The organism is Shewanella algidipiscicola (assembly GCF_003605125.1).
GTDB classification, from domain to species: Bacteria; Pseudomonadota; Gammaproteobacteria; order Enterobacterales; family Shewanellaceae; genus Shewanella; species Shewanella algidipiscicola.
The window spans coordinates 57,672-115,342 of the sequence record NZ_QPQT01000012.1; the positions used below are offsets into that span (position 1 = coordinate 57,672).

Here is a 57,671-nt window from a genome sequence, read left to right on the forward strand (position 1 = left end):
CATTAAGGAAGAATTGATAATATTGCTCATCATCGAGCAAATCGTAACTGCGAACGTTTATTTTACCGCGCACCGTTGGGTCAACTATGATGGTACGATTCAAGTTTTTACCAACAATATTGATAAACTCTTGAATATCTGTGCCTTTGAAATTAGCCGCATATTGCTCAGACCATGCGAGCGAAGGCGCCAATAACGACGCCCCCATGACAACACCCGCGATGAGATTGCGCCGAATATTCTTATTATTCATTTAATGACTTCCCCTAAACTCTTTTTATTGCGGCAAACTAAACATGATCTCAACCAGCTGACCTTCTCTTTCTATCATCAAAGAGATCTCGGTCAGTTCGGGCAACTGCGCCATCACTTCCAATGCTTGGCTCATGTCCGTCAGATCGTAACCGTTCATTGATTTAACTAAATCGTTAGCCTTCAAACCAGCTTGCTCAAATAGCGCCCTATCCTTACCCGGATTGAGACGATAGCCTTGCAGCTCACCATCGCGATTGACAGGCGAAATAGCTAAGTAATCGGTCAGTTTACTCGGATCGGCTAACAGCTCATCACGTGATTCTTGCAGTTCTTGTGCTACCGCTTGGTTGTCGCGTTGATCTACCTGACGTACACCGCGCTCACGCTTGGCTTGTTGTAGCTGTTGATTGGCTTCACTTTCAGTAGCATATTTGAGCCCATCAAGCATCAAAGTCTCGTAACGCCCACTGTTTGAAATAATAATACGGTCGGCATATACCTCTTTGAGCGAGGCCGAAGTGCCCTTAATCTTGTCACCTAAACTGTAAGTGTTCTGGCTACCCGCCGACTCGATCACCGCCAAGCCTTTTTGCTCAGATGTTGATGCCACGACGCCCGTTAACTGGATAGATAACGAGGTTTTCGGCGCATCGGTGATTTTTTCTTCGACAGGAGCCACCTTAAGCGGATTCCCCTTGGCATCAAACTGGCCAAAAAGAGATAAATTTTCTAAGTTTGATATATTAATCAGACCAGATGATTGGGCGATATTGGTCGGTGTGGGTTGCCACGCTAATGGCGGCTGTGAAACAGGCACTAATTTCCAGGTGATCTGCGCCAATAAATAGATAGCGATGACCAAACCAAGCCAAAATATGGCAGTGCTCAGCGGCCTATGTGGTATACCATTCACCCTAGCAATAACTTTGTCTAATAAATCCATATTATGCGGACCCTCAGCACAGGCCTCTGTTCTGATTATGATAATTTTATGCTCGTGACTCATGCTAACCTACACTGCAATTGGCAACAAGCCCATAACAGTCGCTAAATTAGCCTATAAAGGCTAATTATGCTAACTTTACGCACCGATAAAGGGTGTGAAGTGAGTCGCTATATTAGCTTATCATCCTGCTTAGGATGAGAGTTATTATCCAGCATGTGAACTCGCCCATCTTTTATAATAAGCCACAATCTATTGATATACCCAGATGGAGACACTATAACCATGGCATCTGAACCGCAGATTTCAGTCCGACTCGATAAATGGTTATGGGCGGCGCGATTTTATAAGACTCGAGCCATCGCCAAAGAGATGATCAATGGCGGCAAGGTACACTACAATGGGCAGCGCACCAAATCGAGTAAAATGGCCGATGTCGATGCTGTCGTCAGAATACGACAGGGATATGACGAAAAAGAGGTCGTGATAAAAAAGTTATCTGAACAACGCCAACAGGCGGTGATCGCCCAAACCTTATATGAAGAGACGCCTGAAAGCATTGCCAAGCGCCAGACCTACGCCGAAGCGAGGCGCTTAAATGTGCTTAATAATCCGGCTCCGGATACCAAGCCAGATAAAAAGCAACGTCGTCAATTAATACGCTTTAAAGCAAGCTAACTGTGAGATTGAAATGAGTAAAGATATATTAAACCGCTACCTATTTGACAACGCCGATGTGCGTGGTCAAGTCGTTCAATTAGAGAAGAGTTACCAAGAGGTATTATCTGCTCACGACTACCCAATGGCGATTCAGACGCTGCTGGGCGAGTTGATGGCGGCCACATCACTGCTCACTGCCACACTCAAACTCGATGGTGATATTAGCGTGCAAGTACAAGGTGATGGCCCTGTATCACTGGCCGTTGTTAACGGCAACAACCTTCAGCAGCTACGCGGCGTCGCACGCTGGAACGGTGAATTAGCCGCTGATGCCAATCTCGCCACCTTGATGGGCACTGGCCATATGGTTATCACGCTCACCCCTGCTAATGGCGAACGCTACCAAGGCGTTGTAGCCTTAGAACGTCCGACGCTTGCCGAATGCCTAGAGCTTTATTTTGACCAATCAGAACAGCTACCAACCGCTATCCGCTTATTTGCCAACGGTAAACAAGCGGCGGGCATTTTACTGCAAGTACTGCCGGGTGATAGTGAAAACAATCAAGATTTTGAACATCTTGAGCAACTCACTAACACAGTTAAAGCTGAAGAGTTGTTCGAACTCGAAGCCACCGAGGTATTACATCGCTTGTATCATCAAGAAGAGGTGCGCCTGTTCGATCCTATCGATGTGACTTTCCGCTGTACCTGCTCACGCGAGCGCAGCGGCCAAGCATTACGCACGATTCCTCGTGAAGAGTTAGACACCATCTTAGCTGAGCAAGGTAAAATTGAGATGGGCTGCGAGTTCTGCAACAACAACTACAGCTTCGACTCCATTGATATTGAAGCTTTGTTTAGCAATGCACTGCATTCTGACGTTCAGCAGTAAACCAACCTTACCTAACACGATTTTTAACAGGGTGCCGCAAGGCACCCTTTTTTTTGTCTATTTAGCAATGTTACTCACACATTTATTTACACATAAGCTACAATCGACCGCCTGCAACCTTAAGCAGCAACAGACTAATAACAAGCTGGCACAGATCGGCACACTCAACCTACTTAAGAAAGATGGAGACCTTACAGATGGCGGATGGATTTAAGCAAACTCATAAAAACCCTTCAACGGCGCAACTTGTTGAGTTTGCACTGGCGCGTGGCGAAGGCGTGCTCACAGCCAACGGTGCCTTGGTGGCAAAAACGGGCGAACGTACAGGACGCTCACCTAACGACCGTTTTATTGTTAAAGAAGCCAGCAGTGAACATGAGATCGATTGGGGAGCAGTGAACAAACCATTCCCGATGGATGCGTTTAACGCTCTTTGGGAACGTGTAAGCCACTATTTGTCAGATAAAGAGACCTTTGTATCTGAGCTAGAAGTGGGCGCCGACCCTGAGCATTACCAACCTATCAATGTCACCACCGAAACCGCATGGCATCAACTATTTGCCCGTAACCTATTTATCGTCCCAGAGCAGTTCAATGCCGCGAACAAACCTGTATGGCAGATCATGAATGCGCCAGGATTTGAATGCGACCCCGAACGTGATGGCATCCATTCTGATGCCACTGTCATCATCAACTTTGCCGATCGCAAAGTACTACTAGCCGGACTGAAATATGCCGGTGAAATGAAAAAATCCATGTTCTCGGTACAAAACTTCCTATTACCCGCCAAAGGCGTGCTACCTATGCACTGTTCGGCCAATGTTGGCGCCGATGGCGACACCACGCTGTTTTTTGGTTTATCCGGTACGGGTAAAACCACCTTATCGGCCGATCCCAAGCGTTTTCTCATTGGCGATGATGAACACGGCTGGGCACCTGGCGGCGTCTTTAATATCGAAGGCGGTTGTTACGCCAAATGTATCGATCTTAGTCAGAAAAATGAGCCTGTCATTTGGGATGCTATCCGTTTTGGCACCGTGCTTGAAAACGTCATGTTAGACGAGCAACGCGTTGCCGATTACAGCAATACCGAGCTAACCGAAAACAGCCGCGCCGCCTATCCATTGGAGCATATCGCCCAGCGCAAAGTAGACAACTGTGGTGCCGAGCCAGATGCAGTGGTGTTTCTTACCTGTGACGTCTCTGGGGTATTACCGCCAGTGTCTAAGCTAAGTAAAGAGCAGGCCGCTTATCACTTTTTGTCGGGCTACACCGCGAAAGTCGGTTCTACCGAAATGGGTTCAACGTCGGCGATTCAGTCAACCTTCTCAACCTGTTTTGGCGCGCCGTTCTTTCCTCGTCCTGCGGGCGTGTATGCCGAACTGCTGATGCAGCGTATCGAATCTTTTGGCAGCCAAGTTTATCTGGTCAATACAGGTTGGACTGGCGGCCCACACGGCGTGGGTAAACGTTTCGACATCCCCACCACGCGCGCCATTATTGACGCTATTGTCAGCGGTGAGCTAAAAGAGGTCGACACTCAGCATATCGATAAACTCAACCTCGATGTCCCCGTCGCAGTGTCAGGGGTCGACAGCCAACTGCTCAACCCAGTTAATACCTGGTCAGATCCGGTGGAATATAACCGTTATGCTCAGCAGTTAGCCGAAGAGTTTGCCGCCAATTTCGTTAAATACGATGTATCGGATGCAATAAAACAGGCTGGCCCTAAAGCCTAAATCATTATACTAATTCTAAAATGGCTCCTAATGGAGCCATTTTTATTCCCTTGTTATGACGATAAATGGCGGTGCTTATTCCCCCCATAACCTAAAACCGTAAACACGATAGCGCTCAAATAACTCGCAACATCATGAATTTATTCAATCAAGGGCTTAAAAACTGCCCCGAATTTGAATAATCGCCAATTTAAGCACGCCAAAATTGCACTTTTCTCAATAAACATCTAACTTGAAGTCGAATTTGGCTATTTGCTCGTCAGGCTGAGTAATTTTTCACAGCTCAATGACCACACAAGTGCTAGACTCTGCTCCCGCAGTAAGGCTTAGCCTTACTCGCATCCACTCGATTCATTAATATAACGATTAAAACGAGGCCACTGTGGCAAATAAAACCAATCAATTCATGCGTAACATCGGTGTACAAGTCGTTATCGCCATGTTTGTCGGCGCGATCGTCGGCTTTTTAATGGGCGAAGACGCAAGCATTTTTGCACCGTTAGGTACCATTTTTATTCACCTCATCAAAATGTTAGTGATCCCACTAGTCCTAGTCTCCATCATTTCTGGTGCTGCAAGCCTAGGCGACAGCCCATCGGCGGGGAAAATCGGTATCGGCACATTTGGCTTCTTTATTCTCACCTCCGGTGCAGCGGTTAGCTTAGCCTTAGTGATGGGCAACCTGTTCAAACCAGGCCAAGGCATCGATTTTACCGCTCACAGTAGTGGAAAACTGATGACAGTCACCGAAGAGCATGGCGCACTGCCGGGGGTGATGGACACCTTTATCGGCATGATCCCAACCAATGTATTTGAGTCGCTAACAGGCGGCAACATCTTACAAATATTGGTCTTTAGCATCTTCTTCGGCATTGCACTGACTAAGGTCAAGGGCGATGGCGCCAAACCGATTTTGAACGTGCTTAACACCATAGTCGATGCGTTTGTGTGGATGATTAATTGCGTGATGATCATCGCTCCTATCGGGGTGTTTGGCCTGATGGCAGATTCAGTCGGCACCTTTGGTTTCGATGCCCTAGAAGTGGTGTTTAAGTTATTTGCGGTATTTGTTGTGGCTATCTTATTGTTTGGGTTTGTGTTCTTCCCTCTATTGGTGCAGCTGTTTTCTCGGGTCAGCGCCAAACAATTTATTAGCGCGATGAAAAAACCCCAAGTGATGGCATTATCTACCGCATCATCGATGGCGACTCTGCCAGTTAACATGGAAACCTGTGAGCAAGAGCTGAAGGTCTCTAAGGCGACCGCCTCTTTCGTGTTGCCTTTAGGCGCGACGATTAACATGAGTGGTAATGCCATCTATTACGGTCTAGTGGCGATGTTTTTTGCACAGATGTATGGCATCGACCTGTCGCTGACCGCCTATGCAGCGATTGTCTTCACCTCGACGCTTGGAGCGATCGGTCAAGCCGGTGTGCCGGGGCCTTCGTTCCTAGTGGTTGCAGTATTACTGGCCGCTGGTATTCCCATCGACGGCCTACCGCTACTGTTTGCCTTAGATAGGATATTCGACATGATCAGAACCTCGCTCAACATTACTGGCGATGCCGCTTGTGCATTAATCATGGACAAGTACACTCAAGATAAGACAGCGTAACCGATAAGCTGACCAGACTACACATAAGGGTGCTTGCTGTCGCAGCGCCCTTTTTCAGCGTTACCATATAGCAGCAAACTCAACCTAGCCCCACCGACAAGTGTGCCCCTTACGCCAGCAACTGGCATGACAATTATATCCCAAGCCCCCTATTGACAGCGCAAGCGTTTGAGCCGACACTCGCCGAAATAGACCCTCTGACATAAGTGAACGGTATTTTTCACGCCATGACACTTACCAGTAAGTCTCCCACAACACCTGCTTTGTACACATTTTTAGGAAGTTAAGCATGAACCTCGATGCACTGTTTTCCATTGATCCCTTTAGTTGGCGATCCATGACCTGTGCCATCATCTGCGGCGTGATTATTGGTCTTGAGCGACAGCTACGGGGTAAACCTGTAGGCATAAGAACCTCTGCGCTTATCGTCGTGGGTACCTACATCTTTATCGCGGCGTCGATGGCAATATCGACCAGCATCTCAGATCCCTCGCGTATCATAGGCCAAGTGGTCACCGGCATTGGCTTTCTTGGCGCTGGGGTGATGTTAGCCAAAGAGGGAGTCGTGGTGGGCGTCACCTCGGCAGCGGCCATTTGGGCGCTCGCCGCAATTGGGGTGTGCATCGCGGTGATCGACCCTCTCGTCGCCATCAAGCTGTCGTTAGTGGTTGTAGCCATATTGTATGGCGTCGATGTGTTAGAAGAGTACTCCTCCGCCTTTACCCGTGGGGTACACAGTAAATACCGTAAGTGGCGCCGCAGCGGTTACTAACTCACTCGAGCAGCCCCGGCGCTTCGGCTCTTGCGAGGCACCACACTTGCAGATGAATATAGTGAGCGGCAAACAGCTCGGCTATCGACTGCACCGTGGTGCCAGTGGTGACGACATCATCGATCAGGGCGATACGCTGATAATTAATCGGCTCAGTTAAAATAAAGGCGTCAGCGAGATTGCGGCGCCGCTGTTTACCGGTTAAGCCAGCTTGCGGGCGGGTATCGACCCTACGCACCAACACCTTATCGAGCATGGGGATCCCTAGTTGGCGGCTAAGGGTATCGGCAATTAACCATGCCTGATTAAAGCCACGCTGACGTAAACGATTTGGATGCAGCGGCACCGCAATCATCGCCTGAGGTAAGCGTATTAATCCCAAGCGTTGTAATTGTTTAATACGCTCAACCAAGGCCATCACTAACATATCCAGCGCCGCTAATTCGGCGCGGTATTTAATGCCCGCCACCAGCTCCCCAATCCCCTGATGATAACTGGCCGGTGCAATGACCACTAACGGCTGGCTATGCTGGCATGCACCGCAATAGCAACTTTGTAGCAATAACGCTCGGCCACAACCTAAGCACGTTGGCGTTTGGTACAAGCTTATCTCTAGGCAGCAGGCGCAGATCCCCCGATAAGGGGCAGCCACTGTCTGATGGCACATCAAACAGCGATTGGGTAAACTAGCGGCCAATAATTGCTGGCACGTGGCGATAACGCGGCGCAATAGCAGTGGGCGAAGTAACTTTGGTAATAATGAGGGCATATTGTGAGTCAGCAATCCTTGCATATTCAAACTATAGGTCAAGGTACGCCTATCGTCATGCTACATGGCTGGGGCGTTAACAACGCGGTATTTCAGCCGTTGCATCCCCTTTTTCAGAATTACTGCGTGCATTATGTCGATCTGCCAGGCTTTGGCGATAGCCACCCCTTAGTGGGTGACATCGACACTTGGGTCGATGCGATAGCCGCCCAAGTGCCCACACAAGCCATCTGGGCGGGCTGGTCACTGGGAGGGCTGATTGCCACACGAGCCGCCATACGCTATCCCGCACGGGTCATCGCCTTATTGACCATAGCTTCTTCCCCCTGTTTTATGGCGCGTGACAGTGAAGCTTGGCCGGGCATCGCCCCGCAGGTGCTGGCCCAATTTGCCTCTCAGATCGAGCAAGACTTAGGCAAGATGGTCGACCGATTTTTAGCCATTCAAGCCATGGGCAGCGCCACGGCCAAGCAAGATATCAAGCAACTACGTGACTTAGTCATGGCTAAACCTTTGCCCGATGCACTTGCCCTCAAACAGGGACTCCAGATGTTAAGCAACGTCGACTTACGCCAAGCTGTAACAACATTAGACTTGCCATGGCTAAGAGTGTGGGGGCGCTTAGATGGATTGGTGTCCCGTCGAGTGCCACCCTTAATGCCCAAGGGATCGCCCCGCGTCGAAGATCTGATCTTACCCAAGGCGGCTCATGCACCGTTTTTATCCCATCCTGCGCCTTTTGCTGATGGCGTACTGAGCTGGCTTGACAACATAATTTAACAATTACTTTAACTATTGGTAAAAACTGTTTATTATTTAGGCATTGCAGCCGGAGTCTATCTAATGTTAGTGGTCACCAACTATTCCCAAGTACCTATCGCGACGACCAACGTCGCCACCGATAGCGCGCGGGTAGAAAACCACCAACGCCCCCCCATCATCCCTGCACCTCAGCTAGCACGCAGCAATGAAGAACGCCCGTTTAACCCCCAAAATGAACGTGCTGCCGATCAGACCCATATTCAATCTAAGCTAAATGAAAAAGTGCAGCCCAAACAGCAAGGTGGCGGCGGTCAGCAACAACATGAAGGTAAACAGCAGCAACAACAAGAGCGACCCAACACTGCTACGATATCTCGGCCAGCATTATTTAAACCTGCACTTGCACGCAGCGATATTCGTAATGTGCCACTCTCACATCCTACTGCAGTAACAAAAAGCACTCATCGCCTGACGAACGAGGCGCCGGCATTTTATCAAAGTGTCTCGGCTCACATTGCCAGCTTTTATCAAACTCAAACACTCCCCCAAAGTGAACCCAGCTTGTCGACTTATATCTAGCATTCAAGCTAAATATCACCCATAAAAAACCCGCATCTTTCGGCACGGGTAAAATTTTGTTTGAGTCAAGCGCACCGAGCGATGCCCGCCGTTATTAGGGCGCTTGCACCGTCGCTGCTGGCGCAGGCGAGGTGGGTGTGATGGGTTCGTTCTGGGGCGGAGTTTGATAAAGCTGCTTTTGGTAGGCCAAACTGCCCCATAACGCCCAAGAGAGCGCAGCCTGTTTCATCTCATCACTTTGCTCATGATGGACAAGCTTTTTATTTTCAAAATCATAAATATAACCACTTGGGTCGCGATCGGGTTGCAAGATCACCACATCATCGCCACGCAAATACGCCATATTTTTATCGTATTGCATTAAGGCGCGTCCCGGCCAATTGGGGTCGGCTAAGGTGAGATCTTGGCCCAACATAGGATAACTGGCCGAAACTCCCATAAGTGACAACAAGGTCGGAGCCAGATCAATCTGGCTAACCACTCGATTATCACGCTTAGGCGCAATGCCCTCGCCCACAATCACCGCCGGAATACGAAAATGAGAGATAGGTACTAACCCCCCGCCACCCACGCGGCTTTCATGATCGGCAACCACAACAAACAGGGTGTCTTGCCAGTAACTGGATTGCTTGGCCAACTTAAAGAACTCACCAATGGCAAAGTCGGCATATTTAGCGGTATTGTTGCGCGTCTGCTTGGGTTGCTCGTACAGTTCGATGCGGCCATCGGGAAACTCAAATGGCTCGTGATTGCTCGAGCTAAATACCAAACTAAAGAACGGCTTGCCCTGTTGGTGGAACTGCTCGAACTCTTGATTGGCACTATGCATCAAATCTTCATCTGACACGCCCCATGAACCGACAAACATAGGATCGCTATAGTTTTTCTCCTCGACAATATGGCTAAAACCATTGCCTAAGAAAAAGCTTTTCATATTATCGAAGTGGCTCTCGCCGCCATAAATAAATTGTGTCTCATAGCCATGATATTTCAAGAGATCCGCGATGGTAAAAAAGTCAGTTTGACTCTTACTCAGCTTAACCACTGCACGGGCTGGTGTTGGCGTAAAGCCGGTAGTCACAGCCTCAATACCGCGCACCGAACGCGTTCCGGTGGCATAGAGCCTATCAAAGGCCCAACCCTCTTGAGCTAAGGCATCGATATTGGGAGTTAAGGGTAATCCACCTAAATAGCCCACAAAGCGAGCCCCTAGGCTTTCTTGTAAGATGATCACTAGATTCTTAGGCTTACCTTGGTAACTGGCTTGGTTATACGTCACGCTAGGCAAGGTATCAGAGCTAAAGGCACTGAGGGGCCGGCCACTTTCACGACGAATCGTATCGATAATGGTTTGCTCGTCGAGTTTACCGTAACTTGCTGAGGCCTTGGCCTCATTAGACATTTGATCGATAGCAAATACCAGCGAATAGGCGGAGTTAATCACTAAGGAATTAACTAATGGGTCATCGGTAAAAGCCACCATAGCGGGGTTAAGTGGACGGTGCCCTAAGGTCGAACGCGCACCTAATAGGGTGATTACAATAACCAGTACTGCCAATACCGGACGCCAAAACCAACGTGGATATTGCACATTACGTAATAAGCGACCACTCAGTTTCCAGCCTCCCCACAAACTGACACTGCTCACTAACAGGCCTAAGAAAATTTCGCCTTTGCGGCTCGTCCACAGCATAGACAACACTTCTTTAGGGTAGATAAGGTATTCAACGAAGAGTCGGTTGGGGCGCACGCCATACTCTTCAAGAAAAGAGGGGGTAGAAAGCTCAAGAAAAATCAGCAACCACAACCCTAAGGTCAACCAGACTCGTAACAGGGGTTTCCAGCAACGGCCAACAAAATGATCGCCACTCAACAACGCCGTGCCTAAGGCCGCCACGCCCCACAACCAACACAAGGTGGCAATATCGACTCGCAATCCCTGAATGAGCAGGTGTGACCAACCCTCAACGGCGGCGACCCGTTCGGCCTGCCACAGCCCCAAACCAATGCGGCTTAACGTGGTAATGATTAAGGCGATCAATCCAAAATAGAGGATGGCGCGAAACGGCCCAGCAGTTGTCGATCTGTTACTCATAGCGTTCCCAAACAAAATGTCATTAATATCGATGCCCTTCTAACGGAACACTTATCATCGGCCCAAAGCCGACAAGGCAACTTTTTGACATAAAAGTAACAAATAGGTTCAGCAAATGTTTCGCCAATGTTTTGATGATTAACAAGCATAAAAAAACCGAGGCGTTTAAGCCTCGGTTTTTATGATGAAAGTTTGATGAAAATTACTTTTTCAATTTAGCAAAAGCATCGGCAAACGCATTGCCCATTGCCGCATTCGCTGGAGCTTGGGACGATTTATGCTGGCTTTTTTGCGGCGATTTACCTTGGCCGCCTTTATGGGCTTTGGTATGGCTCGGGCGTGGGCTCGGCGCTTTGTCGGCAGTTTTTTCATCGAGTCGCATGCTCAAGCTGATCCGTTTACGCTCCACATCCACGTCCATCACTTTCACTTTAACCACATCGCCAGCCTTCACCACTGTATGGGGGTCGCTGACAAACTTGTCGGTTAACGATGAAATATGCACTAGGCCATCTTGATGCACACCCACATCAACAAAGGCGCCGAAATTGGTCACATTGGTCACCACACCTTCTAAGATCATATCTGGTTTAAGATCTTTTACCTGCTCAACCCCCTCTTTAAACACCGCAGTTTTAAACTCACCACGGGGGTCGCGGCCCGGTTTTTCCAGTTCGCTCAAGATATCGTTTAACGTGGGTAACCCAAATTCAGGGGTAATAAAACGGCTAGCATCAATCTGTTTAAGCAGCTCGCTGTTACCCACTAAAGCATCAACCGCCTGTTGCTGCGCCTTAGCCATGGTCTCGACAACGCTATAGGCTTCTGGATGCACGGCGCTGGCATCGAGTGGATTATCGCCACCGACAATGCGTAAAAACCCTGCAGCCTGCTCGAAGGCTTTAGGCCCTAGGCGAGCGACTTTTAACAGCTGCTTACGGCTAGTAAATTGACCATGCTGATCGCGATACTCGACAATGTTACGCGCTAAGGTTTTGTTGAGTCCTGCCACCTGCGCCAATAACGGCATGGAGGCCATATTCAAGTCGACGCCGACGCCGTTAACACAGTCTTCAACAACCGCCTCAAGGGATTGTGACAATTGGCTCTGGCTTACATCGTGCTGATATTGACCGACACCAATCGATTTTGGTTCGATTTTAACCAGCTCAGCCAAAGGATCTTGTAGGCGACGGGCGATAGACACCGCACCACGGATCGACACATCCAGCTCTGGAAACTCTTCGGCGGCTAATTCAGAAGCCGAATAAACAGAGGCGCCCGCTTCACTGACCATTACTTTGGTCAAGGTTGGCATATCGGCTTTCACAGTGGCGATCAGCTCGGCGGCCAGTTTGTCGGTTTCCCGCGACGCGGTACCGTTACCGATAGCGATCAGCTCTACCTTGTGCATTTTAACTAGGTTAGACAGGGTACGAATCGACTTTTCCCACTGATTTTGCGGGGCGTGAGGAAAAATGGTCGAGTGAGCGACCAACTTACCTGTATTGTTGACGATAGCAACTTTCACCCCAGTGCGCAGACCAGGGTCTAGCCCTAATGTGCACTTAGCCCCCGCAGGCGCGGCCATCAATAAGTCGCCTAAATTACGGGCAAACACATTAATCGCTTCGGTTTCGGCCTGCTCACGCAGCTTAGCAATAAACTCCGTTTCCATCTGCAGGGCAATTTTAATTCGCCAAGTGGCAGTGACAACCTGTTTGAGCCACTGATCAACGTCGCTGTCGCCGAGTTTAAGGTTAAAGTGGTCGCTAATGATCACTTCACAGTAACTGCCTTGTTTCCCATCTGTATCTGGGTCGGCGTTCATGCTTAGGCTTAATACGCCTTCGTTACGCCCACGTAGCATAGCCAAGGCGCGGTGCGACGGAATATGAGTCAGCTTTTCACTGTGCTCGAAATAATCTCTAAACTTGGCGCCCTCTTTCTCCTTGCCCTTGACCATGCGGCTCTCAAGTTGTGCCTGCTGGGTCAATTGACGGCGCACTTTATGCAGTAATTCGGCATCTTCGGCGAAGCGTTCCATCAAGATAAAACGCGCGCCATCGAGCACGGCTTTGGCATCGCTAAAGCCGGCGTCACTATTAATATATTGGCTTGCAACGGCGTCGATATTGGCCTGACGGTCTTGCAATAGTTGATCAACCAAAGGCTCGATACCCGCTTCGATGGCAATTTGCCCTTTGGTACGACGCTTAGGCTTATATGGCAGATAGAGATCTTCTAGGCGGGTCTTGCTGTCGGCGTTATTAATGGCCGCCTGTAATGCCGGCGTCAGTTTGCCTTGGGCGTCGATGCTCGACAAAATTACCTTACGACGATCATTTAGGTCACGTAAATAGCCTAAACGCGTATATAAGGTACGCAACTGGGTATCATCTAAACCACCAGTGACCTCCTTACGGTAGCGCGCCACAAAAGGAACCGTTGCGCCGTCATCCAATAGGGTGATTGTTGCTGTCACTTGCTGCTCACGGACATTGAGTTCTTGAGCGATGGTTTGTGCAATATTTTGCATAGAATACATCGAGCCTAAATTGGTAGATTTCGTGTCGCCAAAGATACCACAGCCATCGACTAAGTTGTACGGTGTTGCCTCGACAAAAACCACCAAAGCCTGCGAAAACAGGCTTTGGCTTTACCACAAGGGTGAGTACTTAATAGCCAGTAATTTGGGTTATCACAAGTATTCGGGCGCTACTGGGTCTCAAATGGTTGGTATTGAATTTTATTGATATACCAGACTTTATCGCCTTGTGGCGTGCTGACCACCACTTCGTCATCGACCTGCTTACCAATTAGCGCCCGCGCCATTGGCGAGTCGATGGTGATATAACCCAGCTTAGTGTCGAGCTCATCTTTACCGACAATCCGATAGCGCACCACCTCTCCAGCCTCGTTTTCGAGCTCAACCCAGGCACCAAAAAAGACCTTGCCTTCTTGTTGGGGCGAATAGTCGACGATTTTAAGATCCTCCACCCGCTTCACTAGGTAGCGAACTCGACTATCTATCTGTCTTAATAGTCTTTTGTTGTAAGTGTAATCGGCGTTCTCACTACGATCACCTTGTGCGGCCGCCTCCTGCACCTTTTTGGTGATCTCGGGGCGATACTCTTTCCACAGGTATTTAAGCTCTCTATCGAGTGCTTGCCACCCTTCACGGGTGATCAACATAGCTTTCATATCATTACTGGATTTATTCTGCATTTAGCTTAATCACTCAATTTTAGTCGGGATACTACCGTCAATGGCCAGATGATACCTAGCGAGCGACAGAGAACACAAGGGGCTTACGCGGGATGCGCTGCCGCCCCTTCAATTTGGTTACAATTTCATAGCGGCGGGCAAGTTAGCAACAATCTATCTAAATATCAGCTAATTATAAGTAACTCAGTCTTAATATGCTCAAGCAGGTGTCCTGAGCAAACAAAAATCTCACTAGTCATTTAAATGGCAAAACGGCTATATTAAGCAAGCATATAAGATTAATAATTAATATCAGCGAGTTGAGTAACTGAATGAATCACTCATACTACGTCAATAAGGGATAACAGCATGGGACAAGAAACCTCTAAAATTCTCGTCGTCGATGATGATATGAGGCTTAGAGCCTTACTAGAGCGTTACCTGATGGAGCAAGGTTATCAGGTTAGAAGTGCCGCTAATGCCGAGCAGATGGACAGATTACTCGAACGGGAAAACTTCCACCTTTTAGTGCTCGATTTAATGCTACCCGGTGAAGACGGTTTATCTATCTGCCGTCGCTTGCGCCAGCAAGGTAATACCATCCCCATAGTGATGTTGACCGCCAAAGGCGACGAAGTCGACCGTATTATCGGCTTAGAGTTGGGCGCCGACGACTACCTGCCCAAGCCGTTTAACCCGCGTGAACTCTTAGCCCGTATTAAAGCGGTGATGCGCCGTCAGACCCCAGAGGTCCCCGGCGCGCCGACACAACAAGAGGAGGAGATCAACTTTGGTGAATTTACCCTTAATTTAGCCACGCGCGAAATGCATCACGGCGAAGAGGCTATATCGCTCACCAGTGGTGAATTTGCCGTGCTTAAAGTCTTGGTCAGTCACCCCAGAGAGCCTCTGTCGCGAGATAAACTGATGAACCTCGCTCGAGGCCGCGATTACTCGGCGTTAGAGCGCTCTATCGATGTGCAAGTGTCACGCCTGCGCCGCCTGATAGAAAAAGATGCCGCTAACCCACGCTATATCCAAACCGTATGGGGACTGGGCTATGTATTTGTACCCGATGGGGCCGCGCGGCGCTAAGCTATGCTCACACCAGTACAGATACGGCTCATCCAATGATATGGCTAAAACGGCTGCTGCCCCGCAGCGCATTTAGCCAAACGGTACTGCTGATTGGCTCCTTGTTGCTGGTCAATCAGCTGGTTTCTTATCTGTCGGTGGCGGTCTATTTTATTCAGCCAACTTACCAACAGATCAACCAACTCATCGCCCGCCAGGTAAAGCTGCTGTTTGTCGATGATATTGATGTGGGGCGTGAGCACTTAACCATTGTCGATGCCCTCAACGCCAAAGTTCGCGATGATGGCATGCAGATATACAATCCCAAACAAGCACGAGAGGCGGGGATCGACCGCGCCGTCTATTACAGTTTGTTGTCGTCGCAGATGTCGGAGCATTTAGGCGGTAAGGCCGAAGTGCGCATCGCCCAAGGTCAAGAATTTGAGGTGTGGATCCGCCCACCGCAAGCCCCGTCGGTATGGATAAAAGTGCCGCTAACGGGCTTTAACGAATTTGGCTTATCGCCATTAACCCTGTATTTAATTGTGATTGGCGCGCTGAGTGTCGCCGGCGGTTGGTGGTTTGCCCGCAAGCAAAACAAGCCGTTAAAGCGGCTGCAAAAAGCGGCCATTGCGGTGTCTCGTGGCGACTATCCCGGCCCCTTGCCGCCCAGCGGTTCGACCGAAATTATCGAGGTAACCAACGCCTTTAACCAGATGTCGCGCAGCATGCAGCAGCTTGAGCAAGATCGCGCCCTGTTAATGGCGGGGATCTCACACGATCTGCGCACACCACTCACCCGTATCCGTCTCGCCACCGAGATGATGGTCGAGCAAGATGAATACCTCAAAGAGGGCATAGTGCACGACATTGAAGATATGGATGCCATCATCAATCAATTTATCGCCTATATCCGCCAAGATCAGCAAAGCAACCGAGATCCGGGGCAAATTAACGCCCTGCTCGAAGATGTGGCTAATGCCGAGTCGAAACGTGATGCAGAGATAATCCTAGATCTACAGCCCTGCCCCGATGTTCCCATGCAGGCCGTGGCTATCAAGCGGGTGATTGCCAACTTAGTCGAAAACGCCTTTCGTTACGGTAATGGCTGGGTCAAAATCAGCTCCTGCGCCGAGGCTAAACGAGTCGGTTTTTGCGTAGAAGATAACGGGCCAGGAATTCCGCTTGAGCATATCCCCAAGCTATTTCAACCTTTTACCCAAGGAGATAGCGCCAGAGGTAGTGTCGGTTCGGGCTTAGGCTTGGCTATCATTAAGCGCATTATCGACCGTCATCAAGGCCAAATTTTATTAACCAACCGCGCCGAAGGCGGCCTACACGCTCAGGTATGGCTTCCGCTAGAATAAAAGCCTAAAGCTTTCGCCACCTACAGGTGAGATGCCTACAATAAACCATAGCATTCATATAGATAGTCATTGTCATTAATTTGCAACAGTCGCGTAATACTCTTGGCGAAAACCATTACTGGCGCATAATAATGAAAATATCCACTCTGTCACTCTGGGCCTCGGCGATCCTGCTCCTGCTAGCGGCACTGCTGGCAACCGTTGTGGTGTGGAGCGGTCAACAACGAACAAGCATAGAGCAACAGACTAGCCTGCTCACCGAGATGCAACAACGCTTCTTAGTTGACATTCGTCGGCAACTAGAAGGTTACTTAACAACAGGCAATACCCAGCAACTCGATAGTGCTAAACAGCAACTTAAAGCGATCTCAAGCGATATAAGTCAACTGTCGCATCCTGACGCCAATGAACTTAAATTAACCGTTGAGCAATTTATTCATGACTTAGGCAACCAATATCGTGCGGCAGGAAAACTCGCAGGTGACCCGCGTCAATTGCTCGCCTATGCTGAAACTGAGATGCTGTCCAACAATCAACATCTGGCAGAATATGCCGGCTCCGGATTATCTCACCAGCCCACACTCGCCATGCAATACCTCGAATTAACCCGAGAACTCCCAATGATGGTGTATCAATTGTCACAATTAACTGAAGGTTACCTGCTCGGTAAAGATCAGCGCCTTAAAGCGATTTTGACCACCCAGATCCACGCGCTCAGTCGGTGGCACGATAAGTTGGCGCAATTACCACTATTAGGCCTTTATCAGCCCGTCGAAGTCGATGAATTCGCCCTAGGCGATGATGAGGCCGAGCCCGAAGAGCGAGGGGAGATATTTGTTAGCGAGCTCCTATCACTGAGCCAGCGCTACGCTAAGGAGGTCAGTAATACAGATAACTTATTGATCGCCAACAGACAGGCGCAAGCCGCCATGATGGCGGCGATAACCGATATAGAGGAGCAACTGTTTACCCTTGGCGAAGCGCAACAGGTACAAAATGATCGACTCAAGCAGCAGTTGCAATGGCTACTCTATGGGGTTGTCTCAATATTGACGCTATTTGCCTTAGGTTATCTACTCCTGCAGCAGCAACGGGTGGTTAAACCCCTCAAATACTTAAATGTTGCTTTTAGGCGCCTGAGCGAGTCTAACGAACGTCAACGATTAGCAATACATAGGCGCTGCGAAACGGGTCAAATTGCTGGGCATTTTAATCAATTACTCGATCGATTCGAGATCGAAGATAGTGAGCAGCGCGCTAAATTAAGTCAGATATCCCACAGCCTCTCTCACCTAGTAGAACGGATAACGAGTGTGGCGCAAGGTAAAGATGCCACCCTCAATACCGTCCATTGCGCTCAATCGCAAACCGAACAGATGCGAACAATCGCAAGCGATGTGAGCGAGCTATCGACGACCATTGAACATAATGCTCAACAAACACACCAACAGATGCTCTCTAGCCAAGATGAGGTCAAGGCGGTGATGACCGCAGCAGATGAAACCCAGCAAGCCGTAAGTCATTGCCATCGGTCACTCGGTAGCCTAACCACCTCTGTCAATGATGTATCTACCATCATAGATGTCATTGGTAACATTGCCGAGCAAACCAACTTATTAGCCCTCAATGCCGCTATCGAAGCCGCCAGAGCGGGTGAGCAGGGGCGCGGCTTTGCCGTGGTCGCCGATGAAGTGCGCAGCTTGTCGCAGCGTACTCAGCAATCACTTCGCGAGATCTTAAACATACTGAATCAGTTAACTAGCGCCAATGCGCAGCTCGAGCAAAGTGTTCAGGGAATTAATGACGCCAGCCGTAAACAACTGCAGGGCGCACAGACGTTATGGCAGACCACTCAGTCAGTGCAGCAACATGCGCGCGAGATGACGGCAATCGCTAAACAAGGTAGCGACTATAGCAACCACCAACTGCAGCACCTAGATGCGCTATTTCAGGCAATGGATAAACTTAAACAACATGCACTGCACTCGGCAGAACAGAGTGATGTGATTGCCGCAGCGGTCGCTAAAAGTGTCGCCGACATAGAAACCAACCTAGGCATCAATAACTTAGATATATCCGATGCTGCAAGGCCGCAACCGATAGCCGCTTAAAATAGTGAATGGCTCAGAGGCACGAGTGGCGTTTAACCGCGAAAAATTAGCGGTCGAATACCCACATTATGTTGGGGCTCTATAGCAAGGGGCAGCCCTGACCACATCGACCGATGGTTCTTACAAGGCCGCAAGCACAACTTCGGCCTTACTCACCTCAAAGCTTTTAGGGGCTTCAATATTCAACAGTGTCACCACACCATGGTCGATCACCATGGCATAGCGCTGCGAGCGGATACCGCCAAACGCACCAGTATCCATGGTTAATCCCAGCGCCTGAGTAAAGCTGGCGTCACCATCGGCAAGCAACATCAACTCGGAGGCATTTTGCGCATCACCCCAAGCTTTCATCACAAACGCATCGTTCACCGCCACACAGACAATCATATCGACCCCTTTGGCCTTAAACTCATCGGCCAATACCACATAGCCTGGCAGGTGCGCCTCCGAACAGGTGGGAGTGAATGCGCCTGGCACGGCAAATAACACCACCCTTTTATTGGCAAATAACTCATTCACATCATGGGTCACCATGCCATCGCCGGTTAATTGTCCCAAGGTTGCTGCGGGTAGTGCTTGTCCTAATGCGATCATAAATCGCTCCTTAATGAATATACAAAATGACCAAGACAGCCTAAGGTAGAAAGATAATCACCTTAAACTCATGTGATAGTTGTTGAAAATGCGCCATCACTTGTGGCGTTAACCACCGACACTGCGCCTTGGCACCATAATGCGATAAGTGCGCCAGCATCCAGCTACCAACAACCTCAATAGCACTTCACACAATAGCGCAAACAGTAACCCTAAGGATAGGCCAATGGTTATCGCACGGCCATCGAGCATTATCGTATGACTAAACTGCTGCCATACTTGGGAGCGAATATCGGCTAATGGCTCAAGCATCACCTGTTGAAAACCACTGTAAGGCGTCTGATTAAAGCGTTGCAGTGCCCCTTGCAGCAGTTGATATCGCTGGTAAAGAGTCTCAATATTGTCACCACCAGCGTTAATCACAGTATCGGGATTATGTCGATAATGGTTAATTAACTGGTGAATATCGCCATCAAAAAAGCGGTCGGCATCACGCTGAAATACCGACAGACTCAACTTGGCTTCCGTCGTATGCGCCTGCAATTGCTGACCATATTGATCGACAAACGCCGGCACTTGCACACCAAGTAGTACACCGCAAACAAACAGTATTAAGCGCACATAATCCATCAAAGACTTCATCTTAACCCCTCACAATCATAGCGGTGATCGGTTCATCGAGCATTAGAGTCACGCACTAAAAAAGGATAACTTTTAGTAAGGTGGCTCAAACCAAAGCTTGACACAAATAACAAGCTAAGTGAAAGTAAGCCGATGACATATCACATCCACGTCTGCGTAGCGGTTCGCTAAGCTTGTCGGTACGTTTTAGACCAAACACAACCCTGCGACCAATAACAAGAAAAGAGCTATCGAAAACATCAAGGTACGATCCCAAACGTTATACAAGGGATACATAAACTTTAACAGGCTTTTTAGCGCCCTATTATCTAACTTCAGAAATGCACGACATGCTAATCCACAGCCCCCTAGGTGGACTCAATAGCCTTAAGATGGCATAACGTTGACTTATTAGCGCATGATTTTCTGACTTCAGTATCAACCAAGTCACCAAAAATAACGTCCAAAATAACAATGCTGGTATGGTTAACCAAGCCAATACAGCGAGAAAAATTACAACTACAAGATGGTCCACTGAACTTCCTATTTCAATTCGATTTAATGCCCATCACGCAAACATCCTACTGCAACTCGAACACTCAAAAGGCACGTTTGTACTGCCGATGCGATGTACCTTACAACCCCTGCGGCTTAATATGTTCAATAATGCTATGGTGAATACCAGCAAGAATAGCGAGTGTTTCAGCCGAGGTTAAATCGAGTTCGCGCCAACCATCAGTCCCCATAAATTCTGCTTTCTCATAGTTAATATGGGCATGCTCGCCATGCGATTTAATCGCCCCTTGCAACCTAAAAATGCCTTTAGCCGTGTGTATTCGACTGATCGAAAATTGCTTAATTTTATCCATAAAACCTAACCGCCAATGCCCAAAACTGGGGGAAATCTTTATTGGAAATACTTATGCGCCGAGTATTTAGGTTAAATAATTTAAATATGACAATAACTTAGCATCGCTAACCTTTGGGGTTCAACACTTTGCTGCTAATGAAATGCGTGGCGTTATATGGCGTAAAGTAAAGGGAGGAAGCAATCTTCATTTGCTCAATCGCTAATCGCTGGGTAAAGCCGAGCTTCGCTCATTCTACTTAAAAAATTCAGTTTCACCAACATCACAGAACCAAAAATAACCATATATATCAGCAGCATAACTATAGTTAAAGGTTAGCACGTTCAGGTGTTATCAAAAAATGCCGACTCAAGCTTAAAATCACCTTAAAAGTGATTTATTTATTTGTAACAAAATCTGTTTTGCCTGTATCGACCATTGGTTTGCTTGAGCTATCGCCTTATACTTTTGCCTTCAAATATTAAAACAACCATGTTGGAAGCAAGCGCTATGACTACTGGGACCGCTCCGGCAAGTAAAACACATTCGTTCATGACTGTGTCTCTTATCGAATTATGGGAACGCTTTGGTTATTACGGCATGCAGGCGCTGATTGTGTACTTTATGGTGCAGCGACTTGGCTTTGATGACTCTCGCGCGAACTTAGTGTGGAGTGCCTGTGCGGCGCTCATTTATGTATCACCGGCGATTGGTGGCTGGGTTGGGGATAAGATTCTCGGCACTAAACGCACTATGCTGCTGGGCGCAGGGATTCTGTCTCTGGGTTATGCGCTAATGGCAGTACCCACTGAAAATACTTGGTTTATGTTTTCAGCACTCGGCGTGATTGTAGTCGGTAACGGCCTGTTCAAACCAAATGCCGGTAACTTAGTGCGTAAGATTTATGAAGGTGATGATTCTAAAATCGACAGTGCATTTACCATCTATTATATGGCGGTAAACGTCGGTTCGACCTTCTCTATGTTACTGACACCTTGGATTAAAGATTACGTTAACGCCCAATATGGCAATGAATTTGGCTGGCATGCCGCCTTTGCCGTGTGCTGTGTCGGTATATTGGTAGGGGTAGGCAACTATGCATTAATGCGTAAGAGTTTAGTTCAATATGGCTCTGAGCCTGATACTCGCCCAGTAAACAAAAAAAGCCTTGCCATCGTATTGGCGCTAGCCGCATTGTCTGTGGTCGCTTCAGCAATTATTCTTGAATATGAAGCCGTTGCACGTGTCTTTGTGTATGCTGCAGGCATTACAGTATTGGCAATCTTCTTTCACTTGATCCGTACCAGCGAAACCAGTGAACGAGCAGGACTGATTGCAGCGCTGATCCTCACAGTGCAAACCGTGTTCTTCTTTATTTTCTATCAGCAAATGTCGACTTCATTAGCGTTGTTTGCCCTGCGTAATGTGGACTGGGATTTCCAATTCTTTGGTACCCATTTATGGACTTGGTCGCCAGCCCAGTTCCAAGCATTGAACCCATTATGGATCATGGTCTTAAGCCCTGTACTTGCGTGGAGTTATTCGTGGGCGGGTCGCAATAATAAAGACTTCTCTATCGCGGCGAAATTTGCCCTCGGGTTTGCGGTTGTGGCTATCGGCTTCTTTATTTATGGCTTTGCTGATAAATTTGCCGTTAATGGCAAAACCTCTTCATGGATCATGATTTGGGGCTATGCCTCATACTCTTTAGGTGAGCTGTTAGTCAGTGGCCTGGGCCTTGCAATGATTGCCCGCTACGTGCCAGCACGCATGGGTGGCTTTATGATGGGCGCCTATTTCGTCGCATCCGGTATTTCCCAGTACCTAGGCGGTGTGGTAGCCAACTTCGCCAGCGTACCTAAAGATTTAGTCGATCCACTGCAAACCTTACCCGTCTATACCAGTCTATTCAATAAATTAGGTATAGCAGCTGTGGGTTGTACCTTTACAGCCCTTGCGGTACTCCCCCTGATGCGCCGACTGACAGAAACGCATCATTCTCATAACGGTTCCGTAGGTAATGGTGATGACAGTGCTGCAACATCGCTGCGTGATATAAAAGCCGAACAATAAATCTTAATGACTCAACTGCTAGCCATCTAAACTAAACGGCCGATGAGTCATACTCAGCGGCCGTTTTTGTGACGCTTTTACCAATAACGACTAAGCCAAATGATAATGGCAGGTACAGGTATCCGAAATAACTATCGTTAATAGCAGACGATTAAGTATAAATTGCCCTAAATTAATCCGTGCCTGTCACTTTAAAATTCTGCCTATAAGGTGTTTTTGTAAACTATGCCGTCTTTCATGATGATTTTAATATTATCTTTTGATTCTAATAACTTAATATTATCGATAGGATCGCCATCAACCAGCAAGAGATCGGCCAATGCCTGCTCTCCAACCACGCCAAGTTTACCTTTATAGGGAGAGCGTTCACCAGACATCATCAGCAATTGCGCATTATCATGAGTGGCCATTTTGAGGATCTCAAATGGTGTATACCATTCGGTTAAACGGGTTAATTGAGCCGTCTGGGTTTGTAGGCGTTCAGCATTAAAAAAGAATGTCTGTACCCCACGCCACTTTGGCCTTATATTTTTTAGCCAGTTTAAACGCCGTTAGGGTGCCCTCTTCGACTTTAAGCTGCTTCTTACGTTGCTCTGATCCCTCGGAAAATGTTGATTTACGATCTGAGGTAAACGGTTGTAAACTCCACCAAATCCCCTCTTTAGCAATACGTTTAGCCGTCACTTCGTCTATGAGTTGTCCATGCTCAATACATCTTACGCCAGCATCGATAGCACGATTTATCGCTTTTGGCGTATAGGCATGTACCGTTACATAGGTATTCCAATTTGCGGCGGCCTCTGTGGCTGCACGAATTTCTTCTGCTGAATATTGTGTCACATCGATAGGATCATATAGCGACGACACCCCGCCCCCAGCCATCACTTTTATTTGCGAAGCCCCCAATGCCAGCTGTTCTCGAGCGTGTTTACGCACATCGGCTGGGCTATCGGCAATGGTGGTTGTACCCGTTTTAACCGCTTGAGTATGTTCTACATCGGTCGCAATGAGCTCATTGGGTAAGCGAAAATCACCATGACCACCGGTTTGAGAAATAAATGCGCCAGACGGCCAAATACGTGGGCCAGTGGTAATGTGTTTATCGATGGCAAGCTTTAGGCCAAATACAGGCCCCCCCAGATCCCGCACGCTGGTGTAACCCCGTTGTAGCATCTCTGAGGCAGTTTTTGCGGCAGCAATATTAATAAAACCTTGATCGGCCAAGAGTAAAGTTTGCTGTGGTAATCCAGCAAGCATTAAATGAGTATGTGCATCGATTAAACCGGGCATTAATGTTTTACCTTGCCCATCGATAACGACTCCCTCTACCGATGCGTTTAGCGTTTCACTGGTGTAATTTTCGATTTTCTTTATGTGTTGATTTTCGATATAGACATTTTTTGCTGAAGACAGGTTGGCACTGCTGCCATCAAAAATATGTACGTTCTTAAAAAGATACGTTTGCGCTAAACACGCTGGCGACAACGCTAAGCTACACATTAATGTGATGAGTTTTATATCCATTTTTAAACTCCAAAGTAGCGGACTATTGGTCGCGCGCGCGTAATAACTCGACTCGTATCGAACTCAGTCGTATTTAACATCTGGAACTCATCTAACGCACAAAACACAACCAAGCATTTAGCTAGTATTGCGCATGTTCGATGGCGACTTCAACCCTAAACGCTATGGCTTGTCGTTGTATCATCAATAGGTTGCAGCAGATCAGTTTGGCCGGATTGACTTATTTGGGAAAATAACGATTTGAAGCTGGAGCCTCTGTAAGAAACTTCGGATAAAAAATCTATGCCTAACCTTTAATGCCCATTAGCCATACTAAAGCGGCCTATAAGCAAGTCGATGGTACAACCATCTCTCCTGAGACAAATACAACCAATTGATTAAAAATATTTTTTAATAATGAGTATAGGTGCCAGCGACACGACACCTATACTCATCATAATAGCACTTGAATATCGCAAGCCCTTTTTTCCAAGCCTTATGCGATTAACATGATAAAACCATCATCAGATCGCAACTTGAGCTTGATATCCCCTTTTGTTACTTAGGTTAAATCACCTATGGTTCAGCGCTGAATAAGATAGCGAATGGTGGGGCCATTCTGCTCAATTTCCAACACCTTATAACCATGATTTTTGGCATCGAGAGGGATATTGTTAATCGACTGTGGGCAGTCACTGATCACCTCTAATATCTCGCCCGACCTTAACTTAGGCATGGCTTCCAAGGTAGCTACCGCAGGATAAGGACAAGGTTCACCCACCATATCGAGTTGATAATCAGGAACATATTGGTTCATTACACCGCCTCCGCTAGCAATTGTTCATCGCGCTTTGCCTTACGAGCAAAGAAACGTTTTTCCCATAACAACATAGCGCCAAAGGAGAGCGCCAACAACACATAGGTCAGCAATAAGCCGCCCTTATCACCTAGGCTGGTCAATAAATTCACTTTATCCCAGTTGGTGGCCAATGGCTGAGCTAAATCATCCCAGTAATAAGCCAGCAAGGTCGACCCTAACACGTTACCCAAACCGACCCACCAGAAATGCACTTGGCCTTCAACCGCGCGGTACATCCAACCGGTTTCACAACCACCAGCCAGTACAATACCAAAACCAAACAGTAGACCGCCGATCACCGCATTAGGGCCGGCCCACATGATTTTTGGCGGTACCCCAAGCTGCACATAGCTGTAAATCCCGATAGCACTCACCGCCATACCTAAGATAATCGCCTTGGCCATATGGGTACGGCCGGTGATCCACATATCACGAAACGCCGAAGTAAAGCAGATCTGTGCCCGCTCGATCAACAGACCAAAGCCAACACCACAAAGCAGTGCGATACCCAGCTTAGGCGCATTAAACATAGTCAACAGCCCCCAACCCACAATCGCCACAAACACTAACATGCCGATACGGAAACGTCGTCTAGCCTGATTTTCGTCCTGCTTGATAGATGTCGCTTTATCGACTTTTTTCAGTTTGACCGGGATGCGGAACATGGGCAATAAGGTGAACCTTGCCCCAAAGTAAGAGCCTGCCGCCGTTGCCAACGCAAAAAACCACGCATGTAAAGAGAACTGCGGGATCCCCGTGAAGAAGGCCGCAAGGTTACAGCCCATCGCCAAACGGGCACCAAAGCCAGCAATAATGCCGCCAATCAGCGCCTGAGCGATACGAGTACGGCTCTGCGGCATACGCAGTTTGACGTTGTTGGCCCACAGCGCCGCCGCGATACAGCCACCAAACATACCGATAATCATCATGCCATCGATACGATCCAAGGGAGATCCCTCTAGACCTATCACCTTAAAATATCCCCACGTTTCAGGGTTTGCACCGAAAAACTGCATCAAGTGGCCCCCCCAGCGAGTAAACTCGCCGGTCACGGCCCAGAAGGTGCCGGTCAGACCAAAATAGTAGGTGGAAAGGATACCGGCAGCGATCACCGCTGGCATTGGCGCCCAGAAACGGACTAAATATTCTTGTTTAAATTGTTGCCATGTCATGTCATTACCCTAATGAACGAGACTAGAAAAAAAATAAGCGCAATGCGCTTATAACCTGAGAGCCACAGCGATCGAGCCATTGGAATCAATAGCATCAATCGCACCTGGCCTCACGCTTAAATGGCTTTTGCTAAGCGGGTACTATGCTGTCCCAACAGTCGATAGCCGTGGGTGTAGAGCGTCGCCCTGCCATTGCGACAAAAACCGATAAGCGTGATATTGCTTTTCTCTGCTAATTCCAACGCCAGTGAGGTCACGGCGGACATAGCAAACAGAATTTGGATATTGGCACTGGCGGCCTTTTGCACCATTTCGAAACTCGCTCGACTGGTGAGCAACGCTGCCACCGGGCGCTCAACATGGTGGGCACTGAATGCGCCAATTAACTTGTCTAGTGCGATATGTCTGCCTATATCTTCATAGGCAGCAATGATCTGTCCCTGATGGTTAAGCCCCATGGCCGCATGAGTGGCTCCCGTCACCTTAAAATGCTGTTGATTATCTTTAATTTGCGCGAGTGCTACCCCTAAATAATCGATGTTAAATCTGGCATCTGAGTCGACGCTAACCACAGGCTTAACAGCCTCTTCGAGCTGGGCGACACCACACAATCCACACCCTGTGCGCCCGGCCATGTTGCGTCTTTGCTGCTTAAGCTCCATGAAGCACCTTTGGTTGATCTCCACTTGGATCAACACGCCTTCGGGGGTGAATTCGAGCTCAACGCCCTTGATATCACGGACATGAGAGACGATACGTTCGGACAGCGTAAAACCGATAGCGAAGGCTTCTAAGTCTTGCGGGCTGGCTAACATAACGGTATGTGAGATGCCGTTATAGACCAGTGCAACTCTCACCTCATTGGCTAAATAGTCGGTGAGCTCGGATGCGTCTCCATCCTCTAACAGGATCACGTTTTTTTCGGTAACCACTTCATGTGAATGATATTCCATATCGCCTCGCCAAAACTATAAAACCAAATAAAAACAATTAGTTTGATGATAATTTAAGACCTATATCACAAACCCATTAACTAAATGCAAATCGCCTTGAATCATCTTGGTGCATTTTCTATTATCCCTAGGTCTTCTATTGGAAGAACGTCGTCTCCGGTGAGGCGTCCGGATTTCAAATCCGGGTAGGGCTGCCAGCAGTCCTGGGTAGGTTCGACTCCTATGTTCTTCCGCCAATTCTCATGAGAGAAAAACAGCTCTGCATCACGGATCTCCCGGCTATTACTGCGATACTTCCTGCGGGTAAAACCACTTCTGTCAAAAAATTCCAGTAGCTGAATACTCACTTTGCGACCAAGGCCTACCATCTGTTTAAACTCGGCCGTTTCTAGCTGACCCTGTTGAGCAATATGGCAACGGATCAAGCCGGCAAAATGGCAAAGCTGCTCACTGAGTAAATACCTGTCTTTCACGACCGCTGTAATAAAGCCCTGCTGTACCAGCTGGAAACACAATAATCTTAATTTGGCAGGTTCCAGCTGGAGATATTCGCCCATCTCGGTGATCCATACCGGCGCCGTTTGCTCGGCAAGCCAAGGTGCTAACGCCTGCCAACATTGCAGAGCCTCACGGTCTAGCACGACCCTATGTTCCGCTAACTGCAGCAAGGCACCACGCAAAACCATACGCCCCTCTTGGCACAGTATATCGAGCACTTTATTCGCTAATTCGGGCGGCAAAGCACTGTGACTCATGCGTTGCAGGCGATTACGTCCCAGCCCAAGTTGGTCGGGATGTTGTTGATGGAACTCGCTAAGTAAACGAATAAACTGTTGTTGTTCTCGCTGCAGTAAACTGGTGGCCACCGCAAACGAGCCTAGGCGCACTAATTCCGCCTGGGCTAGGAGCATCGCCAATCCTTCATCGGTCAATTGCCAACGCCAAGCGATTTCAGCCAGTTCTAACGCCTGTGTTTGACCGAGAAAACCCACCACATCAGCAGGATTATCCAAGCACGCCAACCGGTGTAACTTTGCCACTCGCTCAGGCGTGCGCTTCTTACGATTAGGCACTTTAAGCGCTAACACTCGCCCTGCGCCTAAAGTCTGTTTACCGCCAATGTGTCGCAGCACTATCGGATCGTCTTGGCATAGGAGCAGTGGTTTATCGAGCACCAGCTCCGCCAGATAACAGCCGTCTTCATCAGCTTCATTTAACAAAGAAATTCGGCCTAACGTATGATCGGCGCCATGATGACAATGCACATTTTGCCAATGCACTAACGGCTCACTGCCCAGATGCTCGAAGGCGCGGATCTGCACCACTGGCCGGGCGCAATGTTCGGCTTGAGGCAAGCTGCTCAACCAATCGCCGCGCTCAGGCGGCCTATGGTTATCGACGCCGGTTAAGTTAAGTGCCACACGCGTGCCAGTGACCGCAGCTTGCGCTTCTTGGCCCTGACAGTGAATGCCGCGCACCCTAAGTTTGGCTTTTTGACCTGAGCTATAAAGGTGTTCACCTACGCACACATTGCCGCTGATCACTGTCCCCGTGACGACGCAACCGGCGCCTTTAACACTAAAGGCGCGATCGAGCGTCATCCTAAAGCTGCTGGCATCTGTAGCGCGCACAGACTCTTGCTCACCTAAAGCGAGAATATGTGCCTTAAGCGTTGCTACACCACTGGATACGGCATCGACTGTTGCCGACACCTCAAAAATACCACTGGCCTCGATATGATATTCGGCTAACAGTGCCAAGCCTTCGGCGGTCAGTTGTTTTGCCCTCTGGCTATCAACCAGATCCCGCTTTGTGAGTACTAAGGTCAAACTGTGCAGGGGTAAGAGCGCCAGAATTTGCAGATGCTCGCGGGTTTGCGGCATCACACCATCGTCACAGGCGAGGACTAGGATGGCGTGGCGAGCATGACTCACGCCCACCAGCATGTTGTTGATAAATTTCTCATGGCCGGGGACATCGATAAAAGCCAGACGCGAGCCATCCTTAAGCGGCATAAACGCATAGCCCAGATCTATGGTCATGCCACGACGTTTCTCCTCTGGCAATCTGTCGGTATTCATCCCAGTCAAGGCGCGAATAAGCGTGCTTTTACCGTGATCGACATGCCCCGCTGTAACTATGATCACAACTGCATCCCTAAAGTGCTCAGCTCGGCCAGTAGCTCTGCCTCACTGTCGAGGCCACGTAAATCGAGTCTGAGTTGATCTTGACTCATGCGCCCAATCACCGGACGCGCCGCCTGCTTAAAATACTGCTCTAATAAACTTACATTGCCACCATCGAGCGCGGTAAAACACAGCGCCACCGAGGGCAAAAAGGTATCGGGCTGCGAGCCACTGCCCACTTGGGTCTGACACTCAAGCAGCGCTATCTCATAACAAGGAGAAAACAGCGGAGATAAGGCTTGTTGTAAGCGATGACCCACCTGCCATAACGACGCTTGGCTGCGGGCAAATTTGGCCAAAATGGGCAGCTCTGCATCTAAGGTTTCGGGATTAAGGTAATGGATCAGAGTCGCCTCTAACGCCGCTAAAATCAGCTTGTCACAACGCAGGGCGCGCTTAAGCGGATGACTCTGTAACTTATCGATCAGCGCCTGTTTGCCGACGATCAACCCCGACTGAGGACCGCCCAGTAATTTGTCGCCCGAAAAACTCACCAAATCGACACCATCGGCCAGCATGCCTTGGGGCGTGGGCTCTTGCTTAAGACCAAAGCGGCGCAGATCTGTGAGTGAGCCGCTGCCTAGATCTGAGATGAGTGATATGCCACGTTCACGGCATAACTGCCCAAGCTTCGCCTCCTCCACTGCCGCGGTAAAGCCACAGATATGATAATTACTGGTGTGCACCTTCATGATCGCGGCGGTATTGTCGGTGATCGCCTGCTCGTAATCTTTAAGGTGGGTACGATTGGTGCTGCCAACCTCGACTAAGGTACAGCCCGCCTGGCGCATAATGTCGGGAATACGAAACGCGCCGCCAATTTCCACCAGCTCACCGCGCGAGACTATCACCTCTTTTCCCGCGGCAACGGCAGAAAGCATCAACAACACGGCGGCGGCATTGTTATTAACAACGCAACAAGCCTCGGCGCCCGTTAAGCGTTGAATTAAACGGCTGATCGCATTATCTCTATGACCCCGTTCACCAGCGGCCAGCTCAAACTCAAGCGGTGTTGGGTAGCGCATCACTGATGTCACGGCTCGGATAGCCGCCTCCGATTGCTGCGCCCGGCCGAGATTAGTATGCAGTATGGTGCCGGTAAGGTTCCACACAGGTTTTAAACTGTGGCTGCTATCTTTTGCCAGCTGATCAACCAAGCATCCGTGCAGTTGCGCCAGCTCGCCACACCATGTGGGCAGGCGGCGCTCTGTGCCGATTAAGCTGCGCGCCGCCTTTAACTGGATATCCAGTGCGGCCTTGACCGCGGCCTTACCAAAAGACTGCTGCAGAACCATAAAACTCGGCTCCGCCAGTAAATAGTCCATCGAAGGCAAGGCGCGATACAGAGCTTGTAGCGTGTCGGGTGCTTGGGTCATCATCTTGTCATCTTGTTTATGTCATAAAAAAGCAGGAAGCAGTCGCAGCGATACGACTCCCTCCCACAATTGGTTTACGTTATTGCTCTTGCGCGGTTTCATGGGCCATCAGCAGCGGGTTGACTGTCGTCGCCCCAAAGCCCTTGGCATTGAGCTCGCTGTCTAACATCAAGGTGGCGAGGTCGTCGGCCGCGACATCCATAGATGGCGACTTTTCGACAAACAACATCTTGGTATAGCCATGGCACTCATCACAGCTTTCGATACGCACTTGAGCCTGAGCATCATCTAGCGACCAGATGGTCATCTCCTTGTCCTGACCACAGCTAGTGCAATGGGCGCGAATGTAATGCCATTCGCTCTCGCATAGGCTGCAATGCAGGTAACGCAGGCCGGCACGAGGCTCATCGACAATCACGCTCGCCACCGGATGGCAACCGCAAACGGGGCACATACTCTGCTGCTCCACTTTGGCCTGATCCATGCGCTTAATGACCATAGGCGCCCAGTGCGACCAGTAGACCCCCATCGCCGCCCAGATGAATAGACTAAAACGGGCAGGTACTTCACTCACATGCCCCTGACGCAAGGCGCGTCCCCATAACGTCAGCTGTTCGGGCGATTGCTGCATCAGCAAACGCACGACTCGGGCAATAGAGTCGTCCACCTGAGGTAAGAGTTCGCTTAACAGTTGTTGCAGCAGTCCTTGCCAGTAACTTTCGGCCTCTGAGCCCAACTGGGAAAGCGGAATGGCTTCATCTTTCCCCCAAGCGAGTAGCTGACCGAAGTCAGCTTCCCCCGCGAGTCTGGCCTGAATAACCACCAGACGACGGCACAGCTCAAAGTAATCAGCCAACGGCGAGTCCTTGGCCAATGACAGCAAACGTTGTGCCCGCCTGTGATACACAGCTTGGGGCTCTGCCGCTTTTAACGGTTTAAGTTCCAGCGGCGATTCGCTACCAGGGACCATAGGTATCTCGACGGTATGACTCATTAATGTTTCTCCACGTCCGAATGTTCATCCAACATCACTGGGTGATGCTTGCGGCACCATGCCTTAGAGACCTTGCCGTAAAGCATGCCCGTAACCGACCCTTCCACCCATGTCGCCATCCAAAAATGCACCATCACAAATATCAACATGATCAGTGCACTAATGGCGTGCAACACAATGGCCCAGCCCACCACAGTGGCTGAGAAGTAAGGCGCAAAATAGGGCTGCCACATGATCAATCCCGTCACGGTTAAGGTGATAGATGTCAGCACGAAAGCCCTAAAGAGCACTTTTTGACCTGGGTTGTAATGGCCGATAGGCGGGATTTTATCCTCGTTCTCAAACATCACATCCTTGATGGCGAGCATCCAGGCAAGATCGTGTTTTTCCCATTTGTTGTGTTTGTAGTAACGCACCAACATCAACATCAAGGGCAAACACATCATCAACCCTGCAACAGGGTGAACAAATTGCGCCAATTGCGGCGTACCCGCTATCGCTCCCATCCATTGAAAAGACGGATAGAAAAAGGAGAAGCCAGTCAGAAATGTGACTAACCCAGCCGCGACAATGAACCAATGACAGATACGGTCGAACAGCTTATGACGCACTATCATCTCTTGCTTATCATGCTTGCTCATTTGTCGTCCTCCTCTTCCTGCTTAGCCTCTTCCGCTGGCGGTTGATAACCCGGCTGATCCTCTTCCACTATGTTGCGACCGACGGTGATCTTGTGCAGACAAGCGACGGCGGCGGTGGCAAGTATGCCCATAGTGCCTAAAGGTTTAACCCAGTCCTGCCACAAGGTGAGTGACAGTGGGATCTGCGGGTTATCGGGCATGTTGTAGCTTTCGGGTTGATTGATATCGTGCAATATCATCATCATCCCCGTGCCGCCTACGCCCTCGGGGTTATAAAGCCCCGCATTGGGAAAGCCCTTTTGCTGCAGTTCTTCTACCCGCTTTTGCGAGTAGAACAACATATCCTCACGGGTGCCATAACGCAGCGCCCCTGTGGTGCAGGACTTAACACAAGCAGGCTCTAAGCCCACGGCTAAACGGTCGGAACACATGGTGCACTTGTAAGCCTTGTTGTCCTTAGGATCGATTTTAGGCACATCAAAAGGACAGGCACTGGCGCAATAACCACAGCCAATACACTTGTCCGAATCGAAGTCCACCACGCCATTGGCGTGCTGGATAATAGCCCCCGAGGTCGAACAGGCAGTTAAACAGGCTGGGTCAGCACAGTGCATACAGGCCGAGTGGGTAAATTGCCAACGCAGCTTATTGCTTTCCATCACCTCATGGAACTCCATCAGGGTCCAACATTGGCCCGATAGCGACATGGGGTTTTGGTAACTGCCTTGGAAGGAGCCCACCTCCTCGCGCAAGTCATTCCACTCTGAACATGACACTTGGCAGGCTTTACAGCCATTACACTTAGTGGCGTCAAACAGTTTGGCGACCTTCTCCGATGAATTACGCCCCTTTGCCGCCGGCGTCATCTCTGAAGTGCCGGAGCGACGGATAATGTCTTGTGAGGCCATGATCAGATCCCCTCCGCTTTAGTGATGTTAACCAGAAACGCTTTAAACTCAGGCACCTGCGTATTAGCATCCCCCACTTCCGTGGTAAGTACGTTACAGGAATAACTCTTACGAGTGAGTGCGTTATGGCTGCCGTGGCGGGGTAATCCAACCGTATGGACTAGCTGACCATTAACCTTTAGCGGTTGCAGACGCTTAGTCACCAAGGCTTTGGTTTCAATGCTGCCGCGTTTAGAGCTAACCGTGACCCAATCGCCATTGGCGATACCTTTTTCTGCCGCTAACATCTCGTCAATTTCGACGAAGGTTTCCGGCATAGAGATCGCTGCCAAACGGGCATGGGTCGACCAGAAGTTAAAGTGCTCAGTGACGCAGTAAGTCGTTGCTACATAAGGGAACTCATTATGGGAACCTAAGGTTTCCTTCACACCCGGTAACATACGTACGGCAGGATTACTGATCACCTTGTGCAGCGGGTTCACCCCAATAGGCGATTCCATCGGCTCGTAGTGCTCAGGGAACGGACCTTCGGCCAATAGCTTAAGGGCGAAGAAACGACCCACACCTTCTGGTTGCATGATGAAGGGACCGGCCGATTCTTGTGGGGTTAACTTCATATTGAAGTCGCCCGCATCGATACCGTGCCACTTACCGTCAACCCACTCGACGATGGTGCGCTTGGGATCCCAAGGTTTGCCGTTAACATCACACGAAGCGCGGTTATACAGCACTCGGCGGTTAGCTGGCCATGCGAATGCCCAGCCCGGCGTGACCCCTTTACCCGAAGCATCATGGTTGTCACGCCGCGCCATTAAGTTGCCCTCTTCGGTCCAAGAACCCGAATAGATCCAGCAGGCACAGGCAGTGCTACCATCGGCTTTAAGCTCAGAGAAGCTCCCCAGCTGACGCTGAGTCACAAGATCTCGACCATTGAGCTCGCGAGCCACTTCATCGGCATGGGGCGAATAAGGATTGTGGTAATCCCAATTAATCGCTTGTACTGGCTCAGGCAATGTACCGCCTTCTTCCTTGTACAATTCGCGCATCGCCATTAACACACCTGAGAGGATCTCGGCATCAGGCTTAGCTTCGCCCGGTGGGTTAGCGCCCTTCCAGTGCCACTGCATCCAACGTCCAGAGTTGACGATGGAACCTTCCTCCTCGGCAAAACACGTCGTCGGTAAGCGGAACACTTCTGTCATGATCTCGGCAGGATTAACCTCATTGAACCCTTCAGCGTTTTGCCAGAAGGTTGCGGTTTCCGTCGCCAAGGCATCTAGCACTACCATGTACTTAAGATTACTCAAGGCTTTGAGTACCTTATTACGATTAGGCATAGAGTTAATGGCGTTAACACCTTGGATAATGTAGCCATTCACTTCGCCGTGATAAGCCATATCTAAGTGTTTAGTAAAGTCATACTGCTTGTCCCATTTAGGCAACCAGTCATAACCAAAATCATTATCGGCTGTAGCGTTATCGCCCCAGAAACTCTTTAACTGCGACACAAAGAAGTTAGGGTAATTTTGCCAATAATTGGTTTGTCCCGGACGTAAAGCCACAGGCGTGTAATGCTCAAGATAGCTGCTAAGGCTAGTGTCTTTTTCGCTCGGTAGCTTAAGGTAACCGGGCAAGCTTTGACACAATAACCCCATATCGGTCGCGCCCTGCACGTTAGAGTGACCGCGCAATGCGTTCACGCCACCGCCCAGCACCCCAATGTTACCCAGCAGCAACTGCACCATAGCCATGGAGCGAATGTTTTGCGCCCCTTTACTATGATGGGTCCAGCCTAAGGCATACATAAAAGTAGCGGCCCTATCGTGAGTATGAGTGCTACCAATTTGCTGGCATACCATCTCATAGTCCGCAATCGGCGTACCGGTGATATTGCTTACTGTTTCAAAGTCATAACGTTCTACATGTTGCTTCATCAAGTTCCACACACAGCGTGGATGCTCGAAACTAGGATCGACTTTGGCGTAGCCTTGTTCATCTAACTCGTAGTACCAAGACTCTTTATCATAGCTATCTGTTTGTTCATCGAAACCACTGAACAGACCTTCACTAAATGAGAAGTCTTCGCGCACTATGTAACTGGCATTGGTATAAGCCTTCACATAGTCGTAGTTCACCTGTTTAGTTTCAATAAGATAGCGAATCACCCCGAGCAGGAAGGCGATATCAGTGCCCGAACGGATCGGTGCATAATGATCGGCCAAAGCGGCGCTACGGGTGAAGCGGGGATCGACCACCAAGAGTTTAGCGTTGTTATGTTGCATTGCTTCTGTAACCCAGCCGAATCCGACAGGGTGAGCCTCTGCAGCATTACCGCCCATGATAATGATCACATTAGAGTTTTTAATATCGATCCAGTGGTTGGTCATGGCACCACGTCCAAATGTCGGAGCAAGACTTGCTACCGTTGGAGAGTGTCAGTTACGCGCAATGGTATCGATTGCAACTAGGCCCAATGCCCGTGCAAATTTCTGGGTGATATAACCACCTTCGTTCGGCATCGCCGACGAGGTCATCATCCCAGTGCTAAGCCAACGGTTAACCGTCGTCCCGGCTGAATTCTTTTCAATCAAGTTAGCATCACGATCATCTTTCATCAGGCGGGCGATGCGCTTGTAAGCCTCGCTCCAGCTGATACGTGTCCATTCATTACTACCTGGTGCACGGTACTCTGGGTATTTAAGACGATTCGGACTATTAACATAATCCACTAACCCAGCACCCTTAGGACACAAGGCCCCACGGTTAACTGGATGATCAGCATCCCCTTCGATATGGAAAATACTTTGTTCGGTGTTTTTGCCGTTACTTCCTTTACTGTACATCAGCAATCCGCAACCCACTGAGCAATAGCAGCAGTTATTACGGGTTTCTTTTGCGCTAATGAGTTTGAATTCACGAACGGCCGCATAGGCCTTTTCGGACATCAATCCCAATGCAGAAATTGCTGAGGTAGCAGCGCTAGAAGCACACAGTTTAAAAAACTGGCGTCTGTTCATTGCGTCCTCTCACACTCTTGTCGTTATGAGTCTAGTGGTTACAGCGGTTAAACCTTGCAACCGACTGAGCGGGCCTCATCAAAGACCACACTTAATGTAAGATTATCCCCAAAGGGTAAATAGATGACAAATAATAACAGTAGATCTAGATCTCAAATAACCCCATACAGAACAAAAAACCACAGCATAACTAACCCAAAGCACAAACAACTGAAAAGGCAAGCCAAATAGCATAGATGCAGATTAAAAAACCAAAAAAGCACAAAAGACAATATGTCCACACCGTGTGACCCATTTTGTCGCACAAGTAATGATATGCCTTATTATAATTCAATTTAATATAACCAAATCGCATATCAATGCCGGATAAAAACACAATTCCCACCCATTTTAGATGGATAGATGTCTACAAGTATTAGCAATGTAAGAACCAGCTAAACAAGGACGCTGTCGGCGGTGTTAAACACCCGAAAAAGAACAATCTGTGTCTAAAGTAAAGGGGGAGTGCGATGTGAATTTATATCAAACATAAGATGGACTATATGACGATATAATGAAGCGACTGAACAAAATTCACATAAGAGAGTGCCGTTGATGGCGGCATCGAATATGCTTTACTCTCCATCAGCGGGCACTGTCATAGAAGAAATCAACTGCCTCTGCCCAGCAATACGCTCCAAATAAGCCTATAGCCACCTTACAACAATGTCGCTACACGCAATCCAGTATATTGCGGCCACTTCTAGCGTAGAATATCTACCCATTACGAGCTCGGCTAATCACACAGCAGCCATCCCAATGGCGAACCGGTTAATGTGGGCCGAGAAAAAGCGGGGAAACACAGCTAGCAAACTGCATCAGGAACAAATCACTCACTCGAGACATTTTGTCTATTTTATTTTTCCACGTGGTTTTATTTAGTGACTTATCATTGTTTTTTTTGACTTCAATTGCGCGTTCACCCATCAAGTCCATTGTCGCGCTAGATTGCCCACCCTATACTCTTGCTCTCAGTTACAATCCTTGTAACCCAAAATAATAAGGGATCTTGTATGCAAAGGCGCGACTTTCTTAAATCTGCGGCTGTTCTATCAACAGTTGGGGCCATAAGCCCAGTATTTGCGGCATCAAAGCACCAAGAGGTTGAGCTCGCGTCATGTGCTGACCGCCGACGCTTTAATCTGGTCAACCGCTATGATGTCGTTGCGCCTGAAGGCTCTGAAGGTGTCGTAAAGCTATGGGTGCCTCTGCCTGAAAATACACAGTTTCAACAGGTAATAAAACTCCATTTTAACGGTAATTATCACGATGCTTTTATCACCGCAGATAACAGCTATGGGGCTAAAACACTGTTTGTCACTTGGCCTGACGCCAAGGCCAAAATGAGTATGACAGTGGAAATGGTCATTGAAACCTTAGATTGGGAACCGATTAAAAATGGTGAACTTGCCCACTATAGAACCCCTAAGGAAATACATTATCCCGCGGATGTTGAGCGCTATTTATTGGCGACGAAACACATGCCAATTGATGGCATAGTGAAAGCCACTGCGGATAAAATTGTCGGCAATGAGCAAGAACCACTTAAACAAGCACGCTTGGTTTATAACTGGGTCAGTGCCAATATGTTTCGCGATAACAGCGTGATGGGCTGTGGAACTGGGGATGTTGCCACCATTCTTGAAAGCGGCAAGCTCGGCGGTAAATGTACCGATATTAACTCGGTATTTGTGGCCTTAATGCGCGCTATCGGCATACCTGCACGGGAGATGTTTGGCATACGTTTAGGCCAAGCGATTAAAATGGGACAGTATTCTAAAACGGCCTTCGGTAGTGCCGATGATAAAGGCGTTGCCAATGAAAGTGGTGGTCAGCATTGTCGAGCCATGTTTTATCTGGCCGGTTATGGTTGGTTACCTGCCGATCCCGCTGATGTAACTAAGATGCGTTTAACGGAAAATAAGGCACACACCGATGCCGCAGTACAAACGGTGAATGACTATTTATTCGGTAATTGGGAAATGAATTGGGTAGGCTTTAACTTTGGACGTGATTTTGATTTATCACCCATTGCGGAGCAAACGCCATTGAATAATTTTGGCTACCCCTACGCCGAAGTCGATGGCGATCCGGTGAACTATTACGAGCCTAAAGTGTTTGCGTATGAATACCTATCCAGCGAACAGTAAGTCTTTTTTGGCTACCATGGCCACCGCAGTCATTGCGGCGGTCGCCTCGAGCCTATGTTGCATCGGCCCTTTAGTTTACTTGGTGTTTGGTGCATCGGCGGCGAGTCTTTCTGGAATGCAGAGCTTAGGCTGGTTACAAATGCCGATGCTACTATTATCAACAGGCTTGATTCTGCTCGGCTTTTGGCGACTTTATTTTTCCAGTAAGCCCATGTGTACGGGTGTCATTAGCCGCAATAAGTTGCTATTGCTGTATTGGCTAACAATACCTATTGTGTTGGCATTTCAGTTATATCCCTTTATTTTACCTTGGCTATTTGAGGTGTTTGCATGAAGTATATTTTGTTAGTTAGCCTATTATTTTGCTCATCCACTGTATGGGCAAACAATGTGCAGGTGACGGTGGATGTAGAAGGGATGACATGCCCTTTGTGCGTGACTGTTATCAATCAGGCTCTAAGGAAAACCGAGGGCGTGATCAAGGCCAAGGCCTCATTAAAAACAGAGCAAGCAATCGTCATTGTGCCAGAAGGTTTTAATATGAAGAATTTGATCACCTCAGTAGATGCCACAGGGTATAAAGGCACCATTGGCAAAATAGAGGAGCTTACAGAATAGTAAGGTTTCTGGCTTGTTGCCGTTGCTATTGTTGCCAACAAACCTGCTAAAACGTTTAGCGCCATGAAGGTTCGCTGTTGGCACTGCAAACATTACCTGATCTAGGCAGGCCCTAACAGATGCCATTAAACGCTGACATAAAATATCGCTAGCAAAACGCATACCTACCGCTTGGAATCACCAGCTTATTTTGAACCTATCTCAAAATAAGCTACTGCTATTAACTAGCCGATAGTTGCCTAACCCAATCGTCACTATGTAGCTTTATCTTTGCGGATAACGGCTAGACCGCAAGTGAGCTGGCAAGAAAATGGCTCTCTAACATGTAAACAAACAGCCTGAATGCACTCCTTTAATACTGGGCAAGTATTCAGGCTTTTTCACCTTAAAGCATAATCGAAGCGTATTGCAGTTAGACCCTAAACTGTTGGATCAATCCTTCCAAATTAAGCGACAGCTGCCGCAGCTCCTGACTCGATTGGGATACTTGGCTGGAACCGTCAGATACGCGATTGCTCGCATCACTGATATTGGTAATATTAAAATTCAGCTCTTCAGTTACCGCTGTTTGTTGTTCGGTAGCACTGGCCACCTGAATGGCTATGTCGTTGATACTGCCAATGGCACTGTTAATCTCTTCCATGGCCGAGTGAGCTTGATTTGCCGCTGCCACACTGGTCTGCATCGTACTTTGACTCGATTGCATCGATTGAACCGCTTGGTTTGCGCGCTCTTGTAACACTGCGATGGTATCTTTAATCTCTTGTGCCGATGACTGGGTACGCTGTGCCAGTACCCGGACCTCATCGGCTACCACGGCAAAACCTCGCCCTTGCTCGCCAGCACGTGCAGCTTCAATGGCGGCGTTTAAAGCCAATAGGTTTGTCTGTTCGGTAATATTAGCGATCACATCCAAAATAACGGCTATCGCACTAGTATCTTTCTGTAATAGCTCAATAACGATACTGACCTTGTCGATCTCTTTTGCAGACTCATCTATGGCCATTAGTGTAGAGGAAACGACGTTCTGGCCCTGAATGGTTGCTTGAACCGCATTATTAGCAAACTCGGCCGTTTGATTGGTGTTACGTGAAATCTCTACGGTCGATGACTGTAACTCATTCATCGCTGTGGCAACTTGGGTGACTTCATGGCGCTGCTGTTCCATCCCCAAGGCTGAGTCTCTCGCAACATTACCGAGCGCTTCAACAGCGCCTCCCAATTGCACTGAGGAGGTTCCAATTTGAGTGATCATCTGTTGAAGTTTCATTCGAGTAGAGGTAAGAACATCAGCCAAGGCACTGTATTCGGCGCTGTTAAACTTTTCTCGCTCAATATTAACGGTTAAATTTCCAATCGAGATCTGAGTGAGCACTTCTGTTGTCGCTTGCAATGGAGCAAGAATACGACGAAGAAGAAGAATACCCGCCAAGACCATCACCAGAATAAAGATGACAGCGATAACAATGAGACAAACCTTTAAATTATCGATGGCACTGGCGCTAGACTGCTTGGCGTCATTGACTATCTCTGCTTGTTGTTGAGTGAGTGATCTGATGCCAGTTTCTATTCGGTCATAGATTTTCCAAGATGCGGTCGAAGTTAACATATTAGCCGTCTCTTTTGGATCGGCCTTACTATCCATTGTTATAAATTGATCATGCAGTAATATAAATTCGGCAATAGGCTGTTCTAATCTTGCCAGTTGTTCCTGTGTATGGACATTCGCCAGCTTCTTTAACTCGGTTAAGCTTTGCTTGAGTATGACGGCTTCACCCTCAATATATTGAATCGAATCCGAACTCATCTTAGTGCCTAATACACGTCTTAAACTGTAGCCTATTTGCTCTCTCCTTAAGGCCGAACTTGATTGGAGTAGTTGAGCAGCCACATTGCTGGCAGTATATTCTCGCTCCAATGAGTCTATCTGAGAGCGTACATTTTCTATGTTGTATCCAATCAGGGTCAGACCAATACAGAATATAAACAGCAGTACTGAAAATGTCACAATCAGGAGATGCTTGATGGAACCGTATTTTTTGTTGTCAGTATTCAAGATGATCAACCTTTAATAAGTGCTTAAATTGCAAGTAGATGTATAACGTTCTCCTGTTTAAACCATGCCATACATCTAAAAGGGGGGGGAGAGGTCGTATACCTAAATGGAGAATGAACAGAAGAGCAATATTGATGCCACAGAGGTTTTATTGCGACGTTGAAACGACAAGCGAGAACTGGATCACCTAATCGTGATATTTCGTACTTATTGACCGTTAAATGTCGAGATGAACACGACATTTCAAGGCTATACCATTAAAAAGAAATAAAGGAAGTTGTTGTGCATAAAAAGATTAGTGCCAGTAAAGGTGAATTACTACTCATACTCGAACCCTATATCGGGAACGTAATTGTCGGTGTTGAGTGTATGCCTTGTTGGTCATAAGCCCTCTTGATAGTCTTTAAGGCATACTACAAGACAAGTTACTAGGGCCTTATCTTTTGCTTTCCGCATTAGTAAATATAAGGTAAACACAGAAACACAAAGTTCGAATGAGTAATTGTTCTAAATGATAAAGGGGCAAAAGTTAGTTAGGATTCTATATCGTAAGTAATAAAAAAACCTTCCCAAGTGAAATGAAAAGAGGTTTTTACTGCCTACTCGGCAGATTGTTGCATTAACTATTATCAGTATGCTCCTAATGCCTTGCATATTAAGCACTTTTCATGGCCGCCTTGACGTAGACATCGAAGCGGTTTTTCTTGGTGGCGATAACGGTGCTGGGTTTGACGCCGTCTAAGTCCTCGGCGTAGTCGGGGCGTTTAACCACCACCCGTTTGGTGGCTAAAGCCATCGCGGGAGCAAGCAAACCGTCGGCATCGAGATCGGCGCCAACTAAAGATTGAAACACCCGCATCTCTTTTTTCACTAAGGCCGATTTTTCACGGTGGGGATACATGGGGTCAAGGTAGACAACATCCACCTGGTGCCCTAATTCTGCCAAAGTCGTTAAACTTGAACCATGCACTAAATGCATGCGTTCTTGCATCCACGGGCCAATATCGGCATCTTGATAGGCACGGCGTAAACCATCTTCGAGTAGCGCCGCGACCACAGGGTTACGTTCAATCATAGTCACACTGCAACCCAGACTTGCCAGCACAAAGGCATCACGCCCAAGACCTGCGGTACCATCGACCACACTCGGCGTCACGCCCTGTTTAAGCCCAACGGCTTTGGCGATTGATTGACCACGGCCACCACCAAACTTACGACGATGAGCAACAGCGCCAGAGACAAAATCTACCACTATCCCTTTTAACTTGGGTTCATCGCGCTTATTGAGCACGAGACAATCATGCTCAAATACCAACTCAAACAAGGAGTCCTTATCAAACACCAGCCCCCAGCGCTCACAGATGGCTTCGAGGGTCGGATAATGGCGATTGAAAAACACGCCGATACTTGGGGCTTGGTCTGATTCTGAAGTCACGATAGCTCGATGGTTAAGGAAATAGCCGCTTTATTATGCCAGAGGCATGATGCCTTATAAAAGCAAAGATACTACTGGGTAAGAAATCCATTTCTTCATCGCAATACGCCTGACGCTGATAATGTCTAAAAAAAACTAAAAAAAACTAAAAACCCTCTCAAAATCCTGAATATATGGGTAAACAACTAGCTGTTCACATTGTCGGCTTCCAGATTCAGGCACACTTTTGCCGCAGTCGCGAACCATAATCACGACGCTTATAAAGACCAAAGTGAGATGAGAGATGATGAAAACCATACGACTTAAAAAGCTAGGCTACTTAACTCTGATAAGTAGTTTATCTCTGGGCCTTGTCGCCTGTTCCGATGGCGAAGATGGCAAGCCAGGTGAAAACGGGAAACCGTCAAATAACGTCAGCACACAAGCCAATACCCTGTCGATCACTATCGACAATACCAGTGTGATCGATAACCGACTGAGCATCGACTTTTCGGCAGAAAACGAATATGCCGTGCCAGTGATAAAAATTGCGGCATTAAAAGTTTATGCTAGCCAATTACAGCCCCAAGCAGAAGGTGAACGCTCACAGTGGCAAACGCTGGCCAGCGAAAGCTGCTCTGAGACTAAAGGTTGTGACGGGATACTCGTCGATAATCTCGATGGCAGTTACCGCTATACCATGCACGCACCATTAGCCCAAGGTGAGACCAGCTTTAATGACGATTTCACCCAACGAGTTCAGCTGAATATTCTCGCGAGTGCGGCTGTCCCCGCCACCACGACAATTGTCGATTTCAACACCGACGGTTCCGACATTGAGGACAATCGCAGCATCATAGATGCGGCGAACTGCTTAAACTGTCACGATGCGATTGCAGACATTAAACATGGCGGCGATAACCTCGAAAGCTGCGCCAGTTGTCACACCAATAATAAGATGTCAGATCCGGGCAAAGTATGGCCGGTACTCGCTCATACCGCTCACATTGGCGTGACGCCACAAGCTCTAGGTAGCTGCACCGCTTGCCACAGCAAAACAGTAAGCGAGCAACAGCCACAGGCCATTAATTGGTACCAAGTCCCTACCCGTGAAACCTGCTCTAGCTGTCACGATATGAGCAGCAATGAGGTGTACAATCACGACTCGCAACTCGATAACAGCAACTGCTTAACCTGCCATGCGCCAGATCGCACCTACGAGGTGCATATGGGCAACCATGAAAAAGCGGTCACTGAAGATCAGCGCAATATTGTCAATGTCGATCTGCGCGACGCCAAATTAGTGCAGCAAGGTGGTCAACACTTTGCTGAAATTAGCTTTACCTTGCTCGACAAGCAAGGACAAGAAATCGCGATCACCGACAATAACCCAGCCAATGCCGATTGGATTAAAAACCTGCAGCTGTATGTCAATTGGGGCGCATCTGTCGATTTTACCAGCAGCCGGGGTTACACCATTTATGTTAAAAGTAACAAGAAAGACATAACCCAAGATGGTAGCGGTAATACCCCAGCAGGTGAACGTGAACGTACGCCGCTATATCGCAGCGAAGGTAATGTTTATACTTATTTAATGGGGCCTATTGTCACGCAAGACCAATTCTCGGGTGACTTGATTGATGATTCTGGCTTTATCTCTAATCGCCTTATCTACTGTTTTGATGAGCAACAAAACTTAGTGAGCTGCGATCAAGCTGGACACAGTAAAAATGCCGAGGCCAATAAACGTTGGTTCTTTAACAAAGCAGGCTTAACCGATGCGCCAGAGGCTAAGCGCCCAGCCATAGTGTCAAATAAGACCTGCGGTAGCTGTCATGGCTATGATGAGTTTAATGATAACTCTGAACTGGCCTGTCGCGGTTGTCATGCACAAGTCACCGATATCAACAAAGAGCTGGCCGATACCACTTGTTTCTCGGGTCACGATCATGACGAATTAGGCGAACACCTACGTCCGTTTAAGCCTCGTGCAATGGCCATCAAAGGTCAGCCTGCCTTCCTCAGCTCTACCGCAGATATCGTCGATCCCTGTTTGGCTTGCCACAATCCAAACACACCACCGACGCAGGCGATCCGTGAAATGCATACCAAACCTAGCGATTGGGATTATATTGAGCAGCTCACCGTTAGCCATCCTGATCACAAAGTGTGGATGCACTCGCTGCATACCAACCAACGCGTGACACAAGATCGTGCTAACGGTGTGCGCAACGTCGAATATCCTGCTGATAAAGCAAACTGTTATCGATGCCACGAAGGTGATACCTTCGGCGTTGATCGCTTAACGGCTATCGGCCGCCCACTGGCACTCGATTTAGACTACAACCCTGACTCGAGAGCCCACCCCGCAACGGATATCAGCGTCGATGCTTATACCTCACCAGTGTCTGCTACCTGTTATGCCTGCCACGCTAAACAGCCAAATAGTGACGGTGAAATGGTCATTAACAAGTCAGTGCGTGCTCATATGGAACAAAACGGCGGCCGTTTTGGGGTAAGCGCTAACGAGCTGCAGGTTGAGTCTTGCGCCGTTTGTCACTCGATAGACAACCTAAAACAGGTGCATAACTTGTAACGTTCAGCTTTCCCTGCAAGGAAATTAATGCCGCTCAACGTTACACGCTGGGCGGCATTAACCCATGAAACACTGAGCTTGATCATACTTCAAAAGTAAACATTTCCTCGTTAATCCTCACCGCCTTATACTGTGAAGGTGAGCCCCTGTAGAGAGTTTCCGTGCAATTAACCCCAGAGTTGAGACTAAACGTTGCGCAGCAACAATTATACAATCGCCATACGTTCTCCTGTATTGATCTTAGCTATGCCGAGACAGCCATACTGCAGCAATTGCTGAGCCAGCAAGGTGAGCTTGTGACCAAAGACGTGCTCATGCAGGTCGGGTGGCCAAATCGTGTGGTCGCACCGTCTTCACTACAACAATGCATTAGCATGTTGCGCAAAAAACTCGCCGATCAGCCAAACATAGAGCTCAAAACGGTTCCGCGCCATGGTTATCTGTTACAGTTACCTCACCAGCCTTCAGTCACTAAGCCTTTGGCGAGACCCTCTATCCCTATGCTATTGGCGGTGGCATTACTGTGTAGCGTGATACTGGGCTATCTGGCTTATACTCAGCAGCAACCACAACTACACGCCTATCAAGAACGGGGGTTAATCAGTACATTAAGTGGTGTTCAGGGGAGCTTTACTCTATTAACCTCGGTTGGTGACAACACCATTGACAACAATATGGCCACACAACGCTTGCATCAGCAACTGCTTGACCAGCCCAGCTCGCCGCCACCATTTAACACCTTTCATGGCTTAGCCCTGTTCAGCGCCAACCGTGACAGTATTGCAATATGCCCCAACTACCAAGAGGGTCAATGCCCAGGCAACCAACTGATCAATATTAGCGGCGATGCCGAGCGTGCCGGACACTTAGCCCTGTCAGATTTCATGAGCACTAAAATTAGAATGGAGCAAAAAACCTATAACAAATTAGCCATCCCTGAGTTGCAGCAACATCAAGGCCAACTTAAAGAACAGATGTATCATGGGGATCTCTATTTTTCGGTGCAAGATAACCGCTTGGTTCGCAGCGATATTCGCATCTCTTTAGTCGAAATATCAGCCGATCAGGGTATTTTTTATTTTGCAGCATGCATAACAGACGAAGATTGTTATTCAACACCCACTCGTTACGAGATCCGTGGTCACTTTAGTCGCAGCAGCGAAATCTGGCCGCAACGCCGCGTCGAACGTTATGACATCAGTATCAATAACACCGAGTTATCGTCACCTAATGCGCTAACAGACACAGCGCAACGCATCTACTTAGCCCTGCGTAAACAGCATCTCACTCAAAAAGCACTGACGTTTTATCGACTCTATCAAGACGACGGCACGGCGATATGGCAATTGCCATTGGCGGGAGATAACTTAGTCTGGATGCAGCGCCATACCTTGCAATTATGATCCCCCTGCGGAGTTGTATATAATGATGCTCCAATGACTCACCACCGATTAAGATCTTTCATGCTAAGTTATCGCCACGGTTACCACGCCGGAAATTATGCAGATGTGCTTAAGCACAGCCTGTTGCTGCAAACCCTTAAGTTGATGCATAAGAAAAATAAACCTATGGTGTATATCGATACCCATGCGGGTGCCGGTGGTTATGCCCTTTCGGATGAGTTTGCGCAAAAAACCGGTGAGTACTTAGCTGGTGTGGCTAAATTGTGGGACAAGGACGACCTGCCACCGCCGCTGCAAGATTACATCAACGATGTTAAGCATTTTAACGGTACTGCTGATCTTGAGTTATACCCAGGCTCACCCTCGTTTGTCGATATGAACCTACGTGAAAACGATCGTATGGTGCTACATGAACTGCATAGCGCCGACTTTCTGACCCTAGATGAGCAATTAGGCGCAGATAAAAAAATCAAGGTGATTAAGGGTGATGGTCTGCAAGGTTTGATAGCTGCTGTGCCGCCACTGGAGCGCCGCGCTGTGGTATTAATCGATCCTAGCTATGAGATGAAAAGCGATTATCAAGAGGTGGCCAAGGCGGTGATTCAGGCCCATAAACGCTTCGCTACTGGCGTGTACATGATCTGGTATCCCGTGGTAAATCGTGCACAAACCGAGTCGATGTTTGAGTTATTAAAGCAAAGTGGTATCCGTCGTCAGCTGCGTATCGAACAAGCCATTAAGGCCGACAGCGATGAGTTTGGCATGACAGCCGCCGGTCTATGGGTCATTAACCCGCCGTGGCAGCTCGATGAGCTGGCGCAAACCACACTCGATTATCTTGGCCCATTGCTAAACCAAGGTGGCGGCAGTACGCAAGTCATCTGGGAAGTGGGTGAATAATCCCTAAGCCATCATAGCGATAGAGCACACCACCGGGCGTGTTCTATCACCTTTACGCTCACGCTCTAAATACAAATTCGCATCTACCGATATCAGCTTATCGCTGAGCTACGCCCATGACTTAGAGAATCAGCGCTGCGCCCCTAGTCGATACCCCACTTAGATTATCCGACTCTTATGCAAATCGCTTATCAGAGCGTACGGTAAGCGGGTCTAGTCCTTGCTCATACCAGCCATCTTTGGTCTGTTTAATGTTATCAAAGGATTGAATATAGGGTTTGATATCCAAAATGGGGGTAGCGTCTAATAGATCCACTCCGCGCACAACAATACGGTTAGCTTCAATGCGAACAATCTCGACAATCGACAAGCCAATCGCGTTGGGACGCTTGGGTGAGCGCGTAGCAAAAATACCCCGCGGCTGATCATCTAGAAACGGAGTCACCTTAAGCTTATAACCTGCCGCTTTATGGATATGAAACACCACATAGATATGCGAAAATTCTTCGAGATCATCTAACCCCTGAACATACTCTTCATTGATGATAAGCTCGGCAATATCTTGAGATATGCCGGCACCCTGCACTGGCACATTTTCTATCTGTTTGAAGGGCGTCTTGGCATAACCTATTGGGGAATATGTGATCATAATGCTCTCTTCTCGGCTCCTGTCAGTTTAATTAGTGGGACTGCGCCAAATCGGCTGCGGTCATACTAACGCCTTTTATTTGGGCAAACAGCGACAGACCTGGCTTTATGGCTAAGTCATCACAGGCCCAACACGTCACATTAGCCCATAATGTATGCCCCGCCAGATCCAATTTAACTTGCCTGTGGTTATCCTCATCGCGCTGCTGCACCTCAATTACGCTAACGGGCACGATATTGCGAATACTGGTCTGCTGCGGCCGAATGCGACACAAGGAGATATGATTAGCATGAATTCGTACCCGAAGTTTTGCGCCGCATTGCAACGAGACGCTGTTCACCCACAGGCTCACATCATCGCTCAGGGTGACCCGAGTCATCGAGTAGTTTTGGTTGACTTCGGCAACGCTCACCTCTAACAGCGAACTTTGTTCTTGCGCCGATAACCAAGGTCGCATCTGCTCACTATTCCATACTTGTTGCAATGAGCCTTTGGCGATCACTCGCCCATTTTCCAACACCAACATATGCTCGGCCAGTTGCAAAATCTCATCTAGGCTGTGGCTAACATACACGATAGGTAAGTCTAAATTTTTCGCTAAATCGATTAAGTAAGGAATGAGTTCCCGTTTACGTGGCAGATCGAGCGAAGCCAATGGTTCATCCATCAATAACATCTTAGGCTTGGTCAGCAGCGCACGGCCAATCGCCACCCGCTGCTTTTCACCGCCCGAGAGTCCAAGGGGATAACGTTTTAACAGTGGCGCGAGCCCCAACAACTGCACCACCTTGGTAAAATGGGCCACATCTTTGTCACGGCAACCATAATTAAGATTGCCGCGCACACTGTAATGGGGAAATAAGCGCGCCTCTTGAAAAACATAGCCGATACCACGCCGCTCTGGCGGCAGATTGATACCCTGCTGCCGACTAAATAGCGTCTGATTGTTTAAGCATATCTCGCCGCTATCGGGTGTCGACAAGCCACCAAGTACATTGATTAACGAGGTTTTTCCTGCACCACTACGACCAAAGATTGCCGTAATTCCGCTCATGGGAAGCTGCGCCGCTACCGCGAGAGATAGATCGCCCAGCTGTTTATTAATATTGATAGTTAACATGTTGCCGATACTCGCCGCTGCGCTTTTTGCGTCAACCATTGAGAGATGATCAATGACAGTAACGCGATAATAATGGCGATAACACACAGCCGAGCCGCCTGACTCTCGGCGCCGGGGGTCTCGATAAATGAGTACATCGCCAGTGGAATAGTGCGAGTCTCTCCTGGAATATTAGAGACGAAGGTAATGGTTGAGCCAAACTCCCCTAGGCTGCGAGCGAAAGCCAGTACCATGCCAGAGATGATCCCCGGCGCCGTTAGAGGCAAAGTTATGGTCATAAATACCCTTAAGGGACTACTTCCTAGGGTTCTGGCGGCCTGCTCTAGCCGCACGTCGACATGCTCAAACGCCTGACGAATCGCCCGCACCATTAATGGAAAAGAGACAATGGCGGCCGCCAATGCAGCGCCGCGCCAATTGAAGCTAAAACTGATACCAAACCATTCAAAAAGACGCTCACCAATAACCCCTTTACGCCCCATAGAGATCAACAGTAGATAACCGATAACCACAGGCGGTAACACCAACGGCAGGTGAATGACGCTGTCAAACAAGGCTTTACCCGGAAACTCCACGCGCGCTAAGAGCCAAGCACAGCCAATGCCCAAGGGCAGGCTAAATAGCACTGCCACTCCAGAGACTTTGAGACTGAGTAATAGCGCGGCAGTCTCATATTCTGTCAATATCACTGTGCAACCTTGAATCCATATTGACTAAAAATGGCTTTCGCTGCAGGTGATTGTAGATAGTGATAAAAAGCGTTAGCGCCAGCGCTAGGCTGCTTATCCACCAAAGCCAATGGGTATTCTATCGGCTTATGGCTATCTGCTGGGAAGGTGCCCACTAAGGCCACGGCATCAGACTGTGATGCATCTGTCGCATACACTATGCCCAAGGGCGCTTCTGCGCGCTCAACTAGGGCTAACGCACCGCGCACGCTATTGGCACGAGCCAGCAGTGGCTCGGCTTGCGACCATAAATGTAGATAGCTTAATGCCTGCTTAGCATAGCGTCCTGCCGGTACATGATCGGGATCGCCCACCGCCAGTCTACCCCCTTGTAAGCTTTGTACGAGTGGCCACTTGGCATCGATATTAATAGGGGCTGAGTTGGCGCTGCTAGGCGCGATCAACACTAAACTGTTTTTTAGCAGAGTGACCTTAGACTCAGCATTTACCGCGTCATTATCAATAAGGTAGTCCATCCATTTTTGATTAGCTGACAGGTAAACCTGCGCAGGGGCGCCTTGGGCTATCTGGCGTGCCAGTGTCGATGACGAGGCAAAAGAAAACACTGTTTGAGTATCATTTTGCTGATCAAACTTTTGCCCCACCTCGGTCAGTGCATTCGTTAGCGAGGCGGCCGCAAACACGGTGACTTTCTCTTGGGCAACACAGGTAAAACTGGCCGCGACAACCACCATGCCGCTGGCCATCAACTTTAAACCTGACCAATACTTGTTAACGCTCATTTCAATGCTCCTAATACCAATCGATATGTAGTTAAATATACAGCGGAATCGATATATACATGGTTACATATCGAATAACAAGTAATCTACGCAAAGAGAGTGAGCTAAGTAGTCTTTTGTCGGCGAATAGGCGACAATTACCTCCTGGTTCTCTAGTGATGATACCCAATGGATTTACAAGCACAGTTAACCCTGTCTATTGCCGATAAAGCGGTAGCTAACCCTAAACGAATCAAGCTGTTAAAGCAGATCGACGTAACAGGATCTATTAGCCAAGGGGCTAAGCTAGCGGGGCTAAGCTACAAAGCCGCGTGGGACGCCGTTAATGACATGAATCATCGCCTGTCGGATGCTGTGGTCGTCAGTGAAAAAGGCGGCAAAGGGGGCGGTGGTGCTCGTTTAACCCCTTTTGGAGAACGATTAGTACAGGTTTACGCCCTAACCGAACAGATGCAGGAGATGGTGTTAGAGGCGCTACTCGATCAGCAGGTGCCAATGCAAAGCCTGCTCGATGTCATGGCGCATTTTTCATTAAAAACTAGCGCCAGAAACCAGATAAGCGCCAAGATCTGTGCTATTGAGCCTTGTGAACTCAATGACAGAATCACGCTTAAGACCTCAGCAGGCCAAACGGTCTTTGCCACTGTGACTCATAGCAGTACTTGCCGACTTGGTTTGACCATGGCTCAATCTGTATTGCTATTGTTCAAGGCACCTCTGGTTGATTTATCGACTACTTTTGTGGTGTCGAGCAGCGACAACCAACTCGAGGGTGAAGTCATCGCAATAAAAACCAATGGCAATTCTTTCGAAGTGAGCCTAGATATTGGCACACCTGAGCCGCTCTACGCTTCAATAACCCGCCAACGAGCCGATGAGATTGAACTGAGCCAAGGTCAACGGCTCTACGGCGTCTTTAAACCTGAACAAGTGATCATTGCTAGCATGAGCTAACGAGCCAAACTTAACGACTCAAGGTTAAATGAGCCTATCAAGGCACCTTATTAAAATAGAAATAAATTAAATATCAAAAACTTATATAAAATCTGGGCGACTTAAATCACTTTGATTATTGGCGACAAGCCAAAACATATGGTTAACCATTAAAAGGGTTCGCAGGGGGTGCCTTGATGATAGATTATCTGCCAGCGATCGACGGCATACTTCCACAGTGATGTGCGCAGCGAGTAACGTTTATCCAGTGCATTGATTGGTTTAAAGCTGGCGCGGTATGTCAGCTGAGCGATATCCTCACTTAGCTGACGAAACTGAATATCGATCACGGTAAATTTAGGGCTGTTTTCTTCGGGCAAGCGCCGCAATATCTCTGGTTTACCAAAACCGAGTCCCGTGGCTCCTATCTCTAAAAAATCATCGTGGATCAAGCGATCGAGTGTCGATGCACTATGGCGAACTTCGGGGTTAAGTAGGGCGAATTCGAGTTCAATAATCGACTGTTTTAACATGGTTGTTACCCGAGTTGTTGATAGCGCTTAAGTAAAATTTTGACCCTTTTGACATAGGCTCGGGTTTCCGGATATGGCGGAATACCTTGATATTGGCTAACGGTCGTCGGCCCTGCATTATAGGCGGCGCAGGCAAGATCAATATCGCCATCGAATCTGGCTAACATCTGAGCCAAATAGCGCGCCCCGCCGTCGATATTTTGGTCAGGACGGTAAGGGTTATTCACACCCAGCTCTTTGGCTGTCGCTGGCATTAGCTGCATCAACCCCATGGCGCCACTGCGTGACAAGGCAAAGACATTAAAGGCTGACTCGGCATGAATTACCGCTCGAATCAAGGCCGGATCAAGCCCATGTTCGCTTGCGGCGCGCTCAATCAACTCATCGTAATCGGCACTAAACAGGGGGATTCTTTGCCAGTCTAATGTTGAGTCGCTCTGGCAGGCAAAACAGTCGTACAGCAGTACCCTAAAATCGCTACTGCTTGGGGCATGATCAGCAAACGCTACCACCCCATTATTCTGCGTGTATTGATAAACCTTAATCTTCTCCGCGGGAGTGTCGATAGTAACCGGCGCATCACTATGACTGAGGCTCCCCTGTTTCGAATAGGCCGCCTTGTAATAGGGTTTACTGGCAGTCTCCTGCGCCCATCCCCCCGCACTCGCTGTCAGTAACGATAACACGGCATAACAAGCTAAAAGTGGCAAACCCCAAGGCGCACGTTTCATTACAATCCAATATCTTGGTCGAGTTTAAGTACCTCAATCATAGCAAACAGCTGCTTCATCTCGCGGTTTATTTGACTAAACTCATGTTCAAATGTTGCCCCGTTAAATATCGAGCCTAATTCGAAGCGATTTTCATTACTCTCCAACATGATCAGTAGCTTATTTTCATAAAAAGCGCACTGTATTCTGCCCGAAAACATCGCAGCCAATTCCTGTAAGCGCTCCATAAAGCTGACCGTCAGCAGATATCTTGCCTCGATTTGATTAGAAGAGAACACATCAAACTGCTGCTCAAAACGAGGATCTTCAAGCTTAACCCGCTCAAGGTTTTTAAAGGAACTTGACAGGAAGTTAACCAAGCCTCCACGGTTTTTAACCACCACAGTATGGCCCTTAAACGCCTTATGACTGCTCAGCAATACCATGACACCGCGAAACACAGTCACAGTTTCAGTGCGTTTATCACGACGTACTTTTTTAGTGAGGGTCAGCTCATTGACGGCGATCTCGACCCCGTTATGCGTGCCCTGCACATAATCATCAAACAAGGCGTTGTCATGACCGGGCAGGAGTTTAGAGCGCTTGAGTAATGGCATACTCATTTTTTGGCTAGGGCTAAAGATAAAATCATCACCAAAATATTTAAATATTTTAGGAAAAACCTGTTGCTTTACATCACTATGGTAGCGACTTATCGGTCTATAACACCACCATGCTAGCACCACTATCGGTAGCAATAATAGCCACCAAGCCTCCAGGTTATAGTGCTGCGCCCCAAAGAAAAGTCCCACTGGTACTAATGCTGCCATTACAGCCGCGCTGATATAGAGTCGCCGCCTTAATGACGTAAGACTGACGACGCGATGACTCTCAAACTTGCGCGTTAATGGCTCGATATGTTGCTGATAATGCGCCTTAAACTGAGCGAGTTCCTCTTTGGGCGCGACTAAACGCTGGGACTGGTGCACCGATTTTATCGGCGCACCAAAAATAAAGCTAAATACGTTCATCTTTGTGATCTAATGCTAGGTCGTTATCGGAATTGATTACAAATAATCGGCGGCATCCACTGGCGCTTTCGAGGCCTCATCGGCTTCATAAAATGGCATCACTTTAACATTAGCCATAGACGCAATGATTGAGCCGGGGAAGACTTCAACCGCGGTATTTAGCTCAGACACAGCAGCATTATAGAAACGGCGAGCCGCCGAAATATGTTCTTCCACCTCGTTATACGTCTGCATAGCTTGCAGCATAGTATTGTCCGATTTGAGCTCTGGGTAGTTTTCAACATTCACCATTAATTGGCCCATCTTAGTATTAAGTTGTTCAGCCTTAGCGAGATGCTGTTTAATCGCTTGGGGATCATTGTTGTCATAACCTGCAGTCACTTGCGTGCGCAGCTCGGTCAGCTCGGTTAATAATGACTGCTCATGCTCCATAAACTTTTTAGCGATCTTGAGGATATTGGGTACTAAGTTAGCCCGTTTCTTCAATTGTACATCGATGCCCGATAATGCCTCGCGTGACGCATTGCGTTTTTTGATCAGGCTGACGTACCAAAGGTAGACAATAATGACCACTATCCCTAATGCTAACAATAAACCTTCCATTCACTCTCCCTTGCCATCGTCCTGGCATATTATGTTTTACTCATCTTTAATCAGCCTGCACTATCATCATTCCAACCAGCAGACACGGTGCAATAGCAGCAGGCATCACCTTCACCAGTCGATGTTATATTGCCAGCGATTAATCAACAGACCATACAATATCAAACTGATACTTATTTAAACCATTTGCAATCAAGCATGACTAAATACGCACTACGTTACTACCTAAACCCGAGATTATCCAGCCTACCTCCCTAATTTAACATCAAATCAACAAAAATCTTAAGTAAACCCTATCCGGATAAATATAACCTTTAATAAACAATAACTAATGTGAAGAGATATCGATGACGATCGCGATGTGAAATGGCATTGCGGGCGACACCTAAACGCCAGTTTAACGACCAGTCTCTCTCGGCTCTGTTTTTGTTGCTACCAAGCGCTGCCAATAACCTTATAGCGGTTCAGCTTAGGTACAGTATGTAGGCGCTATAGTCATTGTCATTGACCTCACTTGACCTTGTGGGTTAATCACAGCTTTTATCCCTTACCTTCCCCAATGTAAGGGATTTTTTTTTGCCCGAAATGCATCGCACCAGCACAGCAAAACTCTCACCACAAGATAAACGCCGTACATGGCGAGAGTCAGCTTTGCCGCGAGGGGCATTAAGTTCATTTGTTGCTTATTCAGCTTAGATACAGGATTAACGCGTTATGCTTTAATTCCCCCAACACCACCTCCGTTGGCAAGGGGCAATCATCACTTTTTAGCCCGCATCCCCAAAGAGCGGGCCTTTTTTTATCTATACGCCCGCACCCCATCACCTACCGATTTAAGTTTCAGTTAAAAGTCTTGCTTCATCATAGAAACATTGCGCCACCAAACATAACAAAATAACAACTTAGGGCACAAAGATGTCCATAATGAAGGAAAGTACATGAGTCTTGATCAACAAGATGACTTAGAGAGTCGTACAACGGCTACCGAACAGCCATTGCAGCAAAGCGGATTATTTGTCCGTTTTTTAAATATCGTCGAACGCCTTGGTAATTTACTCCCCCATCCCATCACTTTATTTGCTCTATTCTGCCTCGCCGTCATCGTCATTAGTGGTATTGCTGGCTATTTTGAACTCACAGTCACAGATCCCCGCCCAGAAGGTGCACCAGGACGCAGTGCCGATGGCTTGATCCATGTCGTCAGCTTAATGAATGGCGAAGGTTTGCGAATGATAGTCTCGAATCTGGTGACGAACTTTACTGGCTTTACTCCGCTGGGTACTGTATTGGTGGCCTTGCTTGGGGTGGGCATTGCAGAGCGTTCAGGGCTGCTATCGGCAGCCATGCGTTCACTGGTCATGGGGGCTTCAAAGCGCTTAGTTACCCTAACCATAGTGTTTGCCGGTATCGTGTCAAATACCGCTTCCGAGCTGGGTTATGTGGTGCTTATCCCTATGGCAGCCTTGATTTTTCACTCCTTAGGCCGTCATCCGCTGGCCGGACTTGCTGCCGCATTTGCTGGGGTATCTGGCGGTTATAGTGCCAACCTGTTGCTGGGGACGGTCGATCCCTTGTTGTCGGGCATCACTGAAGCCGCGGCGCAGATGATTGATCCTGAGTATTTAGTTGGCCCAGAGGTGAATTGGTATTTCATGTTTGTGTCGACTTTTGTGATCACCGCTTTAGGGGCATTCGTCACCGAAAAAATTGTCGAACCTAAACTGGGGAAATACGATGCTAGCGAAGCCAGTATCGACCTAGGCGCACAAAAAATGGATGGCGTCAGCGCAGTAGAAAAACGTGGTCTTAAGGCAGCAGCCATCACCACTGTGGTGCTAGGTGCCATCTTAGCCTTGACCATAGTGCCGGAAAACGGGCCACTGCGTCACCCTGAAACAGGCTTAGTGGCAGGGTCGCCTTTCCTTAAAGGGATCGTCGCCTTTATCTTTATCTGCTTTGCCATTCCGGGCTTGGTATACGGCAAGGTGGTGGGCACCATGAAGCGCGACAAAGATGTGATTGACGCCATGTCTCACAGCATGAGCACCATGGGCATGTATATTGTGCTGGTGTTTTTTGCCTCGCAATTTGTGGCCTTTTTTAAATGGACCAATCTAGGTGCTGTATTGGCGGTTACTGGGGCCGATGCCTTAAATGCCGTTGGTCTTACTGGACCGCTGGTATTTTTGCTGTTTATTATGATGTGTGGGTTTATCAACCTGATGCTGGGCAGCGCATCGGCGCAGTGGGCGGTGACCGCTCCGATTTTTGTGCCTATGTTAATGTTGGTTGGTTATGCCCCTGAAACCATTCAGGCGGCTTACCGAATAGGCGATTCGGTCACTAATCTTATTACCCCTATGATGAGCTATTTCGGGCTTATCTTGGCGGTTGCCTCCCAGTATAAGAAAAACTTAGGCATAGGCACCTTAGTCGCCACCATGTTGCCTTACTCTATCGTGTTTTTTATTGGGTGGACCTGCTTCTTCTTTATCTGGGTATTTGCCTTAGGCTTACCCGTTGGCCCAGGTGCGGCGACCTACTATACGCCTTAATGGCTCAGCCTGTAGACCAACACGCCGGAGCCCATCCGGCGTGTTGTTATCATACGCTCACAAGAGTGTTTTTATCACATCTATCACCGACAACACCCGCTGTGGTAATGCCGACTTTCGTCTGTAACACAAATAGATAGGCTCGCTCACGGGGACAGATAAAGCATGCACCTTTATTAGCTCAGGCCGCGTAAACGCGTCAACCGCATAGGCTGGCAACACGGTAAAGCCTAAGCCACGACTCACCGGCTCGAGGATCTGGCTTATCTGGTTAGAAAAGCCGCGCGTTGACAAGGGCTCACTGT

49 protein-coding genes, 1 tRNA gene and 2 pseudogenes (2 of these 52 cut by a window edge) are annotated in these 57,671 nt (G+C 48.3%); 21 read left to right on the plus strand and 31 right to left on the minus strand.

The window, feature by feature from the left end; translation table 11 throughout:
- Nucleotides 1–253, minus strand: partial view of a type II secretion system secretin GspD gene (gene gspD, locus DVO77_RS13870; RefSeq protein WP_110458316.1) — the 5' end (the start) only. It extends 1,871 nt beyond the left edge of the window; the window shows 253 of its 2,124 coding nt (coding positions 1–253); it begins with the start codon at nucleotides 251–253; the stop codon falls past the left edge of the window.
- 24 nt (nucleotides 254–277) lie between these two features.
- Nucleotides 278–1,198 (minus strand): type II secretion system protein GspC, encoded by a 921-nt coding sequence (gene gspC / locus DVO77_RS13875; RefSeq protein WP_119978793.1) that lies wholly within the window; start codon nucleotides 1,196–1,198, stop codon nucleotides 278–280.
- A 285-nt stretch (nucleotides 1,199–1,483) separates the two neighbouring features.
- Between gspC and hslR the strand changes: the two genes are divergently transcribed.
- The 5 genes from hslR to DVO77_RS13900 all read left to right on the plus strand — a co-directional run bounded on the left by hslR (nucleotide 1,484) and on the right by DVO77_RS13900 (nucleotide 6,876).
- Nucleotides 1,484–1,876, plus strand: a complete 393-nt coding sequence (gene hslR, locus DVO77_RS13880) for a ribosome-associated heat shock protein Hsp15 (RefSeq protein ID WP_119978749.1) — start codon at nucleotides 1,484–1,486, stop codon at nucleotides 1,874–1,876.
- Between the two features lie 13 nt (nucleotides 1,877–1,889).
- Complete coding sequence (gene hslO / locus DVO77_RS13885; RefSeq protein WP_119978750.1) at nucleotides 1,890–2,750, plus strand: Hsp33 family molecular chaperone HslO; 861 nt, start codon at nucleotides 1,890–1,892, stop codon at nucleotides 2,748–2,750.
- Between the two features lie 197 nt (nucleotides 2,751–2,947).
- On the plus strand, nucleotides 2,948–4,489 hold the full coding sequence (locus tag DVO77_RS13890; RefSeq protein WP_119978751.1) for a phosphoenolpyruvate carboxykinase: 1,542 nt from the start codon (nucleotides 2,948–2,950) through the stop codon (nucleotides 4,487–4,489).
- A 406-nt stretch (nucleotides 4,490–4,895) separates the two neighbouring features.
- Nucleotides 4,896–6,104 carry a dicarboxylate/amino acid:cation symporter gene (locus tag DVO77_RS13895; protein ID WP_119978794.1) on the plus strand — a complete coding sequence of 403 codons (1,209 nt, stop codon included), beginning with the start codon at nucleotides 4,896–4,898 and terminating at the stop codon, nucleotides 6,102–6,104.
- Between the two features lie 289 nt (nucleotides 6,105–6,393).
- Nucleotides 6,394–6,876, plus strand: a complete 483-nt coding sequence (locus DVO77_RS13900; RefSeq protein ID WP_119978752.1) for an MgtC/SapB family protein — start codon at nucleotides 6,394–6,396, stop codon at nucleotides 6,874–6,876.
- Nucleotide 6,877: 1 nt separating this feature from the next.
- Here DVO77_RS13900 and DVO77_RS13905 read toward each other — a convergent pair whose 3' ends face one another.
- Nucleotides 6,878–7,645 (minus strand): ComF family protein, encoded by a 768-nt coding sequence (locus tag DVO77_RS13905; RefSeq protein WP_119978753.1) that lies wholly within the window; start codon nucleotides 7,643–7,645, stop codon nucleotides 6,878–6,880.
- A gap of 3 nt (nucleotides 7,646–7,648) precedes the next feature.
- Between DVO77_RS13905 and bioH the strand changes: the two genes are divergently transcribed.
- Both bioH and DVO77_RS13915 read left to right on the plus strand, forming a co-directional pair.
- Complete coding sequence (gene bioH, locus DVO77_RS13910) at nucleotides 7,649–8,425, plus strand: pimeloyl-ACP methyl ester esterase BioH (protein WP_119978754.1); 777 nt, start codon at nucleotides 7,649–7,651, stop codon at nucleotides 8,423–8,425.
- A gap of 63 nt (nucleotides 8,426–8,488) precedes the next feature.
- Entirely contained in the window at nucleotides 8,489–8,986 is a 498-nt protein-coding gene (locus tag DVO77_RS13915; RefSeq protein ID WP_119978755.1) for a hypothetical protein, read from the plus strand.
- Nucleotides 8,987–9,080: 94 nt separating this feature from the next.
- Here the strand turns inward: DVO77_RS13915 and DVO77_RS13920 are convergent, their stop codons facing one another.
- The 3 genes from DVO77_RS13920 to greB all read right to left on the minus strand — a co-directional run bounded on the left by DVO77_RS13920 (nucleotide 9,081) and on the right by greB (nucleotide 14,285).
- Nucleotides 9,081–11,081 carry an LTA synthase family protein gene (locus DVO77_RS13920; protein ID WP_119978756.1) on the minus strand — a complete coding sequence of 667 codons (2,001 nt, stop codon included), beginning with the start codon at nucleotides 11,079–11,081 and terminating at the stop codon, nucleotides 9,081–9,083.
- A gap of 202 nt (nucleotides 11,082–11,283) precedes the next feature.
- Nucleotides 11,284–13,620: a Tex family protein gene (locus tag DVO77_RS13925; protein WP_119978795.1), complete on the minus strand. Its 2,337-nt coding sequence runs from the start codon at nucleotides 13,618–13,620 to the stop codon at nucleotides 11,284–11,286.
- Nucleotides 13,621–13,799: 179 nt separating this feature from the next.
- Nucleotides 13,800–14,285 carry a transcription elongation factor GreB gene (gene greB, locus DVO77_RS13930; protein WP_119978796.1) on the minus strand — a complete coding sequence of 162 codons (486 nt, stop codon included), beginning with the start codon at nucleotides 14,283–14,285 and terminating at the stop codon, nucleotides 13,800–13,802.
- 372 nt (nucleotides 14,286–14,657) lie between these two features.
- On the opposite strand from greB, the gene ompR reads away from it, so the two are divergent.
- The 3 genes from ompR (at nucleotide 14,658) to DVO77_RS13945 (ending at nucleotide 18,840) form a co-directional block, all read left to right on the plus strand.
- Nucleotides 14,658–15,383, plus strand: a complete 726-nt coding sequence (ompR, locus tag DVO77_RS13935; protein WP_110458325.1) for an osmolarity response regulator transcription factor OmpR — start codon at nucleotides 14,658–14,660, stop codon at nucleotides 15,381–15,383.
- A gap of 35 nt (nucleotides 15,384–15,418) precedes the next feature.
- Nucleotides 15,419–16,729, plus strand: coding sequence for a two-component system sensor histidine kinase EnvZ (envZ, locus tag DVO77_RS13940; protein ID WP_119978757.1), 1,311 nt, complete (start codon nucleotides 15,419–15,421; stop codon nucleotides 16,727–16,729).
- Between the two features lie 131 nt (nucleotides 16,730–16,860).
- Nucleotides 16,861–18,840: a methyl-accepting chemotaxis protein gene (locus DVO77_RS13945; protein ID WP_119978758.1), complete on the plus strand. Its 1,980-nt coding sequence runs from the start codon at nucleotides 16,861–16,863 to the stop codon at nucleotides 18,838–18,840.
- 120 nt (nucleotides 18,841–18,960) lie between these two features.
- Here the strand turns inward: DVO77_RS13945 and DVO77_RS13950 are convergent, their stop codons facing one another.
- From DVO77_RS13950 to DVO77_RS13960, 3 genes are all read right to left on the minus strand, one after another.
- Complete coding sequence (locus DVO77_RS13950) at nucleotides 18,961–19,434, minus strand: peroxiredoxin (RefSeq protein ID WP_119978759.1); 474 nt, start codon at nucleotides 19,432–19,434, stop codon at nucleotides 18,961–18,963.
- A gap of 108 nt (nucleotides 19,435–19,542) precedes the next feature.
- Nucleotides 19,543–20,076, minus strand: a complete 534-nt coding sequence (locus DVO77_RS13955; protein WP_119978760.1) for a DUF2937 family protein — start codon at nucleotides 20,074–20,076, stop codon at nucleotides 19,543–19,545.
- Nucleotides 20,077–20,690: 614 nt separating this feature from the next.
- On the minus strand, nucleotides 20,691–20,924 hold the full coding sequence (locus DVO77_RS13960; RefSeq protein ID WP_119978761.1) for a hypothetical protein: 234 nt from the start codon (nucleotides 20,922–20,924) through the stop codon (nucleotides 20,691–20,693).
- A 489-nt stretch (nucleotides 20,925–21,413) separates the two neighbouring features.
- Between DVO77_RS13960 and DVO77_RS13965 the strand changes: the two genes are divergently transcribed.
- Nucleotides 21,414–22,976 (plus strand): peptide MFS transporter, encoded by a 1,563-nt coding sequence (locus DVO77_RS13965; RefSeq protein WP_119978762.1) that lies wholly within the window; start codon nucleotides 21,414–21,416, stop codon nucleotides 22,974–22,976.
- A gap of 203 nt (nucleotides 22,977–23,179) precedes the next feature.
- Here the strand turns inward: DVO77_RS13965 and DVO77_RS19130 are convergent, their stop codons facing one another.
- From DVO77_RS19130 to fdhD, 5 genes are all read right to left on the minus strand, one after another.
- Entirely contained in the window at nucleotides 23,180–23,386 is a 207-nt protein-coding gene (locus tag DVO77_RS19130) for a hypothetical protein (RefSeq protein WP_211328816.1), read from the minus strand.
- 76 nt (nucleotides 23,387–23,462) lie between these two features.
- Entirely contained in the window at nucleotides 23,463–24,500 is a 1,038-nt protein-coding gene (locus DVO77_RS13970) for a metal-dependent hydrolase family protein (RefSeq protein ID WP_211328817.1), read from the minus strand.
- Nucleotides 24,501–25,062: 562 nt separating this feature from the next.
- On the minus strand, nucleotides 25,063–25,296 hold the full coding sequence (gene yedF, locus DVO77_RS13975; RefSeq protein WP_110458333.1) for a sulfurtransferase-like selenium metabolism protein YedF: 234 nt from the start codon (nucleotides 25,294–25,296) through the stop codon (nucleotides 25,063–25,065).
- Nucleotides 25,296–26,510, minus strand: a complete 1,215-nt coding sequence (gene yedE / locus DVO77_RS13980) for a selenium metabolism membrane protein YedE/FdhT (protein WP_119978763.1) — start codon at nucleotides 26,508–26,510, stop codon at nucleotides 25,296–25,298. The genes yedF and yedE overlap by 1 nt, the downstream gene beginning before the upstream one ends.
- A 116-nt stretch (nucleotides 26,511–26,626) precedes the next feature.
- Entirely contained in the window at nucleotides 26,627–27,463 is an 837-nt protein-coding gene (gene fdhD / locus DVO77_RS13985) for a formate dehydrogenase accessory sulfurtransferase FdhD (protein ID WP_110458335.1), read from the minus strand.
- A gap of 141 nt (nucleotides 27,464–27,604) precedes the next feature.
- Here fdhD and DVO77_RS19055 point away from each other — a divergent pair.
- Nucleotides 27,605–27,699 (plus strand) — tRNA-Sec (locus DVO77_RS19055).
- A gap of 69 nt (nucleotides 27,700–27,768) precedes the next feature.
- Here DVO77_RS19055 and selB read toward each other — a convergent pair.
- From selB to fdnG, 6 genes and pseudogenes are all read right to left on the minus strand, one after another.
- A pseudogene (gene selB, locus DVO77_RS19440) lies at nucleotides 27,769–29,610 on the minus strand (selenocysteine-specific translation elongation factor); the annotation flags it as partial.
- Nucleotides 29,607–31,028, minus strand: coding sequence for an L-seryl-tRNA(Sec) selenium transferase (gene selA, locus DVO77_RS13995; RefSeq protein WP_110458336.1), 1,422 nt, complete (start codon nucleotides 31,026–31,028; stop codon nucleotides 29,607–29,609). The gene selA and the pseudogene selB, both read right to left, overlap by 4 nt.
- A gap of 76 nt (nucleotides 31,029–31,104) precedes the next feature.
- The gene (gene fdhE / locus DVO77_RS14000) at nucleotides 31,105–32,019 is read right to left on the minus strand and encodes a formate dehydrogenase accessory protein FdhE (RefSeq protein ID WP_119978764.1); all 915 of its coding nucleotides are present in this window, start codon (nucleotides 32,017–32,019) and stop codon (nucleotides 31,105–31,107) included.
- Nucleotides 32,019–32,660: a formate dehydrogenase subunit gamma gene (locus tag DVO77_RS14005; RefSeq protein WP_110458338.1), complete on the minus strand. Its 642-nt coding sequence runs from the start codon at nucleotides 32,658–32,660 to the stop codon at nucleotides 32,019–32,021. Before DVO77_RS14005 ends, fdhE begins: the two co-directional genes overlap by 1 nt.
- Nucleotides 32,657–33,568, minus strand: coding sequence for a formate dehydrogenase subunit beta (gene fdxH, locus DVO77_RS14010; protein ID WP_119978765.1), 912 nt, complete (start codon nucleotides 33,566–33,568; stop codon nucleotides 32,657–32,659). Before fdxH ends, DVO77_RS14005 begins: the two co-directional genes overlap by 4 nt.
- Nucleotides 33,569–33,570: 2 nt before the next feature.
- Nucleotides 33,571–36,585, minus strand: a complete 3,015-nt coding sequence (fdnG, locus tag DVO77_RS14015) for a formate dehydrogenase-N subunit alpha (RefSeq protein ID WP_119978766.1) — start codon at nucleotides 36,583–36,585, stop codon at nucleotides 33,571–33,573.
- Nucleotides 36,586–37,637: 1,052 nt separating this feature from the next.
- Here fdnG and DVO77_RS14020 point away from each other — a divergent pair.
- The 3 genes from DVO77_RS14020 to DVO77_RS14030 are packed head-to-tail and all read left to right on the plus strand — an operon-like array spanning nucleotide 37,638 to nucleotide 39,392.
- The gene (locus DVO77_RS14020; RefSeq protein WP_119978767.1) at nucleotides 37,638–38,774 is read left to right on the plus strand and encodes a transglutaminase-like domain-containing protein; all 1,137 of its coding nucleotides are present in this window, start codon (nucleotides 37,638–37,640) and stop codon (nucleotides 38,772–38,774) included.
- 16 nt (nucleotides 38,775–38,790) lie between these two features.
- Complete coding sequence (locus DVO77_RS14025; protein ID WP_119978798.1) at nucleotides 38,791–39,108, plus strand: hypothetical protein; 318 nt, start codon at nucleotides 38,791–38,793, stop codon at nucleotides 39,106–39,108.
- Entirely contained in the window at nucleotides 39,105–39,392 is a 288-nt protein-coding gene (locus tag DVO77_RS14030) for a heavy-metal-associated domain-containing protein (RefSeq protein WP_119978768.1), read from the plus strand. The genes DVO77_RS14025 and DVO77_RS14030 overlap by 4 nt, the downstream gene beginning before the upstream one ends.
- 412 nt (nucleotides 39,393–39,804) lie before the next feature.
- On the opposite strand, the gene DVO77_RS14035 is transcribed toward DVO77_RS14030, so the two are convergent.
- A complete protein-coding gene (locus DVO77_RS14035) occupies nucleotides 39,805–41,448 on the minus strand; it encodes a methyl-accepting chemotaxis protein (RefSeq protein WP_119978769.1) in 1,644 nt (547 codons plus the stop codon).
- A gap of 273 nt (nucleotides 41,449–41,721) precedes the next feature.
- Here DVO77_RS14035 and DVO77_RS14040 point away from each other — a divergent pair.
- A pseudogene (locus tag DVO77_RS14040) lies at nucleotides 41,722–41,829 on the plus strand (IS110 family transposase); the annotation flags it as partial.
- Between the two features lie 274 nt (nucleotides 41,830–42,103).
- Here the strand turns inward: DVO77_RS14040 and DVO77_RS14045 are convergent.
- Nucleotides 42,104–42,853 (minus strand): class I SAM-dependent methyltransferase, encoded by a 750-nt coding sequence (locus DVO77_RS14045; RefSeq protein ID WP_249038186.1) that lies wholly within the window; start codon nucleotides 42,851–42,853, stop codon nucleotides 42,104–42,106.
- Nucleotides 42,854–43,166: 313 nt separating this feature from the next.
- Between DVO77_RS14045 and DVO77_RS14050 the strand changes: the two genes are divergently transcribed.
- The 3 genes from DVO77_RS14050 to DVO77_RS14060 all read left to right on the plus strand — a co-directional run bounded on the left by DVO77_RS14050 (nucleotide 43,167) and on the right by DVO77_RS14060 (nucleotide 47,761).
- On the plus strand, nucleotides 43,167–45,458 hold the full coding sequence (locus DVO77_RS14050) for an OmcA/MtrC family decaheme c-type cytochrome (protein ID WP_119978771.1): 2,292 nt from the start codon (nucleotides 43,167–43,169) through the stop codon (nucleotides 45,456–45,458).
- A 161-nt stretch (nucleotides 45,459–45,619) separates the two neighbouring features.
- The gene (locus DVO77_RS14055) at nucleotides 45,620–46,861 is read left to right on the plus strand and encodes a winged helix-turn-helix domain-containing protein (protein WP_119978772.1); all 1,242 of its coding nucleotides are present in this window, start codon (nucleotides 45,620–45,622) and stop codon (nucleotides 46,859–46,861) included.
- Nucleotides 46,862–46,921: 60 nt separating this feature from the next.
- Nucleotides 46,922–47,761 carry a 23S rRNA (adenine(2030)-N(6))-methyltransferase RlmJ gene (locus DVO77_RS14060; RefSeq protein WP_110458349.1) on the plus strand — a complete coding sequence of 280 codons (840 nt, stop codon included), beginning with the start codon at nucleotides 46,922–46,924 and terminating at the stop codon, nucleotides 47,759–47,761.
- Between the two features lie 175 nt (nucleotides 47,762–47,936).
- Here the strand turns inward: DVO77_RS14060 and tsaA are convergent, their stop codons facing one another.
- Genes tsaA through modA form a run of 4 tightly spaced genes read right to left on the minus strand, consistent with a single transcriptional unit; the run spans nucleotide 47,937 to nucleotide 50,965 of the window.
- The gene (gene tsaA, locus DVO77_RS14065; RefSeq protein ID WP_119978773.1) at nucleotides 47,937–48,410 is read right to left on the minus strand and encodes a tRNA (N6-threonylcarbamoyladenosine(37)-N6)-methyltransferase TrmO; all 474 of its coding nucleotides are present in this window, start codon (nucleotides 48,408–48,410) and stop codon (nucleotides 47,937–47,939) included.
- Between the two features lie 31 nt (nucleotides 48,411–48,441).
- Complete coding sequence (modC, locus tag DVO77_RS14070) at nucleotides 48,442–49,530, minus strand: molybdenum ABC transporter ATP-binding protein ModC (protein WP_110458351.1); 1,089 nt, start codon at nucleotides 49,528–49,530, stop codon at nucleotides 48,442–48,444.
- Nucleotides 49,524–50,216 (minus strand): molybdate ABC transporter permease subunit, encoded by a 693-nt coding sequence (modB, locus tag DVO77_RS14075; protein WP_110458471.1) that lies wholly within the window; start codon nucleotides 50,214–50,216, stop codon nucleotides 49,524–49,526. The genes modC and modB overlap by 7 nt, the downstream gene beginning before the upstream one ends.
- The gene (modA, locus tag DVO77_RS14080) at nucleotides 50,216–50,965 is read right to left on the minus strand and encodes a molybdate ABC transporter substrate-binding protein (RefSeq protein WP_373317372.1); all 750 of its coding nucleotides are present in this window, start codon (nucleotides 50,963–50,965) and stop codon (nucleotides 50,216–50,218) included. Before modA ends, modB begins: the two co-directional genes overlap by 1 nt.
- Before the next feature lie 204 nt (nucleotides 50,966–51,169).
- On the opposite strand from modA, the gene DVO77_RS14085 reads away from it, so the two are divergent.
- A complete protein-coding gene (locus DVO77_RS14085; RefSeq protein ID WP_119978775.1) occupies nucleotides 51,170–51,955 on the plus strand; it encodes a TOBE domain-containing protein in 786 nt (261 codons plus the stop codon).
- 149 nt (nucleotides 51,956–52,104) lie between these two features.
- On the opposite strand, the gene DVO77_RS14090 is transcribed toward DVO77_RS14085, so the two are convergent.
- Genes DVO77_RS14090 through DVO77_RS14105 form a run of 4 tightly spaced genes read right to left on the minus strand, consistent with a single transcriptional unit; the run spans nucleotide 52,105 to nucleotide 54,811 of the window.
- Nucleotides 52,105–52,467: a nuclear transport factor 2 family protein gene (locus DVO77_RS14090; RefSeq protein WP_119978776.1), complete on the minus strand. Its 363-nt coding sequence runs from the start codon at nucleotides 52,465–52,467 to the stop codon at nucleotides 52,105–52,107.
- A 5-nt stretch (nucleotides 52,468–52,472) separates the two neighbouring features.
- Nucleotides 52,473–53,198: a lytic transglycosylase domain-containing protein gene (locus DVO77_RS14095; protein WP_119978777.1), complete on the minus strand. Its 726-nt coding sequence runs from the start codon at nucleotides 53,196–53,198 to the stop codon at nucleotides 52,473–52,475.
- Complete coding sequence (locus DVO77_RS14100) at nucleotides 53,198–54,208, minus strand: DUF3137 domain-containing protein (protein ID WP_110458356.1); 1,011 nt, start codon at nucleotides 54,206–54,208, stop codon at nucleotides 53,198–53,200. Before DVO77_RS14100 ends, DVO77_RS14095 begins: the two co-directional genes overlap by 1 nt.
- A 36-nt stretch (nucleotides 54,209–54,244) precedes the next feature.
- Nucleotides 54,245–54,811, minus strand: coding sequence for a LemA family protein (locus tag DVO77_RS14105; protein ID WP_110458357.1), 567 nt, complete (start codon nucleotides 54,809–54,811; stop codon nucleotides 54,245–54,247).
- Between the two features lie 938 nt (nucleotides 54,812–55,749).
- Between DVO77_RS14105 and DVO77_RS14110 the strand changes: the two genes are divergently transcribed.
- The gene (locus tag DVO77_RS14110) at nucleotides 55,750–57,366 is read left to right on the plus strand and encodes an AbgT family transporter (protein WP_119978778.1); all 1,617 of its coding nucleotides are present in this window, start codon (nucleotides 55,750–55,752) and stop codon (nucleotides 57,364–57,366) included.
- A gap of 57 nt (nucleotides 57,367–57,423) precedes the next feature.
- Here the strand turns inward: DVO77_RS14110 and DVO77_RS14115 are convergent, their stop codons facing one another.
- Nucleotides 57,424–57,671: the 3' end of a LysR family transcriptional regulator gene (locus DVO77_RS14115; protein WP_119978779.1), read on the minus strand. Its footprint extends 622 nt past the window's final position; the window shows 248 of its 870 coding nt (coding positions 623–870); its start codon lies beyond the right edge, outside the window; the stop codon is at nucleotides 57,424–57,426.

Bases quoted from the DNA above. Each gene is read 5' to 3' on its own strand.
- gspC (WP_119978793.1), bottom strand. From the start codon at position 1,198: ATGGATTTATTAGACAAAGTTATTGCTAGGGTGAATGGTATACCACAT.
- hslR (WP_119978749.1), top strand. From the start codon at position 1,484: ATGGCATCTGAACCGCAGATTTCAGTCCGACTCGATAAATGGTTATGG.
- hslO (WP_119978750.1), top strand. From the start codon at position 1,890: ATGAGTAAAGATATATTAAACCGCTACCTATTTGACAACGCCGATGTG.
- DVO77_RS13890 (WP_119978751.1), top strand. From the start codon at position 2,948: ATGGCGGATGGATTTAAGCAAACTCATAAAAACCCTTCAACGGCGCAA.
- DVO77_RS13895 (WP_119978794.1), top strand. From the start codon at position 4,896: ATGCGTAACATCGGTGTACAAGTCGTTATCGCCATGTTTGTCGGCGCG.
- DVO77_RS13900 (WP_119978752.1), top strand. From the start codon at position 6,394: ATGAACCTCGATGCACTGTTTTCCATTGATCCCTTTAGTTGGCGATCC.
- DVO77_RS13905 (WP_119978753.1), bottom strand. From the start codon at position 7,645: ATGCCCTCATTATTACCAAAGTTACTTCGCCCACTGCTATTGCGCCGC.
- DVO77_RS13915 (WP_119978755.1), top strand. From the start codon at position 8,489: ATGTTAGTGGTCACCAACTATTCCCAAGTACCTATCGCGACGACCAAC.
- DVO77_RS13920 (WP_119978756.1), bottom strand. From the start codon at position 11,081: ATGAGTAACAGATCGACAACTGCTGGGCCGTTTCGCGCCATCCTCTAT.
- DVO77_RS13925 (WP_119978795.1), bottom strand. From the start codon at position 13,620: ATGCAAAATATTGCACAAACCATCGCTCAAGAACTCAATGTCCGTGAG.
- greB (WP_119978796.1), bottom strand. From the start codon at position 14,285: ATGAAAGCTATGTTGATCACCCGTGAAGGGTGGCAAGCACTCGATAGA.
- ompR (WP_110458325.1), top strand. From the start codon at position 14,658: ATGGGACAAGAAACCTCTAAAATTCTCGTCGTCGATGATGATATGAGG.
- envZ (WP_119978757.1), top strand. From the start codon at position 15,419: ATGATATGGCTAAAACGGCTGCTGCCCCGCAGCGCATTTAGCCAAACG.
- DVO77_RS13945 (WP_119978758.1), top strand. From the start codon at position 16,861: ATGAAAATATCCACTCTGTCACTCTGGGCCTCGGCGATCCTGCTCCTG.
- DVO77_RS13950 (WP_119978759.1), bottom strand. From the start codon at position 19,434: ATGATCGCATTAGGACAAGCACTACCCGCAGCAACCTTGGGACAATTA.
- DVO77_RS13955 (WP_119978760.1), bottom strand. From the start codon at position 20,076: ATGAAGTCTTTGATGGATTATGTGCGCTTAATACTGTTTGTTTGCGGT.
- DVO77_RS13960 (WP_119978761.1), bottom strand. From the start codon at position 20,924: ATGGATAAAATTAAGCAATTTTCGATCAGTCGAATACACACGGCTAAA.
- DVO77_RS13965 (WP_119978762.1), top strand. From the start codon at position 21,414: ATGACTACTGGGACCGCTCCGGCAAGTAAAACACATTCGTTCATGACT.
- DVO77_RS19130 (WP_211328816.1), bottom strand. From the start codon at position 23,386: ATGGCCACTCATGATAATGCGCAATTGCTGATGATGTCTGGTGAACGC.
- DVO77_RS13970 (WP_211328817.1), bottom strand. From the start codon at position 24,500: ATGGATATAAAACTCATCACATTAATGTGTAGCTTAGCGTTGTCGCCA.
- yedF (WP_110458333.1), bottom strand. From the start codon at position 25,296: ATGAACCAATATGTTCCTGATTATCAACTCGATATGGTGGGTGAACCT.
- yedE (WP_119978763.1), bottom strand. From the start codon at position 26,510: ATGACATGGCAACAATTTAAACAAGAATATTTAGTCCGTTTCTGGGCG.
- fdhD (WP_110458335.1), bottom strand. From the start codon at position 27,463: ATGGAATATCATTCACATGAAGTGGTTACCGAAAAAAACGTGATCCTG.
- selA (WP_110458336.1), bottom strand. From the start codon at position 31,028: ATGATGACCCAAGCACCCGACACGCTACAAGCTCTGTATCGCGCCTTG.
- fdhE (WP_119978764.1), bottom strand. From the start codon at position 32,019: ATGAGTCATACCGTCGAGATACCTATGGTCCCTGGTAGCGAATCGCCG.
- DVO77_RS14005 (WP_110458338.1), bottom strand. From the start codon at position 32,660: ATGAGCAAGCATGATAAGCAAGAGATGATAGTGCGTCATAAGCTGTTC.
- fdxH (WP_119978765.1), bottom strand. From the start codon at position 33,568: ATGGCCTCACAAGACATTATCCGTCGCTCCGGCACTTCAGAGATGACG.
- DVO77_RS14020 (WP_119978767.1), top strand. From the start codon at position 37,638: ATGCAAAGGCGCGACTTTCTTAAATCTGCGGCTGTTCTATCAACAGTT.
- DVO77_RS14025 (WP_119978798.1), top strand. From the start codon at position 38,791: ATGGCCACCGCAGTCATTGCGGCGGTCGCCTCGAGCCTATGTTGCATC.
- DVO77_RS14030 (WP_119978768.1), top strand. From the start codon at position 39,105: ATGAAGTATATTTTGTTAGTTAGCCTATTATTTTGCTCATCCACTGTA.
- DVO77_RS14050 (WP_119978771.1), top strand. From the start codon at position 43,167: ATGATGAAAACCATACGACTTAAAAAGCTAGGCTACTTAACTCTGATA.
- DVO77_RS14060 (WP_110458349.1), top strand. From the start codon at position 46,922: ATGCTAAGTTATCGCCACGGTTACCACGCCGGAAATTATGCAGATGTG.
- tsaA (WP_119978773.1), bottom strand. From the start codon at position 48,410: ATGATCACATATTCCCCAATAGGTTATGCCAAGACGCCCTTCAAACAG.
- modC (WP_110458351.1), bottom strand. From the start codon at position 49,530: ATGTTAACTATCAATATTAATAAACAGCTGGGCGATCTATCTCTCGCG.
- modA (WP_373317372.1), bottom strand. From the start codon at position 50,965: ATGGCCAGCGGCATGGTGGTTGTCGCGGCCAGTTTTACCTGTGTTGCC.
- DVO77_RS14085 (WP_119978775.1), top strand. From the start codon at position 51,170: ATGGATTTACAAGCACAGTTAACCCTGTCTATTGCCGATAAAGCGGTA.
- DVO77_RS14090 (WP_119978776.1), bottom strand. From the start codon at position 52,467: ATGTTAAAACAGTCGATTATTGAACTCGAATTCGCCCTACTTAACCCC.
- DVO77_RS14095 (WP_119978777.1), bottom strand. From the start codon at position 53,198: ATGAAACGTGCGCCTTGGGGTTTGCCACTTTTAGCTTGTTATGCCGTG.
- DVO77_RS14100 (WP_110458356.1), bottom strand. From the start codon at position 54,208: ATGAACGTATTTAGCTTTATTTTTGGTGCGCCGATAAAATCGGTGCAC.
- DVO77_RS14105 (WP_110458357.1), bottom strand. From the start codon at position 54,811: ATGGAAGGTTTATTGTTAGCATTAGGGATAGTGGTCATTATTGTCTAC.
- DVO77_RS14110 (WP_119978778.1), top strand. From the start codon at position 55,750: ATGAGTCTTGATCAACAAGATGACTTAGAGAGTCGTACAACGGCTACC.